This is a genomic window from Pygmaiobacter massiliensis (genome assembly GCF_900199435.1).
Lineage (GTDB): Bacteria > Bacillota > Clostridia > Oscillospirales > Ruminococcaceae > Pygmaiobacter > Pygmaiobacter massiliensis.
In genome coordinates this window covers 1,436,441-1,494,111 of sequence record NZ_OAML01000003.1, presented here as the reverse complement: position 1 = coordinate 1,494,111, position 57,671 = coordinate 1,436,441, and the positions used below count along the sequence as shown (strand labels likewise).

General features: G+C 51.7%; 52 protein-coding genes and 1 other annotated feature (2 of these 53 running past the window's edge). Of the genes, 28 read left to right on the top strand and 24 right to left on the bottom strand.

Annotated elements, in window-relative coordinates:
- From C1A11_RS11725 to C1A11_RS11655, 15 genes are all read left to right on the top strand, one after another.
- A protein-coding gene (locus C1A11_RS11725) for a lipopolysaccharide biosynthesis protein (protein WP_102050633.1) crosses the window boundary here: on the top strand, positions 1-1,053 show its 3' portion. 186 nt of this gene lie to the left of the window's left edge; 1,053 of the gene's 1,239 nt are visible here — the last part of the coding sequence; the start codon falls outside the window, past its left edge; the stop codon is at positions 1,051-1,053.
- 137 nt (positions 1,054-1,190) lie between these two features.
- Positions 1,191-2,309 carry an N-acetyl sugar amidotransferase gene (locus C1A11_RS11720; protein WP_102050632.1) on the top strand — a complete coding sequence of 373 codons (1,119 nt, stop codon included), beginning with the start codon at positions 1,191-1,193 and terminating at the stop codon, positions 2,307-2,309.
- A gap of 275 nt (positions 2,310-2,584) precedes the next feature.
- Positions 2,585-3,208, top strand: a complete 624-nt coding sequence (locus C1A11_RS11715; RefSeq protein ID WP_102050631.1) for a LexA family protein — start codon at positions 2,585-2,587, stop codon at positions 3,206-3,208.
- A gap of 184 nt (positions 3,209-3,392) precedes the next feature.
- Positions 3,393-3,657: a binding site (T-box leader), on the top strand.
- 135 nt (positions 3,658-3,792) lie between these two features.
- Positions 3,793-4,545 carry a methionine ABC transporter ATP-binding protein gene (locus tag C1A11_RS11710; protein ID WP_102050630.1) on the top strand — a complete coding sequence of 251 codons (753 nt, stop codon included), beginning with the start codon at positions 3,793-3,795 and terminating at the stop codon, positions 4,543-4,545.
- Positions 4,546-4,573: 28 nt separating this feature from the next.
- Entirely contained in the window at positions 4,574-5,245 is a 672-nt protein-coding gene (locus C1A11_RS11705) for a methionine ABC transporter permease (RefSeq protein WP_102050629.1), read from the top strand.
- A 210-nt stretch (positions 5,246-5,455) separates the two neighbouring features.
- Positions 5,456-6,316 (top strand): MetQ/NlpA family ABC transporter substrate-binding protein, encoded by an 861-nt coding sequence (locus tag C1A11_RS11700; RefSeq protein ID WP_102050628.1) that lies wholly within the window; start codon positions 5,456-5,458, stop codon positions 6,314-6,316.
- 193 nt (positions 6,317-6,509) lie between these two features.
- The gene (locus C1A11_RS11695; protein WP_102050627.1) at positions 6,510-7,985 is read left to right on the top strand and encodes a sodium:solute symporter family protein; all 1,476 of its coding nucleotides are present in this window, start codon (positions 6,510-6,512) and stop codon (positions 7,983-7,985) included.
- Complete coding sequence (locus C1A11_RS11690; protein ID WP_180950342.1) at positions 7,966-9,675, top strand: sensor histidine kinase; 1,710 nt, start codon at positions 7,966-7,968, stop codon at positions 9,673-9,675. The genes C1A11_RS11695 and C1A11_RS11690 overlap by 20 nt, the downstream gene beginning before the upstream one ends.
- A gap of 54 nt (positions 9,676-9,729) precedes the next feature.
- Positions 9,730-11,085, top strand: coding sequence for a sigma-54-dependent transcriptional regulator (locus tag C1A11_RS11685; RefSeq protein WP_102050625.1), 1,356 nt, complete (start codon positions 9,730-9,732; stop codon positions 11,083-11,085).
- Between the two features lie 246 nt (positions 11,086-11,331).
- Positions 11,332-12,099, top strand: a complete 768-nt coding sequence (locus C1A11_RS11680) for a LamB/YcsF family protein (RefSeq protein WP_102050624.1) — start codon at positions 11,332-11,334, stop codon at positions 12,097-12,099.
- A gap of 92 nt (positions 12,100-12,191) precedes the next feature.
- Positions 12,192-13,448: an NRAMP family divalent metal transporter gene (locus C1A11_RS11675; protein ID WP_102050623.1), complete on the top strand. Its 1,257-nt coding sequence runs from the start codon at positions 12,192-12,194 to the stop codon at positions 13,446-13,448.
- A gap of 80 nt (positions 13,449-13,528) precedes the next feature.
- The gene (gene pxpB, locus C1A11_RS11670; protein ID WP_102050622.1) at positions 13,529-14,266 is read left to right on the top strand and encodes a 5-oxoprolinase subunit PxpB; all 738 of its coding nucleotides are present in this window, start codon (positions 13,529-13,531) and stop codon (positions 14,264-14,266) included.
- Positions 14,266-15,252 carry a 5-oxoprolinase subunit C family protein gene (locus tag C1A11_RS11665; RefSeq protein WP_102050621.1) on the top strand — a complete coding sequence of 329 codons (987 nt, stop codon included), beginning with the start codon at positions 14,266-14,268 and terminating at the stop codon, positions 15,250-15,252. Before pxpB ends, C1A11_RS11665 begins: the two co-directional genes overlap by 1 nt.
- A 117-nt stretch (positions 15,253-15,369) precedes the next feature.
- Positions 15,370-16,197 carry a putative hydro-lyase gene (locus C1A11_RS11660; RefSeq protein WP_102050620.1) on the top strand — a complete coding sequence of 276 codons (828 nt, stop codon included), beginning with the start codon at positions 15,370-15,372 and terminating at the stop codon, positions 16,195-16,197.
- 281 nt (positions 16,198-16,478) lie between these two features.
- Positions 16,479-17,546: a helix-turn-helix domain-containing protein gene (locus C1A11_RS11655; RefSeq protein WP_180950341.1), complete on the top strand. Its 1,068-nt coding sequence runs from the start codon at positions 16,479-16,481 to the stop codon at positions 17,544-17,546.
- Positions 17,547-17,698: 152 nt separating this feature from the next.
- Here the strand turns inward: C1A11_RS11655 and C1A11_RS11650 are convergent, their stop codons facing one another.
- From C1A11_RS11650 to C1A11_RS11625, 6 genes are all read right to left on the bottom strand, one after another.
- On the bottom strand, positions 17,699-18,127 hold the full coding sequence (locus C1A11_RS11650; RefSeq protein WP_102050618.1) for a DUF3955 domain-containing protein: 429 nt from the start codon (positions 18,125-18,127) through the stop codon (positions 17,699-17,701).
- Positions 18,124-18,597, bottom strand: coding sequence for an RNA polymerase sigma factor (locus tag C1A11_RS11645; RefSeq protein ID WP_102051084.1), 474 nt, complete (start codon positions 18,595-18,597; stop codon positions 18,124-18,126). Before C1A11_RS11645 ends, C1A11_RS11650 begins: the two co-directional genes overlap by 4 nt.
- Before the next feature lie 159 nt (positions 18,598-18,756).
- On the bottom strand, positions 18,757-18,966 hold the full coding sequence (locus C1A11_RS11640; RefSeq protein WP_102050617.1) for a helix-turn-helix transcriptional regulator: 210 nt from the start codon (positions 18,964-18,966) through the stop codon (positions 18,757-18,759).
- Positions 18,967-18,970: 4 nt separating this feature from the next.
- Positions 18,971-19,279: a DUF6442 family protein gene (locus C1A11_RS11635; RefSeq protein WP_102050616.1), complete on the bottom strand. Its 309-nt coding sequence runs from the start codon at positions 19,277-19,279 to the stop codon at positions 18,971-18,973.
- Positions 19,280-19,413: 134 nt separating this feature from the next.
- A complete protein-coding gene (rpoN, locus tag C1A11_RS11630; protein WP_102050615.1) occupies positions 19,414-20,790 on the bottom strand; it encodes an RNA polymerase factor sigma-54 in 1,377 nt (458 codons plus the stop codon).
- Positions 20,791-21,056: 266 nt separating this feature from the next.
- Entirely contained in the window at positions 21,057-21,950 is an 894-nt protein-coding gene (locus tag C1A11_RS11625; protein WP_102050614.1) for a DUF4392 domain-containing protein, read from the bottom strand.
- A 271-nt stretch (positions 21,951-22,221) separates the two neighbouring features.
- Here C1A11_RS11625 and C1A11_RS11620 point away from each other — a divergent pair, with 271 nt between their 5' ends.
- Positions 22,222-22,548, top strand: a complete 327-nt coding sequence (locus C1A11_RS11620; RefSeq protein WP_102051083.1) for a DUF3870 domain-containing protein — start codon at positions 22,222-22,224, stop codon at positions 22,546-22,548.
- A gap of 95 nt (positions 22,549-22,643) precedes the next feature.
- Here the strand turns inward: C1A11_RS11620 and C1A11_RS11615 are convergent, their stop codons facing one another.
- From C1A11_RS11615 to C1A11_RS11605, 3 genes are all read right to left on the bottom strand, one after another.
- Positions 22,644-23,945, bottom strand: a complete 1,302-nt coding sequence (locus tag C1A11_RS11615) for a M18 family aminopeptidase (protein WP_102050613.1) — start codon at positions 23,943-23,945, stop codon at positions 22,644-22,646.
- Between the two features lie 217 nt (positions 23,946-24,162).
- Positions 24,163-27,234, bottom strand: a complete 3,072-nt coding sequence (locus tag C1A11_RS11610) for an EAL domain-containing protein (RefSeq protein WP_102050612.1) — start codon at positions 27,232-27,234, stop codon at positions 24,163-24,165.
- A 50-nt stretch (positions 27,235-27,284) separates the two neighbouring features.
- The gene (locus tag C1A11_RS11605) at positions 27,285-28,139 is read right to left on the bottom strand and encodes a Cof-type HAD-IIB family hydrolase (protein ID WP_180950340.1); all 855 of its coding nucleotides are present in this window, start codon (positions 28,137-28,139) and stop codon (positions 27,285-27,287) included.
- A gap of 171 nt (positions 28,140-28,310) precedes the next feature.
- Between C1A11_RS11605 and C1A11_RS11600 the strand changes: the two genes are divergently transcribed.
- Positions 28,311-29,480 carry an MFS transporter gene (locus C1A11_RS11600; protein ID WP_102050610.1) on the top strand — a complete coding sequence of 390 codons (1,170 nt, stop codon included), beginning with the start codon at positions 28,311-28,313 and terminating at the stop codon, positions 29,478-29,480.
- Between the two features lie 176 nt (positions 29,481-29,656).
- Here the strand turns inward: C1A11_RS11600 and C1A11_RS11595 are convergent, their stop codons facing one another.
- Genes C1A11_RS11595 through C1A11_RS11585 form a run of 3 tightly spaced genes read right to left on the bottom strand, consistent with a single transcriptional unit; the run spans position 29,657 to position 31,715 of the window.
- Entirely contained in the window at positions 29,657-29,962 is a 306-nt protein-coding gene (locus C1A11_RS11595; RefSeq protein WP_180950339.1) for a hypothetical protein, read from the bottom strand.
- 49 nt (positions 29,963-30,011) lie between these two features.
- On the bottom strand, positions 30,012-30,326 hold the full coding sequence (locus tag C1A11_RS11590; RefSeq protein ID WP_102050608.1) for a hypothetical protein: 315 nt from the start codon (positions 30,324-30,326) through the stop codon (positions 30,012-30,014).
- A gap of 18 nt (positions 30,327-30,344) precedes the next feature.
- Positions 30,345-31,715: an aldehyde dehydrogenase gene (locus C1A11_RS11585; protein ID WP_102050607.1), complete on the bottom strand. Its 1,371-nt coding sequence runs from the start codon at positions 31,713-31,715 to the stop codon at positions 30,345-30,347.
- A 226-nt stretch (positions 31,716-31,941) separates the two neighbouring features.
- On the opposite strand from C1A11_RS11585, the gene C1A11_RS11580 reads away from it, so the two are divergent.
- Positions 31,942-32,154, top strand: a complete 213-nt coding sequence (locus tag C1A11_RS11580; protein ID WP_102050606.1) for a hypothetical protein — start codon at positions 31,942-31,944, stop codon at positions 32,152-32,154.
- A 67-nt stretch (positions 32,155-32,221) separates the two neighbouring features.
- Here C1A11_RS11580 and C1A11_RS11575 read toward each other — a convergent pair whose 3' ends face one another.
- The 4 genes from C1A11_RS11575 to C1A11_RS11560 all read right to left on the bottom strand — a co-directional run bounded on the left by C1A11_RS11575 (position 32,222) and on the right by C1A11_RS11560 (position 36,312).
- On the bottom strand, positions 32,222-32,593 hold the full coding sequence (locus C1A11_RS11575; protein WP_102050605.1) for a hypothetical protein: 372 nt from the start codon (positions 32,591-32,593) through the stop codon (positions 32,222-32,224).
- Positions 32,594-32,634: 41 nt separating this feature from the next.
- On the bottom strand, positions 32,635-33,930 hold the full coding sequence (locus C1A11_RS11570; RefSeq protein ID WP_102050604.1) for a 2-hydroxycarboxylate transporter family protein: 1,296 nt from the start codon (positions 33,928-33,930) through the stop codon (positions 32,635-32,637).
- Between the two features lie 300 nt (positions 33,931-34,230).
- Complete coding sequence (gene recQ, locus C1A11_RS11565; RefSeq protein WP_102050603.1) at positions 34,231-36,054, bottom strand: DNA helicase RecQ; 1,824 nt, start codon at positions 36,052-36,054, stop codon at positions 34,231-34,233.
- Between the two features lie 21 nt (positions 36,055-36,075).
- A complete protein-coding gene (locus tag C1A11_RS11560; protein WP_102051082.1) occupies positions 36,076-36,312 on the bottom strand; it encodes a Smr/MutS family protein in 237 nt (78 codons plus the stop codon).
- 142 nt (positions 36,313-36,454) lie between these two features.
- Here C1A11_RS11560 and trxA point away from each other — a divergent pair, with 142 nt between their 5' ends.
- Positions 36,455-36,784 carry a thioredoxin gene (gene trxA, locus C1A11_RS11555; protein WP_102050602.1) on the top strand — a complete coding sequence of 110 codons (330 nt, stop codon included), beginning with the start codon at positions 36,455-36,457 and terminating at the stop codon, positions 36,782-36,784.
- A 16-nt stretch (positions 36,785-36,800) separates the two neighbouring features.
- Positions 36,801-37,712 (top strand): thioredoxin-disulfide reductase, encoded by a 912-nt coding sequence (gene trxB / locus C1A11_RS11550; RefSeq protein ID WP_102050601.1) that lies wholly within the window; start codon positions 36,801-36,803, stop codon positions 37,710-37,712.
- A gap of 166 nt (positions 37,713-37,878) precedes the next feature.
- On the opposite strand, the gene C1A11_RS11545 is transcribed toward trxB, so the two are convergent.
- Positions 37,879-39,093 carry an Nramp family divalent metal transporter gene (locus C1A11_RS11545; protein ID WP_102050600.1) on the bottom strand — a complete coding sequence of 405 codons (1,215 nt, stop codon included), beginning with the start codon at positions 39,091-39,093 and terminating at the stop codon, positions 37,879-37,881.
- A 435-nt stretch (positions 39,094-39,528) separates the two neighbouring features.
- Here C1A11_RS11545 and C1A11_RS11540 point away from each other — a divergent pair, with 435 nt between their 5' ends.
- Positions 39,529-40,305, top strand: coding sequence for an IclR family transcriptional regulator (locus C1A11_RS11540; protein ID WP_102050599.1), 777 nt, complete (start codon positions 39,529-39,531; stop codon positions 40,303-40,305).
- Between the two features lie 94 nt (positions 40,306-40,399).
- Here C1A11_RS11540 and C1A11_RS11535 read toward each other — a convergent pair whose 3' ends face one another.
- On the bottom strand, positions 40,400-41,569 hold the full coding sequence (locus C1A11_RS11535) for a MalY/PatB family protein (RefSeq protein ID WP_102050598.1): 1,170 nt from the start codon (positions 41,567-41,569) through the stop codon (positions 40,400-40,402).
- 200 nt (positions 41,570-41,769) lie between these two features.
- On the opposite strand from C1A11_RS11535, the gene C1A11_RS11530 reads away from it, so the two are divergent.
- Positions 41,770-42,753 (top strand): agmatinase family protein, encoded by a 984-nt coding sequence (locus C1A11_RS11530; protein ID WP_102050597.1) that lies wholly within the window; start codon positions 41,770-41,772, stop codon positions 42,751-42,753.
- A 157-nt stretch (positions 42,754-42,910) separates the two neighbouring features.
- Here the strand turns inward: C1A11_RS11530 and C1A11_RS11525 are convergent, their stop codons facing one another.
- The 5 genes from C1A11_RS11525 to asnA all read right to left on the bottom strand — a co-directional run bounded on the left by C1A11_RS11525 (position 42,911) and on the right by asnA (position 49,760).
- The gene (locus C1A11_RS11525) at positions 42,911-44,191 is read right to left on the bottom strand and encodes an adenylosuccinate synthase (RefSeq protein WP_102050596.1); all 1,281 of its coding nucleotides are present in this window, start codon (positions 44,189-44,191) and stop codon (positions 42,911-42,913) included.
- 11 nt (positions 44,192-44,202) lie between these two features.
- On the bottom strand, positions 44,203-45,630 hold the full coding sequence (purB, locus tag C1A11_RS11520) for an adenylosuccinate lyase (protein WP_102050595.1): 1,428 nt from the start codon (positions 45,628-45,630) through the stop codon (positions 44,203-44,205).
- 159 nt (positions 45,631-45,789) lie between these two features.
- Positions 45,790-46,500, bottom strand: a complete 711-nt coding sequence (gene purC, locus C1A11_RS11515) for a phosphoribosylaminoimidazolesuccinocarboxamide synthase (protein ID WP_102050594.1) — start codon at positions 46,498-46,500, stop codon at positions 45,790-45,792.
- Between the two features lie 116 nt (positions 46,501-46,616).
- Complete coding sequence (locus C1A11_RS11510) at positions 46,617-48,704, bottom strand: glutamine synthetase III family protein (protein ID WP_102050593.1); 2,088 nt, start codon at positions 48,702-48,704, stop codon at positions 46,617-46,619.
- Positions 48,705-48,752: 48 nt separating this feature from the next.
- Positions 48,753-49,760 (bottom strand): aspartate--ammonia ligase, encoded by a 1,008-nt coding sequence (asnA, locus tag C1A11_RS11505; protein WP_102050592.1) that lies wholly within the window; start codon positions 49,758-49,760, stop codon positions 48,753-48,755.
- Between the two features lie 480 nt (positions 49,761-50,240).
- Between asnA and C1A11_RS11495 the strand changes: the two genes are divergently transcribed.
- The 6 genes from C1A11_RS11495 (at position 50,241) to hisH (ending at position 56,710) form a co-directional block, all read left to right on the top strand.
- Entirely contained in the window at positions 50,241-51,539 is a 1,299-nt protein-coding gene (locus tag C1A11_RS11495; RefSeq protein WP_102050590.1) for a glutamine synthetase family protein, read from the top strand.
- Positions 51,540-51,569: 30 nt separating this feature from the next.
- Positions 51,570-52,139 carry an ANTAR domain-containing response regulator gene (locus tag C1A11_RS11490; protein WP_102050589.1) on the top strand — a complete coding sequence of 190 codons (570 nt, stop codon included), beginning with the start codon at positions 51,570-51,572 and terminating at the stop codon, positions 52,137-52,139.
- 68 nt (positions 52,140-52,207) lie between these two features.
- Complete coding sequence (locus tag C1A11_RS11485; protein ID WP_102050588.1) at positions 52,208-53,812, top strand: CTP synthase; 1,605 nt, start codon at positions 52,208-52,210, stop codon at positions 53,810-53,812.
- Between the two features lie 94 nt (positions 53,813-53,906).
- Entirely contained in the window at positions 53,907-55,277 is a 1,371-nt protein-coding gene (locus C1A11_RS11480; protein WP_102051081.1) for an N-acetyl sugar amidotransferase, read from the top strand.
- 39 nt (positions 55,278-55,316) lie between these two features.
- Positions 55,317-56,072 (top strand): imidazole glycerol phosphate synthase subunit HisF, encoded by a 756-nt coding sequence (hisF, locus tag C1A11_RS11475; RefSeq protein WP_102050587.1) that lies wholly within the window; start codon positions 55,317-55,319, stop codon positions 56,070-56,072.
- A complete protein-coding gene (gene hisH / locus C1A11_RS11470) occupies positions 56,069-56,710 on the top strand; it encodes an imidazole glycerol phosphate synthase subunit HisH (RefSeq protein ID WP_102050586.1) in 642 nt (213 codons plus the stop codon). Before hisF ends, hisH begins: the two co-directional genes overlap by 4 nt.
- Positions 56,711-56,891: 181 nt before the next feature.
- Here the strand turns inward: hisH and C1A11_RS11465 are convergent, their stop codons facing one another.
- Positions 56,892-57,671: the 3' end of a translation factor GTPase family protein gene (locus tag C1A11_RS11465; RefSeq protein ID WP_102050585.1), read on the bottom strand. It continues 1,797 nt past the right edge of the window; the window shows 780 of its 2,577 coding nt (coding positions 1,798-2,577); the start codon falls outside the window, past its right edge — the gene reads right to left on this strand; its stop codon occupies positions 56,892-56,894.

The following is a 57,671-nucleotide window of genomic DNA, read 5'->3' as shown; positions in this document are numbered from 1 at the left end:
CGCACCTTTCAGGTCTCCGACCTTTCGGGAAAATATTCTGACGCTACCTATGTGCTTAGCCGTGCCATCACCACGACTCTCGCTTTCGCAGCAGCAATGATATTTGCTCTTAAAAACAGCTATTCGCCGCTTCAAAAATCCATTATTGTCGTCTATACTCTTTACCGACTTATTGAGGCTGATGTAGACGTTTGGCACGGTTTTTTGCAGCGTGCAGAGCGAATGGATCTTGTCGGTGTCAGTTTCGGCATCCGCGGCCTGCTTTCCGCAGTGAGTTTTATTCTCGGACTTGTGCTGATGAAAGAGCTATATCCCACTATTGCGGTCATGCTGGCAACCAATCTGCTGTATGCCGTCTTTGTAGACCGTCACCAGGGGCGCACTTATGCAGATTTTCAAAAAACCGGAAGTGCGGGCGTTTTCGCTTTGCTTTGGGAGTGTGCACCTCTTGCACTATATAGCTTTTTAAACGTGCTGGTTTCCAGCGTGCCGAAATATTTCTGCGAGCGCCTTTTGGGTACCGTACAAATGGGTTATTTTAATAGCATTTTTGCGCCCGCTGCCATTATCCAAGTAGGCGCAACCTATCTTTTTGTCCCGTTCATCACCACCTTTGCCCGGCTTTGGAATGAAAAAGACGGCAAAGGTTTCCGCAAAGCGGTTACACTGGCAGCTGCTTTTCTCGCAGCACTGCTGCTGCTTGGGTTTGCCGGGGTGGCAGTTGCCGGGCGCTGGGGGCTTTCCATCCTTTATTATGGCAAGCCGGAAATTTTAGCTTATACTTCACTGCTTTATCCGTTAATCGGCTGCACTGTTCTCACCACGGGCGTACTCATCGAGTGCCATCTGCTTACCATTATGCGCGAGATGAAAGGCCTGATTGTCGGCAACATTGCCGGCATCGCTGTAAGTCTTGCGATCAGCCACCCGCTTACCGTCGGTTTTGGCGTATACGGCACTGCCTTTGCCACTATGGCAGCTTTAATTGTGCAGATGATTGTGCTGGGTCTATTTATGCTTTTACGCAGCCATCGACAGTTTGGAGCAAAATAGGATTGATTTTCCTTTTCTTTTTGCCGCCAACGTGGTATCCTAACAACAGAGTAGCGTCCCCCAATTAGCCCTTGGGGCAGCTGTAGGGGCGCACCGTTGATATAATCGTTTTATTTCATCCATCAGGGAGGTTAAATATGAAATACTGTAAACGCTGCACGATGCCTGACACTCGTCCCGGCATCACCTTTGACGAGCAGGGCGTTTGCTCTGCCTGCACCCATTATGATCACCGCGACGACATTGATTGGGATGCCCGCTTTGAAGAGTTTAAAGCGCTGTGCGATAAATACCGCGGCTGCAACGGCCCCGGCGGCTACGACTGCGCTGTTGCTGTTTCTGGCGGCAAAGACAGCCATTTCCAGGTTTACATGCTCAAAGAAGTTATGGGCATGAACCCGATTCTCTTCTCGGTAGAGGACAACTTCCCGATGACCGAGGCTGGCAAACACAACCTGCGCAACATCAGCGAGGCTTTCGGCTGCACTATCATCAGCTGCAAACCCGATGTAAAAGTGCAGAAAATTTTGATGCGCAAATTCTTTGAAAAATACGGCAAGCCGACCTGGTACGTCGACCGCCTGATTTATACTTTCCCCCTGCATATGGCAGCAAAATTCAACGTACCGATGCTCTGCTACGGCGAAAACGTCAGCTACGAGTACGGCGGCGGCAATGATGTTGAAACTTATTCTGCAAAGGACCAGATCAACAACGGTGTTGCTGTCGGCATGCCGATGGAAGAGCTGCTCGGCGACGGAGTCACCGAGAAAGACCTCTCGCTGACTTTGGCCCCAAGCCAAGAAGAGCTGGACCGCCTTGACCCGTTCTATATGAGCTATTTTGTGCCCTGGAACAGCGTAAAGAACTACGAGATTGCAAAACGCTACGGTTTCCACGACCTTTCCAACGAGTGGGACCGCACCCACCATGCCGAGAACTTTGACCAGATCGATTCCCGCGCATATCTCGTGCACTCCTGGCTCAAATACCCGAAGTTCGGCCATGCTGCGGCAACCGATTACACTGCACGTTATATCCGTTACGGCCTGCTCACCCGCGAGGAGGCTATCCCCATCATCAAACAGCGTGACGGCGCACTCGACCGCAAATGCGTTGAGGATTTCTGCGATTTCTGTGGCTATACCGAAGCGGAATTCTGGACCATTATGGACAAGTTCTATAACCGTGACCTGTTCAAAAAAGACGAGTATGACCGCTGGGTGCTCAAAGAGCCCATCTGGGAAGAGAAATAAGTCTTACCAAAAACAGACGACCTTTTCGGCCGTCTGTTTTTTTGCGCAAATTTTCCACAAGGCACAGCTGTGTTGGTTGAAAACTTATCGGTTGCATCCCTGCTCTTTTCCGATTTTACTTTTATTTTATAAATTCAAACGCCAGATATAACGTATCGTTTGCTGACAGTAGCGCCGGAAACTCGCATGGCACAGGTAAAATCGGTAACAATTGAGTTTTTATCCAATTTTTGTTATGATGATTTTATCTTATAAATAAGGCTTGGGTGAAAGATATGACAGTAGGACAGCGCGTGGCAGCGCGGCGTGCAGAATTAGGATTAAGCACCGCAGAGCTCGGCAAAGCCTGTGGCCTTTCTGCCGCAGCAATTGAGCGATACGAGGCTGAAATTTTGCCTTTGCGCCGCACCATTGCAATGAAACTGGCGCCGCAGCTTCAGCTTACACTGCCTGCCTTAATGGGCTGGGAAGAGTCGTTGCCTACCTGCGCTATGGCGGTTTCAAAGTGTGCTCAAATTCCCGTGCTGGGTGTTATCCGGGCCGGAGCGCCGATTTTTGCAGAGGATCAGATTTTGCGTTATGAACCTGCCGATGTGGAGAGCGCAGACGGCCGGTTTTATCTGCTGGTAGAAGGCGACTCTATGATTCATGCAGGTATTGTTGATGGTTGCCGCGTACTTTTTAACGCGAACCTCACCCCCGAAAACGGCTGTATTGTGGCCTGTCTGGTGGGCGGCGAAAACGCTACTATCAAACGCTACCGCGAAGATACGGACGGCATTACACTCTGCCCGGAAAATCCAAACTATGCCCCGATTCATGTCTCCCGCCGGGAATTTGAAACCGGGTGGGCGCGTGTTTTGGGTGTCGCCGAAGAAGTTGTGCATCGGCTCAAATAATTTGGCTTTAATTTTCGGTCATTTCAATACTTTTAGTATATTTTCTTTTATGTTTTACATTTTTTATTTAAAAATTGTGCAATAGTGCAAATAAATCATCGTTTTGTTGCGCAAAATTCCGTGAATTTTTACGGGTTGCTTTTACAAGAACTTATCGTATAATGAAATTACAACCGAACACAACACAAAAACATTGATGAGAAGAGTAAGCTTTCGCTGCTTTTACAGAGAGTGCCCCATTTGCTGGAAGGGGTATAAAGCAAACATCGCCGAACATGGTCTCTGAGTTGTGCACACGAGCTTTCGGGTTAGTGTGCAACGGGTCCACCCGTTATAGTGGCAGGCTGTAAAAGGATTTGATTCCGGAGCAGCTGTAAAGGCAGAACACCGCAAGGTTTCTGCGAAACAAGGTGGTACCACGAGTAGACGTTATGGCTCTCGTCCTTGAAGCAATTCAAGGACGAGGGCTTTTTTATTTTGTTTTGCAGCCCCTGCGGGCGGCTTTTTATAGAGCGTTACAGCTAAAATTACGATATTCAAATTACTCGTCCCGGTTTTTTAACGACATCAGGGAGGTCACAGATATGATTCAGATTGAACATTTAACAAAAATTTTTGGTGAAGGCACTGCTGAGGAATGCGTCGCATTAAAAGACGTTACCTTTACCATTGCAGACGGGGATATTTTCGGCATTATCGGCATGAGCGGTGCAGGCAAAAGCACACTGCTGCGCTGCCTGTCTCTGCTGGAAACACCCACCTCCGGCTGCATTTTGCAGGATGGTGTAGATATCTCTACCCTGCGAGGCAAAGCACTGATTGATGCACACCGCAAAACCGGCGTGGTGTTTCAGGGTTATAACCTGCTCATGCAAAAAACGGTTGCAGACAATGTCGGTTTTCCGCTCCGTTTGGCGGGCAAAAAAAAGGCCGAGATTGCCCCGCGTGTGGCAGAGCTGCTGGAACTTGTCGGCCTTGCCGACAAAGCTTCTGCTTATCCCGCTCAGCTTTCGGGCGGACAAAAGCAGCGCGTTGCCATTGCTCGGGCGCTGGCCTCTAACCCTGAGGTACTTCTTTGTGACGAGCCAACTTCCGCGCTCGACAGCCTGACTACCAAGCAGATGTTGGCCTTGCTTAAAGACATCAATGCAAAGCTTGGGATTACCATTGTCATCATCACTCACGCCATCAGCGTGGTACGCACCATCTGCAATAAAGTGGCGGTAATCGACGCTTCACAGTTCGCAGAGGGCGGTGAAACCAAAGCCATCTTCGCGCACCCGCAAAGCAATATTACCCGCTTGCTGCTTGGCAAGGACGAGGCCCGCGAGGCCTAAGCCTTATTTGTGAAAGGAAACTACTGTTATGACTGAATTGTTAGCCCGGTACGGTTCGCTGCTTGTCACCGCAACCGCCGAAACTTTATATATGACTTTGATCTCTACCGCCTGCGCATATCTTTTGGGGCTTCCCCTGGGTGTGCTGCTTACGATTACCTCTAAAGGCGGCATTCTGGAAACCCCGCGCTTTAACGCGGCTTTTGGCTGGGTGATTGATATGCTGCGCAGCCTGCCGTTTATGATTTTGATGTTTTTCGTTATTCCGCTTACTCGCCTCATTGCCGGCACCTCGATTGGAGCAACCGCTGCCATCGTTCCGCTCGTTATCGCCGCTGCACCGTTTGTGGCGCGCATGGTAGAGCAAAGCTTGCGGGAAGTAGACCATGGCGTACTGGAAGCCGCCCGCTGCATGGGCGCTACGCGCTGGCAGATTGTCACCCGCGTATTGCTGGTAGAAAGCGTGCCCAGCTTGGTGCGCGGCCTTTCCATCAGCACCATTACCATTCTCGGTTATACGGCTATCACCGGCGCCGTCGGCGCCGGCGGCCTGGGCAATCTCGCCTTCCGCTTTGGTTACCAGCGCTATGAAAAAGACATTATGTATTTTACTATTATCCTGCTTATCATTTTGGTTTGTATTATCCAAACTATTTTCAGCATTATCGCAAAACGCTCTGACAAACGTCAGTCGGTTTAATCTTATCGCGTTATTTTGAGGCATTTTCACGCAAAGAGCGTACGGCTTTGCAGAACACTGCTTTTACAAAATAAAAAGGGGCATCGCCCCAACTGTATAGAGAGACCCCGAAAAAGGGGAATGGGAAAGTAGGTCTTACAATAAATGGAGGGCCTCGCAAACTGTGCCGCACTCAGCGCACGCACGGTTTTAAGAAAGGATTGATATTTTATGAAACATACCATCAAACTTGTGGCGGCAAGCCTTGCCCTTGCCCTCGCCTTTACCGCCTGCGGCTCTTCCGCATCTTCCTCTGCACCGGCTGCCTCTTCGGCAGCAAGTTCTGCACCGGCAAGTTCCGGCACCAGTGTCACGCTCAAAGTCGGTGCTTCCCCTGCGCCCCATGCTGAAATTCTCGAGCAGATAAAACCGCTGCTTGCAGAGCAGGGCATCAACCTCGAGATTGTTCAGTTCGATGACTATGTGCTGCCGAACACCGCCCTCGAAGACGGCGACCTCGACGCCAACTACTTCCAGCATCAGCCGTACCTCACCGATTTTAACGAGAAAAACGGCACTCACATCGTTTCCATTGGCTCCATCCACTTTGAGCCGCTTGGTCTGTATGCCGGCAAAACCGCTTCTCTGGAATCTATCCCTGACGGCGCTGTCATCGGCATCCCCAGCGACAACACCAACGGTGCCCGTGCCCTGCAGCTGCTTGCGGCAAATGGCCTGCTGACCCTGAAAGACGGCGTTGGCCTTTCCGCTACCGAGCTGGATATCGCAGAAAATCCGCACAACATCAAAATTAAAGCACTCGAAGCAGCACAGCTGCCCGCCAGCCTGCCCGACCTTGATTTTGCTGTAATCAACGGCAACTATGCAGTAGGTGCAAAAATTGCAGATAAAGTAATTGCAACCGAAGACAAAGACAGCGAAGCTGCGCAGACTTTCGCAAACATTCTCTGCGTACGCGAAGGCAATGAATCTCGCCCGGAGCTGAAAGCACTGCTTGCTGCACTGCAGAGCGACACCGTGCGCGATTACATCAACGCAAGCTATGAGGGCGTAGTTGTTCCTGTTTTCTAAACTGCCTTAAAAGCTTTTGCCTATGGCGCGCCATTGCGGCAAAAATAAACACCGGCACCTTCGTTTTGAGGGTGGCGGTGTTTTTTTGCGCTGCGAAGCAGCGCGATTCTTTCCAAAAAGCGATGATTTGTGGTAAGATAAAAAGAAATATGGCTTTGTGTTGCCAGTCTTTTGCGGAAAGGAACCTGCCACGATGAACAAAACCTTGGTTTACTTGATTTTCTTTGCGGTGTATTCCGCCATTTTGCTGATGATCGGCAAGGGCAGCTTGCGCGACAGCAATACCATCAGCAAATTTTTCATCGGCGAGCGCAAACTCTCTGTCTGGCGCTGTATGGCCACCTTTACCGGCACCTGGATTTCTGCCGCCACCATTCTCAGCCTTACCGGCAATGTTTACGAAAACGGCTACCCGGTGCTGCTGTATTCGGTTTTCCCCTGGTTTGCAGGCGGTTTCTTGCTCCTCGCCATCAGCGACCGGCTGTACGAAAATGACATTACCACCATCCCTGAACTTTTTTACAAACGCTATCATTCCCGTGGGTTACAGGTGGTGTACGGCATCATTTTTATCTGCGTTTACGTATTTTATCTGGTTATTCAAATCAAGGGCTTCGGCATCGTGGCTTCTACCCTATTTGGTATTCCGTATTCTATTTCGGTGCTGCTGGTTTACCTTTTTATACTTTATACTACGTTTGGCGGCTACCAGTCGGTCAGCCGCAGCGATGCTTTCAATCTGATTCTGCTTACCATCAGCATTACGGTGCTATTTTTCATTGTTACCAATCGCGCTGGGGGGCTTACCTCGATTCACATCAGCGCGCGGCACATCAGCGGATATGCGCATGCGGGGATTCCGTACAAAACCGAAGCGGGCGATTTGCTGAAAGCTTTCGGGAAAGGCCCGTACGCCCCTTTGATGAGTCTGAGCATGTTTTTTGGCTGGGGGCTTGGCCTTGCCGGCAACCCGCAGTACACTGTGCGCATGCTTTCTGCCAAAGATAAAAAATCTGCAAAAAAAACCGTAATCTGCTCGCTGTTGCTGCTCGCTTTTCTCTATTTTGCACTCACGCAAATTGGCCTTGGCATGCGCGTGCTGATTCCTTCGCTGCCGATGCTTGATTCCACGGACGAAATCGTGACCTATGTGCTGAATAACAACTTGTACAGTAGCTGGAGCGGCTTTTTCCTCTTTTCCATCATCGGGGCCTGCATTTCTACCGCCAACTCACAGCTGCTGCTCATCGCCTCTTCTTTTTCCTGCGACGTATTGCAGCCGCTCAGCCGCAAACCCCGGTCAGAATCCACACTGCTCTGGCTTTCTCGGCTTGCAATTTTGGTGGGCGGCACCTTTTCTTTGCTGCTTGCGCTTAGTCCCCCTTCCAGCCTGCTTTCTTACGGTGGCGACATCTGGGGTGTTATCAGTACCACATTGTTCCCCAGTATGTATGCAACGCTGCTGTTTAAAAAGACAAGCCGTGCCGGTGTTTGGGCCAGCGTAATAACCGGGCTTGCTTCTATTGCACTGCTTTACCCCATTTACTATGCAGGGCACCTTCCGGTGCATCCCGCGCTGCCCGGTGTCTGCCTTTCCTGCACGGCGCTCTGGCTTGGCTCGGTGCTGCGCCCGCCAAAGGAGGGAACTGATGAAAAAGCTGCGGCTTAAACTGACGATAGAAAACAAAATTCTGATTCCGTTTCTTGCCATCAGCATGCTTTCTATTTTGTGTTTCGGCATCATTTTATACTATAACGGTTACACCGTAAAAATGAGCAACAACCTGGAATCTGCAAACACGCTTGTGCGTTATATTGAAACCGACCTCGACACCATGCTGCCGCTGACAGATTCGGATGCGCTTCTCGAAAAATATCACGACTTAGGGCATGAGCGCATCGAAATTTTTGATGAAAACGGCGTTTCGTTGCTGGGAGGTCCGGTATATCAAACCATCCCGAAGGAAAACATTATTGCCGAAAGCCAGGACAATGTGCTTTCGTGGCGCATCTGCTACATCCTGGATCGCGAAGATTTTCAGGCAAGCTTGCTGGAAGAACAAAAATACATCATCATTGCCACCATTGCCCTACTGATTATCACGGTGCAGGTCAGCATTTTTGTTTCTTATAATATTTCCGAGCCGATTCGCTGTCTGTCCGAAATCTGCACCGAGGTTAGCGCTCACCCAGAGCGTCCCGCGGGCAAGATGGAAGAGTTCGCGACCCGACGGGATGAGATTGGCCAGTTGGCGGATGCCTTTCAGACGATGCTCAAAAATATCAACAGCCACACTGCGGAACTGCTCGAGGTGAAAACGCTCAACGAAAATATTGTTGAAAACCTGCCCACCGGCATTGTGGCATATACGCCTGCCGGCGAGGTTATTTGCATCAATTCCAAAGCCATTTCGATGCTGACCAACGAAGAATTCCGCAATCACGGCAAAACACTGCAGCAGTTGCTGGACCACATCCTTGCGACCGATCAGGTGTTGCATGACCCGCTGCGGCTGCAAAACGCCGAGGGCCGCACGCGTGCTTATGACGTTGGCGTCTGGCGGCTGCGCTGGTCAGATGAATCCGAATGGGGCACCCTTTGTACCATTGACGATATTACCTATAATAAGATGATGGAAGAAAAGGTGAGCGAAACCGAAAAGCTGGCCTACACCGGCAAGGTTGCAGCCATGCTGGCCCACGAAATTCGCAATCCGCTTGCCGGCATCCGCGCTTCTATCCAGGTCATCAGCCGCCGCATGGACGGCGAGCGTGACAAGATGCTTTGCAACAGCATGGTGCACGAGGTAGATCGCGTGAACGTGCTGATTGAAGATTTGCTGAATCTTTCACGTAAGCGCGAGAGCCAAAAAACATTGCTCAGCCTCAATGCCCTGTTTGATGAGCTGCTGATGCTCTACTCTAAAATTGCAGAAAACAACGGCATCAAAATCAATGCACTTGCCATGGGCAATCTTTCTCTCTATGCAGATGAATCCGAAATCAAGCAGGTGCTGGTGAATCTTATCAACAACAGTATTAAAGCGATTCCCAACGGGGGATGGATTGCGTTGCAGGCACGTGCCGAACAAGGCTGCATTGTTATTTTAGTCAAGGATAACGGGGTGGGCATGGACGAAGCCAAGCTGCGCGGCATCCTGGAGAGCCGTACTGATTCCGGTGCGAAAGCAAAGGCTGGGTACGGGCTTTCGATTGTGTCACAGCTGCTGGCACAAAACGGCGGCGAATTCCAGATTGAAAGCACCCCCGGCAAAGGCACGGAAATTACGATTATCTTTCGGCGGCAGGGCGAACTTTCTGATGAGGCCCGGCGGCGGCTTCCGACGGGCCAATGCTAACCTGCGCGCACCCAACTGCGCAACCGCTTTGTAACAGTTAAGGAGACGAGGAACATGAAATACAAGGTGCTGGTCATCGACGATGAATTCTTAATTCGAGTGTCGCTCGAGGACGGCCTTACCGATTTGGGCTATCAGGTCGAAACCGCTGCGTCTATTAAGGCAGGGCTGGAAGCTGTTGAGAGGTTTCGGCCAGATGCGGTGCTACTGGACAACCGCCTTGGCACCGAAGTAGGTACCAATTATATTGAACCCATCAAAAAAATAGACGAAGATATTCAGATTATCATCGTCACCGCTTATGGCACGGTGGCACAGGCCGTAGATGCCATCAAAAACGGGGCTTACGATTTTATTCAAAAGCCCTTTGATTTGGAAGAGCTGGATCTACTGATTCGCCGAAGTCTCGACCAACTGAAGAAAAACCGCAGCCTCGCCCTGCTGAAAGGCAAGCCGCGAGAGCTGATTGGTGCTTCGCCCGCCACCCAGCAGATTCGTCAGCAGATTGCACTGCTTGCCAAAAACGACAATGTGGACCTGCTGATTCGCGGCGAAACCGGCACCGGCAAAGAAGTTGTTGTAAATATGATTCATACCCTCAGCGCCCGCAAAGATGAGCCGCTCGTGAAAATTAATTGCAGCGCCATTCCCGATACTTTACTGGAATCGGAGTTGTTCGGCTACGAAAAAGGTGCTTTTACCGGCGCGGCAAAAACAAAAAAAGGCCTTGTGGAGCTGGCAAACGGCGGAACGGTATTTTTAGATGAAATTGGCGAGATGCCGCTGGCGATGCAAGCAAAACTGCTGACCTTTTTGGAGGACCGCTGCTTTAAACGGGTGGGCGGCCTTGCAGACATTGAAGTAAATGTGCGTATCATCGCCGCAACCAATCGCCATCTCGAAGACGAAATTGCGGCTGGCAATTTCCGCGAAGATTTATTTTATCGTCTGAATGTTATGCAGATTATGATTCCCCCTCTGCGCGAGAGGCGAGAGGATATTGAAATCATCGCTAAGTACTACCTTGAATATTTCAATCAGAAGTTCTCTAAATCCATTCACGCCATCGATCCTCTTTTTTTACAAGCAATGAACCAGCACTATTGGAAAGGTAACGTCCGTGAGCTGCGCAACGTAATGGAGCGGGCCGTGCTTTTTTGCGAAGGCGACTTGCTGGCTGGCGTAGAGCTTGCGCCTGGCAGCAAGCTGCAGGCCCCTGCTGGCGTGGGGCTCAAAGACCTCAACCGCGGGCCGATTAGTCTCGAGCAGGAGGTTGCGGCGCTGGAGCGCGCATATATTGACCAAGCAATGAAGCTGGCGGACGGCAATTATTCGCGTGCGGCCGAATTGCTGGGCTGTACCCGTTTTACCTTAAAGCGCAGGCTAGAGCAGAGCAACGCTGTGCTGTGAAATTTTGCTCAATGTGCAAAAACGAACAGGCCTAGTGTGCGAATTCGCACACTAGGCCTGTTTTTTCGTGCTCGTTCCTCTTAAAAATGGATATTGTTAAAAAATTATTTTTTCATGCAGATAAGCCAAACTTCACTCACATTAGCAGCTTTTTTTCGTCATCTCTTCTTTTTGGCATGATATTTGCTACTATATTAATCAGAGTAACTCAAAACCAAACTTATTTGAGTAAAGGAGCGTTTTGTGATGTACAAAGTAGATTTGAACAGCGACCTCGGTGAAAGTTTTGGCGCTTACACCATTGGCATGGATTCGGAAATTTTGAAGTACGTTTCTTCTGCCAACGTTGCCTGTGGCTACCATGCCGGTGATGCACTGGTGATGGAAAAGACCGTCACCTTGGCAAAAGAAGCCGGTGTAGCAGTAGGTGCCCACCCCGGTTTTCCCGACCTGATTGGTTTCGGTCGCCGCAACCTTGCTGCAAATGCAGAAGAGTTTAAGGCATACACCAAATATCAGATGGGCGCATTGATGGCTTACACCAAAGCTGCTGGCATTAAACTGCAGCACGTTAAGCCCCACGGCGCTATGTACAATATGGCAGCCAAAGACAAAAAGCTTTCTCTCGCCATTTGCGAAGCAATTAAAGAAGTAGACGACAGCGTAATTCTGCTTGGTCTTGCCAACAGCATGATGCTGGAAGCCGGCCGCGAGCTTGGCCTGCGTGTTGCAAGCGAAGTTTTTGCAGACCGCGCGTACTTAGAAGACGGAAACCTTGTGCCGCGCAGCCAGCCGGGTGCTGTTATCCATGATAAAGACCTCGCCATTGCCCGCACCGTGCGCATGGTTACCGAGGGCAAGGTGGAAACCATCACCGGTAAAGTCATCGACATCAAAGCAGATTCTATCTGCGTCCATGGCGACAACCCGTCCGCACTCGAGTTCGTCAAAAACATCCGTGCAGAGCTCGAAGCAAACGGCGTCACCATCGCCAACATTGACGCGATTGTCTAACTATTTGTATTTTTGCAGCTGAGTGTGTGGCTGCGGAATAAAAATGCGAGGCTGCGGCGGCAGCCTTGACGAAAAAACATATGGAGGAACTTATGAGTACATCGACCAACGACAAAAAGCCGGCAGCTAAAAACCCGGCTGCAAAACAGAGCACCTCGGTGCTGATCGGCGCTGCTTTTTTGATGGCTACTTCTGCCATTGGCCCCGGCTTTCTGACCCAGACCTCTACCTTCACCGCGCAGTATATGGCATCCTTTGCGACTGTCATCCTCTGCACCATCATTCTTGACGTCGTCACCCAGCTCAACGTATGGCGCGTCATCTGTGTTTCTGGCCTGCGCGGCCAGGATATGGCAAACAAAGTTTTGCCGGGCCTTGGCTATTTCCTCGCTTTCATGGTAGCACTCGGCGGTCTTGCCTTTAACATCGGCAACGTCGGCGGTGCAGCTCTCGGCCTCAACGCTCTGCTGGGCGTACCTGAGCACATCGGCTACTTTGTCATTGGCATTGCTGCCGTGGCACTCTTCCTCTCCAAAAACGCAAAAAAAGGTATGGACACTGCAACCAAAGTCATCGGCGGCGTTATCCTCGCTGTTATCCTCTTTGTTGCCCTTACCTCTAACCCGCCTGTTGGCACTGTTGTTACCACCGTCTTCGCTCCCGAAAATCCGGGCGACCTCATTCTGCCGATGGTCACTCTGCTCGGCGGCTCCTGCGGCGGCTACATTGCTTTTTCCGGCGCACACCGTCTGCTCGACGCTGGCATCTCCGGCGAAGAGAATATCTCCCAGGTGAAACGTAGCGTTATCACTGGTGTTAGCGTTTCTGGCACTGTTCGTGTTCTGCTGTTCCTCGCTGTGCTCGGTGTTTGCACTGCTGGCGGCGCAGAAGCTGCTGCCCAGATTTCCGGCGCTTCTAACCCCGCTGCTGAGGCTTTCCGCCTTGCTGCTGGCAACCTTGGCTATCGCCTGTTCGGTGTAGCTCTGATGGGTGCAGGCCTGACCTCTGTCATCGGCGCTGCTTTCACCTCCGTTTCTTTCCTCAAAACGCTCAACCCGTTTATCGAGAAAAACGAGAAATGGTTCATCATCGGCTTTATCACCGTTTCCACCCTCATCATGGCAGTGCTGGGCAAACCGGCGAAACTCCTCATTCTGGCTGGCGCTTTGAACGGCCTCATCCTGCCGCTCACCCTCATCTGCGTACTGTGCGCTTGCCGCAACAAAAAAATCGTGGGCGAAACCTACAAACATCCCACCTATCTCATCGTGTTTGGTGTTATCGCTCTCATCATCAGCGGTTACGGCGGAATCCGTTCTCTGCCCAGCCTGATGCAGCTCTTCGCATAAGACACTTTAAATTCATGCGGCTGTGCAAGGGCGCAGCCGCATGAGTTTTCTCAATGCAATCAAAAAGGAGGCACCCTATTATGGAGGCTGTGAAGTTTTTACTCACGGGCGATACCTCTGTTTCTGTCGAATTTGGCAACGAAATCTCTACGGAAATCAATGCTAAAATTCGCGCTTTCAACATTGCTCTTTCGAGCAGTGGAATTGAAGGCATCGTCGAAACTGTCCCCACCTATCGCTCTCTCATGGTTCACTACGACCCGGAAATCATCGGCTATGACGCACTCGTCAAGCAGATGAAAAAACTGTTCAGCAAGTTGGGTAGCATCGAAATCCCGCCCAGCGATGTGCTGGAAATTCCGGTGCTGTACGGCGGCGAAGAAGGTCCCGACCTTGAGTTTGTCGCAGAACACAGCGGCAAAACGGTCGAAGAGGTTATCAAAACTCATTCTTCCACCGAATATCTCATCTATATGCTTGGCTTCACACCTGGCTTTACTTACCTTGGCGGCATGGATAAAACCATTGCCACGCCGCGCCTTGCCACCCCGCGTGTTATCATTCCGGGCGGGTCTGTCGGCATTGCAGGCGAGCAGACCGGCGTTTACCCCATTGACTCCCCGGGCGGCTGGCAGCTGATTGGCCGTACCCCGGTAAAGATGTACGACGCTGCGCGTGCCAAACCCATTCTGCCCGAAGCCGGCGGCTACATTAAGTTCCGCCCCATCGACCGCGCCGAGTATGAAAAAATCAAGGCAGAGGTCGAGGCTGGCACCTATGAGTGCCGCCGCTATCCCAGAAAGGAGGAGAGCAAATAATGAGCATCCGTATCACAAACGGCGGTCTGTTGACCACCGTGCAGGATAAAGGCCGTTACGGCTATCAGGAGTTCGGCGTGCCGGTTTCCGGCGCAATGGACCCCCACTCTATGGCGATTGCTAACATTCTTGTAGATAACGACGAGAATGAGGCAGTGCTCGAAGTGACTCTTCTGGGACCGCGTATGGAGTTTACGCAGGATAATATCATCGCTGTAACCGGCGGCGACCTCGCCCCTACCTTGGATGGCGCCCCGCTGCCGATGTACACCGCTGTGCTGGTGCGTGCAGGCCAAACGCTGGCTTTCACTGCACCGCGCACCGGCTGCCGTGCATTTATTGCTTTTGCGGGTGGCCTTGCACTTACCCCCGCCATGGGCAGCTGTTCCACCTACTTAAAAGCTAAAATCGGCGGACTGGAAGGCCGTAAGCTGGACAAAGGCGACGAGATTGCATTCCGCGCACCAGTCGTTGCGCTGCCCAATATGGAAAAGCGCACCCTTCCCGCTGTTGATTTTCGCGCCACTGAGCATGAACTGCGTGTCGTAATGGGCCCGCAGAACGATTATTTTACCGATGCGGGCATCGCTACGTTTCTCAGCGAGACCTACAGCGTTACCAACCAGTTTGACCGTATGGGCTGCCGTCTGGATGGTACTGTAATCGAACATGTAAAAGACGGCAACATCATCTCGGACGGCATTTCCTTTGGTGCCATTCAGATTCCTTCGGAAGGCAAGCCCATTATTATGCTGGCAGACCGCCAGACGGTCGGCGGATATACTAAGATTGCGACCGTAATTTCTGCTGATTTCTCGGAGATCGCGCAGGCGAAAGCAGGCGATAAGATCCACTTTCAAAAGGTTTCTATTCAAGAAGCACAGGACCTGTACCGGGCCAAAAAGCGCTGGCTGCGCGCACTGCGTGCCACGCTCGACGCTGTGCCCTCCGGCCCGCGTTTCGACGACTACTACTGGGGCTACTAGCCGTACCGTTTCGCTGTGGTGTGCAGACCCGGCGAACAGCATTGCTTAACCCTACCGTAGCGCTTGAAGCTGGCCCAGGCCTAAGTTTCGTAAAAGCTCAGAAAGGAATGGTCGTTCATGGCTAAATTTGATATCACTCCTTATATTAATATGTCGCCAGCCGAGGTGCGCAGCCTTATCCGCGCCGGAAAGATTGACTTTCCCACAGCGGGTATGTGCCGCGGTTACGCCCAGGCAAACCTCGTAATTCTGCCGTCCGAATACGCGGCAGATTTTAAAGAGTATGCACGCAAGAACCCGTTCCCCTGCCCTATTCTGGAGATTATTGAAGGCACACCGGAAACCCACGATATGGGCGAAGGCGGGAATATCGTCACCGATATCCCCGAATACTTCATTTACCGCAACGGCAAATTCAGCGAACGCGTAAAAGACGCTTCTGCTTTTTGGCAGGATGGTTTTGTTGGCTTTTTAATTGGGTGCAGCTTCTCGTTTGAAGAAGCGCTGATGAAAGCCGGCATCGAAGTCCGCCATATTGCAATGGGCTGCAATGTCCCGATGTACAAAACGAACATCATGACAGAAAAAGCCGGCCTGTTTGAAGGCCCGATGGTATGCAGCATGCGGCCTATGACTCCGGAAAACGCTAAGCTTGCTTACGAAATCACCGAGAAATACCCCAACGTTCACGGCGCGCCGGTGCATATTGGCGATCCCGCCGAGGTGGGCGTTGCGGATATCAACAAACCGGATTATGGCGATCCCGTCGAAATTCGCCCCGGCGAAGTGCCGGTTTTCTGGCCCTGTGGCGTTACTCCGCAGGCTGCCATTGAAAACGCAAAACCCCCGATTGTCATTACCCATTCGCCCGGGCATATGTTCATCACCGATGTGCTGAATACCGAGTTGAACGATTACCTGGAAGCGAAAAAACAAAATCAGTAACAAAACTTTTGGAACAAGTAAGGAGAATCCCCACCCGACAATGCTTCGGGTGGGGATTTCCTTTTTTCTGCAATATTTTCTGAACAGCGCAAAAGTCAGCAGTCCTTCCACCACTGCCGGGCATCGTTTTAAACCACGAGTGTGATCGATTTGTATTTTAACCTACGGTTTATTTTTTGTCTTATAATTTACCAAATATTCAATTGTCTCTTGGGGGATCCTCTGCTAGAATGGTGTTAGTGCAAGGCCTGCAAAAATACTACCTTGAAAGGATGAACCCAATGCCATTAAATGCAGTTGTGCGCGAAAAGCGCAAAGAACTTGGCCTAACGCAAGAGCAGGTGGCCGATTACCTTGGCGTAACCGCACCTGCCGTGCATAAATGGGAAAAAGGTGCCACCTATCCGGATGTTGCCCTTTTGCCCGCTCTGGCACGGCTTTTAAAAATAGATTTGAATACTCTGCTGTGCTTTCACGAAGAGCTTTCACAAAAAGAGATTGGCCTTTTTTTAAACCGCGTTACCGAAGTTTTTCACAGCGAAGGGTTTGGGGCCGCCCTCGCCCTTGCGATGGAAAAAGTCAGGGAATACCCGGCGAATGCCGGTTTATTGCATTCGCTGGCTATGGTGCTGCAAGGTTCACTGATGATGACCGATTTGCCGGTGCAACAAAAGGAAAGCTACGAGGCACGGATTATTGCGTTATATGAGCGGGTAGTGGATTGCAACGACCCCAAATACTCAAGCCAGGCAAGTTATATGCTGGCTTCCCGACTTATCACCGCAAAAGAATACGAAAAAGCCCAGGAACGTTTAGATGCTCTACCGGAGCCTAATGCGTTAGACCGACGCACCTTGCAAGCCCGGCTTTGGATGCAGATAGGGAAAAGCGAAGACGCTGCACAGCTATTAGAGCACAAACTGTTGGCAAGCCTGCAAGAGATGCAGGCCACCTTAACCAGCTTGGCAACCATCGCAGTGCAAGAGGGCGACGAAGAAACCGCGCTGCAGCTTGCACAATGTGGACAACAACAAGTAGAGCTGTTCGGCTTGTGGAACTATGGTGCTTACCTTGTGCCGCTAGAAACCGCAGTAGCACGCAAAGATGTGGCAGGCACACTTTCCACCCTGCAAACTATGTTGGCTGCCCTGCTTGTTCCATGGGAGATGACAGCTTCGCCTGTTTGCAAGCACATCGCTCAAAAACCGGGCGAAAAAAATTTTGGCGCTGCGTTCCTAGCCCCCGTTTTGCAGGATTTGGAAAACAGCCCGAGCTACGATTTTCTGCGTACAGAGCCTGCCTTTGAGCAGCTTTTGGGGCAATACCGTGCCAAGCTGGAAAACCGCTAATCTAAGCGCAGCCCCAAACCAAAGACGCATAAGAAAAGCCTTGCACCGTTTTATCCCGGTGCAAGGCTTTTTTACAAGGCTGTCTGGTATATCTTAGCCTGCTTTTATAAAATTAAAGTTTGCAGCAAGCTTATGGTCCTGCCGCAAGTCGGCTATCGCATCCGGCTTTTGATGGATACCACCAGCAAAGCGAGTGCATTCAACAAGCCGAAGAAGAAAAACAGCCACGCCAGGGGAATCAGGTAAAAAGGCTCTACCAGAGTACCATCTGCGGCTACATAGCTGCCAATCACGTTATAGGCAATAAAACAACAAATACAAGCGAGCATGGCCAGCAATAGGCCTCCCTTCAAAAAAGATTTTGCTTTGCTCTTGTTTAATGCGCGTGCCGCCTGCCGCACAGGTTCTATCTCAATGTTTTTTTCTTTATAGCAAAAGTCCTCGTCCATTTGGTCAAGCAATGCACGGCAGCTTTCGCAGGTTTTCAAGTGCTCCTGCACAATGATGCGGCTTTCTTCGCTGCAAATATTGTCATGGTAAAGCGGCAACAGATCGTTGATGATTCCGCATGAAATTTTCATATCAATTTCTCCTTTAGTTTTAATTTGCCGCGGTGGTATGTGACACGGGCCCAGGTTTCTGTTTTGCTGAATAACTCCGCAATGCGGGCAAACGATAACTCGCCAAAAATACGCAGCATGATTACTTCTTTATAAGGCTCTTCCATATCGTGGAGAGCCCTGTGCAGCTCCATTGCAGATTCCTGCGTCAGTACTGTTTGCTCCGGTTCGGTGCCGCCAGCAGTTTCTGGCATTTCTTGCGCCGCAAAACGTTTTTTGCGCTTATACTGGGTGAAATAAGAATTTTTTGCAATTTGGCATAGCCACGCATAAACGCTGCATTCGCCTTTAAAGCTGTCGATGCTGTTCAGCGCTTTAAAAAAGGCATTCTGCGTCAGCTCTTCCGCCTCTGCCTCGTTATGGCAGAGCGACAGCGTAAACTTATAAACATCACCGTAATATTTCGCGTACCATTCTTCAAAATCAGTCACATTTTCACCTCGCTTTCCCCTATTAGACTGCGGGAGAGATATTTCGTTACAAGAAAACAAAAAATTTTTTAAAACTTTAAGCGAGTATACAGTTACACGCAATTTTCGCTTTTGGTCTGTACAAAAAACGAAAGCTGCGTGTTTTTTTATGATGGTCAATTATTCAAAATAAAAAACTTCTTCAAATTTTTTATCCAGCGCTACACAAATAAGCAATGCCAGCTTTGCACTGGGGCAAAATTGCAAGTTTTCAATCGAGCTGATGGTCTGGCGCGACACATTTACTAGCTCTGCCAGTTCGCCTTGGGACATTCGTTTTTCTGCACGCCACATGCGAATACGGTTTTGCAGTTCTAATCTATTTTCCATTTTATCACCATGTCACAATCACGTAGCTCAGCGCAAACGCCACTGCGGCAATCATGCCGCAGATGGCAGAAACCAGACTGGAAGTTGTTTTGTAATAGCGGTATTTTTCTATATAGCCCAGCCCTAAATAGCCCCAAAAAAGTGCCAGTAAGTCTTGCCCGGGCAGGCCTTTCCAAGTTTTATAGACCCATAGCAAAATAAAAAAGATACCAAGGCCGATTTCTCCCATTCTGCGCGAACGGTCTTCTATGAATTTTTCGCCCTCGTCCTGCTGGGTTTGTTTGTTGCGGCGCAAAATTTCTTCTCTATCCATCTCCAATAACTCCTTTGCAGCACTATTATGTACGACAAATTGTAATATAAACTTTATATTATGTCAAGTATACAAGACAATAATTGCACAAAAAAACTCCGCAGCCCTATCGCAGCCTGCGGAGTTTTGATGGTTTATATTGAAGGCACCTTGCGCGCAAAGGCTGCGGGAATTCCGAGCTCTTCACGATATTTCGCAACCGTGCGACGGGAAATAGGAGTGCCCAGTGCCTCCATGCGCTGGCGGATTGCTTCGTCCGAAAGCGGCTTTTGTTTATTTTCGTTGCCTATCAGCTGACGCAGACGTTCTTTTACCGCCCCGGTGCTCACAGCAGTTTCGCCAAAGCCTGTCAGTTTTGCGGTAAACAGGCTGCGCAGCGCTACCGTGCCATTTTTGCAAACGATATATTTACCGCTTACCGCCCGGCTTACGGTGCTGGGGCTCAGTTCCAACTTTTCGGCAAGGTCGGTAATGGTCATCGGCTCTAATGCAGCTGCACCGGTTTCAAAATAATTGCGCTGCCATGCTACCACTTCTCGTAAAATGCGCAAAATTGTATCGGTACGCTGGTGCAGGTTACCCAAAAGCTCCTGCGCCTTGTTGCGGTTTTTCTTTAAGTATTCTCGCGTTTCTTCATCCCGCACGGTTTTTATCATGCTGCAATATTCTTGCTGCACCACCAGCTTGGGCAACGCTTCTTCATAATAGCGAATCACCAGTTCCCCGTTTTCTTTGAGCACTTCGGCTTCAGGTATGACATATTGGCTGCCGCTGCCGGAGGGATACCCGCGGCTGGGGATGGGGTTCAGCCGACGTACGGCATCACACCAGCGCAGTGTTTCGGCCTGTGGCAGCCCCAGCAGTTTCGCAAGCTTTGCATACTGGTTGCTGCCCAGCAGCTCCAGCCCTTCGCGGATAATTTTCAGCGTATACTCGTTAAAATCAGTGCTTTCTACCAGTTGCAGCACCAAACATTCTTGCAGATTACGCGCACCTACGCCGGTGGGCGAAAGGCTTTGCACGGCATAAATCGCCTGCTCGGCATTAAATACCGAGATACCCAGCTCCTCTGCCAGCTCTTCTGCGGTTTGGGGCAGATAGCCACGCGGGTTTAAAGACTGTGCGATATACAGGCAATGCTGCCGCAACTCTAAGGGCAGCGCCGCTTCTTCTGTAATCTGCCGGCACAGCATATCGGTAAACGTCTCTTCACTTATCATTCCGGCAAAAGGGTCCTCTATTTGGGCCTCACTTTGCCCGTGACGGTCTGTACCGGTTTTATATTGTGTAGACCAGCGAATCTCCTCTGTTTCCGGCGCAAAAAGTGGCTCTGGCCGCTCTTGCGATTGGGGGTATTCCAGCTCTAAAAGCGGGTTTTCGTTAGCAGCACAGGTCAAATAATCCTGCAGTTCAGCCAAAGGCATGCGCAGCACTTCAAGTGCCTGCCGCATTTGCTGGTTCATGATTAGCTTTTGTTTCTGTGCAATTTGCAGTTCAATGCCTGCTGCCATTTGATGTCCCCCTATCTATATCTCAACCTGCCGACCCATTGCAAAAGTGCATGGCTCCAAAACAAGTTCTGGTTTTGATTATATAGAAAATACAAAAAAATATCAAGTTTTAGCGAAAAATCCGACAAACAAGCCAAATACTTTACATCAAATTACAGCCTTAAATATGCCATATCATTGTAAGAAGAAAAAGAACAGCGCTTTCGGCTGCCCGTTCGCGCTGTTCTTTTGTATATCATTTTTCTAAAATTTTTACAGGATAACGTTTATGCACCCTTACGGCAGGGCGCAAGAGCAGCTTCGGTAATTGTGCGCAGCTGGCGCAGCAGGGCAATATGCCGTTCCATCGGCAAAGCATCCACCGTAAGCGCAGAGCACTTGGTGCAACCATCCACAGCACCGGTAAGCACTATGGTTTCCAGCAGCAAAGCCTCCTGCTCATCCGTCGGCAGCAGATTTTTTTGGGCCACCAGCGAAAGCAGCGATGCAATGCCCCAGCCCCACCAGTTGGATACACCAGACACCAGTGTATGGTCTGACACCAGTGCCGCACAAACCTTTTCTCCGTGCGGTACAAGGCGCGCTATTGCATCAGCGTAGCTGCCCATGCCCAGCTCGTTGCCGCCATCGCCTACCGCAATGGTGGTAACTTGAGCGGCTTTTGCCTGTGCAAACAGCGTATCGGTATCGGTTACCATGCGGTCGATGACCTCGCCGCGCATATTATGATAATGCCCGTCAGCAGCTTTGCCCGGGCGCTCAATCGCAATCAGGTGGGTCGGTGCAAATGTTTGAAGCAACTGTGCTGAAAAGGCAGTAGAGTCGGTGGCAGGCATTACTATCAAATCAGCTTCTGGCGCACGCTGTGCAAGCGCAGCCTTTACGACAACTGCGTTAGGCGCATCGGTTACAACTTTTACCTGCACACCGCAGCGCATCAATGCTGCCGCCAGGTGTGCTGCGCCAATGGGGCCGTCTGTTTCGGCGCGCACACCGCGCTCGGCACAGTCTACGGGGAATCCGGTTACAATAAGGGCACGCTTTGCGCCCGCAAGCGAACGCTGCACTTCTGCAAGAGGCAACGCTTTTACCGCAGAGATCAATCCGCGGCCGCCGAGGTCCTGGCAAAGCAGCAGCTGAAGTTGCTGATAGTAATTCATCACACTGTCTTCCTTTCATTTTACCCTTTTGGGCTTGGGCTCGGCAAAGCGTTGGAAGGCAATAAAAAAAGACCCACCGAACCTACACCGTGTGATTCGTGGATCTTGCTTATTGTGGGATGTGCCGGGCAGGCCTCCCGATAAACAAAAGAATCTATGCGTATCATACTGAAAAATCTTTGTAAAGTCAAGCGATTTTTACAGGTTGCCCTTTTAAAAAAGGTGTTTCCGTGGTATATTGTTAGAAAACACAAAAAACGCGGAGGAAACTATGAACTATCCCGAAAATACTGTGCTGATTGTAGGACATGCCAAACCCGGCAAAGATGATGCCATCTACACGGTGCATGGCGAGTTTTACATCAGCCTTGTGGTGGAAAAAGCCACCGGAATCATTTTGGACCTCGCATGCAATACAATTCTTGATGTTACCTGCCGCTTCGCGGCCGACCTTTTCGTGGGCAAAAGCCTGGTGCGCGACCTGGACGAAATCGAAGATTCTATCCGCACCCGTTATTTTGCCTTCACGCAAAAGCCGCTGATTGCCTGTCTCAAAGATGCAGCCAATCGCTACCAGATGGCCTGCTGCGAAGACTGATTTGTTCCTTACACGCAGCACCTCTATGTTTTTCTTGCACATTCAAAAAACGACCGGTCTCTCAATGAGACTGGCCGTTTTCTTTTTGCTCTTTTTTACAGGCAATAGCAGCCGTCGGCCACCGCATGCAGCTTTGTTTCGTAAAGTGCGCGGCTTACCTGCACCAGCGCAGTCAAATCCTTCGTACCCGCGGTTTCGTAAGAAGAATGCATCGCAAGCTGCGGCAAACCGATATCCACCGCATTGAGCGAAACCTGGGTGTTAGAGAGGTTCCCCAGCGTGCTTCCGCCCGGCAAATCCGAGCGGTTGGCAAAGGTTTGCACCGGCACCTCTGCACGTGCGCAAATGGTGCGAAAAAGCGCCGCCGAAACAGCATCTGTTGTATACTTTTGGTTTGCGTTGTATTTGATTACGACACCCTCGTTCAGAAACACCGGGTTAGAAGCGTCGGAGTACTCGGGGTGGTTCGGATGGACAGCGTGTGCATTGTCTGCCGAAACCAGCAGGCTGGAGGCAAGCGCAGCATGGTAATCTTCGTGGTCGCCACCAAGGCCGGTGCAAACGCGCCGCAGCAGATCAGCCAAAAAAGTGGAGCAGGCACCCTGTTTGGTGGTACTGCCAACCTCTTCGTTATCAAACATGCACCAGAGGCACAGTCCTTCATGGCGGGCCTGTAAAAAACCTTTCAGCGTGCCATAAACACAGCCAAGGTCATCCATGCGGGGCGCGGCAATAAACTCGCCGTCAGCGCCCAACACCGTGCCGAGCATGCGGTTATACAGCAGCAAATCCGATGTGACAATCTGCTCTGGCGTAGTACCTGCGGCCTCTGCTACCTGTTGCATTAAGCTGCCTTTTGCGGCGGCACTGCCGTACAGCGGCAGCATATCTACTTGGGCATTATATTTGTACCCACAGTTTACTTCGCGGTTCATGTGGATGGCAACACTGGGAATCAGCAGCAGGTCGCGGTCGATGGCGAAAAGTTTTGCTTCAATTCCCTGCTCGGTACGCACCAGCACCCGCCCTGCGATAGAAAGCGGGCGGTCGAGCCAGCTGGAGCAGATCATCCCGCCGTAACCCTCGGTATTGAGCACGGTGTACTGGTCACGAATCAGCAGCTCGCCATTTTCTTTGATTTTATAGCCTGGCGCATCACCATGGCTTGCGGTAATTTTGGCCGGGCCCCAGCCTTCCAGCGGCACCGTAAAGGCCGCGATGGTTGAACAGTTGCGGGTGACATAGTATCTGCCGCCCGGCACAAGTTTCCAGCGGGCACTCTCTGCCATCGGTATAAATCCTTCGGCTTTCAGCATTTCTGCTGCTTGTGCCACCGCATGAAACGACGTTGGCGCCGCTGCGATAAAATCAATCAATTCTTTCACGATAGGTTCCATTGTTAGAGGCCATTCCTTTCTTGAAAAGCGCGCCGCTTATCTTTTACAAAATGGGGATGCTTTGGCACGCAGGGTATACAGACAACGCTTAAAAAGTTTTATAAACTTTGTCTCTTTTATTTTCTATGCATGCCAAAGAGCATAAAGTAGCGGTTGCGGCCATGCGTGTTGTTTCGCGCGGTGCTTGCCGCAGTGCTTATGGACAAAAATTCTGTATTCAGCCCTTGTGGTCGATGATGCTGCGGCGGAACTCTTCTGCCGAGAGCGTTGTGGTATACAAATCGCCCTGCAGCTCATCTACACCGATGCTGCGCAGAAAATCTGCTTGCTCTTCCGTCTGCACATCCTCGGCAGAAAGCCGCAGCCCGAGGGTGTTTGCCATTTTGCAAATACTCTCTGCAATCAATTTTTTCTTGCCCGCATCCGGGCCAAAAAAACTGGAGTCCAGACGCAGTGCGTCAAACGGGTAGCCGGTGAGCGTATCCAGCGAAGACCACCCACTGCCAAAGCCGCCAAGCAGCAGCAAAAAGCCTTGCCGCTTCAGCTCCCGCATGGTGCGGGCCAGCCGCACCTTGTCACCCGTAAACACGTTTTCTGGCACTTCCAGGCAAACCAGGCTGCGCGGCACCTTGTGCTTTTCACAGATAGCGCAAAGCCGCGGGATAAAATCTGACATTGCAAAATGAAGCCGGTCAATACGCAGAGAAACCGGAACCTGCCTTTTTTCTGGCCAGCTGGCAAGTGCACCGCAAATCTGGTCAATCAGCTCATAATCGAGGTCCAGCACAAAACCGTTTTCTTGAAACACCGGCAAAAACTGCGAGGTAAGCAGTTGCCCGGCACTGCGGTTGTTCCACCTCACCCAGGCGCGCGCGCCAGTTACGGCATGGTCTGCCGCCGCATATTTCGGCTGAAGATAAAGCTCAAACTCTTTATTTTTCAGTGCGTCCTGCTGGTTTTCTTCTATCTTTTGCCGCAGTGCATACATTCTGCTCTGTTCTGCACCATAGTAAACGACTGGCACGCCGCTTTCTTTTGCTTTGCGACAAGCAATTTTTGCCTTCTCCATCAATGTGTCCACGGGTTCCTCAGCTACGGCGTCCACCACACCTGTCACGAGATTAAAACTGTGGGTGCCAATTAAAGAAAGCCGTATCGGCTCAAAACTCATCATCAGCATTTCAATGCGGTCACGTGCCGAAACGCCGGGTTTACGCCGCAGCAAAAGCGCGTAGCGGTTCGCGGTAAGCCGGCAAGCAAGTTCGCCGTCTGTCAGTTTCATGCGCAGTTGGCGTGCAAAACGCAGCAAAATCTGGTCACCGACATTGGTACCAAACAGCTCATTGATATCGCGAAAGCGCACTACGTCCAGCATCAGAAGCTGCCAAGATGCGTCCTCCGCTGCGAGCAGCCGGCGCGCAGCAGTCTGGCGGAACTGCCCATAGAGCGGCAATCCGGTTAACGGGTCTCGGCGGCGGGCCCGCTCTTTGTAATAAACGCGCAGCAAAAACGGTCCCAGCAGCTTTGCTGTCAGTGCCAGTGATTGCTTTTCGTTGCTGTTCCAAAGCCGGGTACGCGCGCAGCTGTGAAAGCCGATAATCGCACGCAGTACACCGTCTTGATATGCCCCGACCTGGAACACCATCTGCACTTTTCGCTTTTTCAGCAGGCGCTGAAGGTTTTCCGGCAGAGCATCAACCTCTTCGCACAAAAATTTGCCGTCGGTAAAAGGTTCTTCCTGTATCGGCATTAAATCGCTCACCCGCTCGGTGGGGCGCAGCGGCTCTATACCTTGGGCACACCAGTCAAACAGCAAATGGCACAGCGATGGATCTTCTTCGTCTACCTGATAAACAAACGCACGGGAGGCATTATAATGCTCGCCCGCCATCATCAGCACCTGGCTTACGGCGCGGTCAGCGTCCTGGTCCTGGTACAATCTCTCAAAAAAAGTAAACAGCAGGTTATCGTCAAAATCGCCGCTGTCCTCTACACCGTGAATGCGCAGACCTGCCACTGGGCCACCTACCAGCGCTTTGGTGTAGGCCACAACGGTATCCCCTGTTGCAGTTGCCTTGCCAAGTGCAAGGTCTGCCGCATGTAGCACATCCGCCATTTCGGCACCTTTCGGCGGCACCACAACGTAGCCTACACTGGCTGTGGACGAAATCTTTTGCATGCCTTCATCCACTGACTGCCGCAGCTCTTTGCAGCACTGTGCAGCAAACTCTGCTGCCTGCTTTGCGCTGCGCACCGGCAAGAGCAAACCAAAAGTTCGCTCGCCAATACGCCCCACTGTGGCATCCGGCCCGGCCAGCTGCACCAAACGGGTAGCTGCGTGGACCAAAAATCCGCGGGTTTGTATCCAGCCCAGCCGCGCAAGCAACTGCGGATAACTGTCGATTTGCAGCGTGCAGAACACCATGCGGGTTCCGCTGCGGCGCAGCAATTCTGCTTCCATCCGCTCGCGAAAAGCCTCGCCGTTGTAGATGCCGGTGAGTCCGTCTTTTTGGGCACGCATTTCCATCGCGATGGCGGCGCGCTTTTCGTATTCAATATCGCTTAGCAACCCCACCGCTTTCATTGGGCTGCCCGCTTCGTTGTACAGGGTGTTGAGCGTGAGCCGGCACCAGCGGTAAACACCATATCCGGTGCGCATACGCAGCTCAATGGTGCCGCCGGCACCGCCTTCGCGTACACTTTCATGCAGCTGCCGAAAGGCGTGCTGATCCGGCGGGTAAATGTTCTGCGCAGAGGGCAGGCCATCTTCGTCGACTGCAAGCAACGGCTCTGCACGCATCATCTCGCGCCAGAAAATCGATTGATAACCTGCCTCCTGCAGATTGCCCGAACGGATGTCCCACTCATATGCCTGCTGGCTGGTTGCGCGCAGCAAGGTACGAAAACCACCAAACCATTCCTGCAGGCGCTGGTATTGCTCGCTCAGCGGGCTGCCTGCCGGGCTTACTACACCCCAGACATCCTGCCCCTGGCGCACTCCGGTAAACTGCACCGGCAGCGGCTCTCCGCCTGCTTTTTGCAGAATACGCAGCCGCATCGAAATCTCTTCGCCTTCGGCAAAAGTACATTCCAGCAGCGGCAGATCCTCGGGATAGACCAGTTCGCCCAGCGCGGTACCGGCAGCTACGCCATCCAGCACGGCAGAAAGGCCCGGCACAATATAGCTGAGCTGCGGGCCGTTTTCTGCCAGACGGACACAGCAAAGTCCCCATGCAAAGCACGGTAGCGGTTGCCGGTTTTCAATCATTTGGTCAGGTCTTTCGGACATTGGTATCTCCTTTGGCGATGGGTGGACTCGCCCAAAAGTGTGAGCAGAGGCTATTGGTACAGCGGCAGCTCGCCGCCTTTCAGTATCGTTTGTATGGCGATTGCCACACCGTCGTTTTGGTTGCTTTCGGTTACATGGCCCGCGGCGCGGCGGATATGATCTTTCGCGTTGCCCATGGCGACGGGGTAGCCCACCGCGTGCATCATCGCAATATCGTTTTCTCCATCGCCGATTGCCATTACCTGCTGCGGTGTAATGCCCATTACTTCACAAAGCGCGGCAATGCCGTCTGCTTTTGTGGCACCAAGCGCGTTGCATTCAATGTTGTGCGGCATTGAGGTCGTCACCTCGGCCAGTTTCATCTCTCGCAGCTCCGCCATCAGGCGTTGGCGTTTTTCTTCCGGTAAAATACAAGGGGCGTTTATTTTGCAGATGCCATCGGGGTTGCGCAGCAGATGCGCGCGCAGGTCGGGCACTTCAACACCGATGCGCATAAATGCCCGTAAATGGTCCCGCTCGTCCGGAAAAGTATCCAGCAACGCAAAATCGCGCGGCTGCATCAACATTTTATCACGCTGGTAAATCATCGGGGCCACTTCTTCTGCCCATAGCTTATCCAGTAGCGCGACAGTGGCCTCGGCGCTCATATATTTGCCATACAGCACTTGGCTTGCCGCTACGTCTACCACCTCGGCACCGTTGGCAACAATGGCGTATTGCAGCGGTGGCAGCACTTTCAGCTGGTCAAGCAGCCGGGTAAGGATGCGCCCCGTGGTAGGCACTATCGGAATGCCCGCCGCATTTGCAGCTGCAATGGCTGCAATGTTTGCTGGCGAGATTGTGTGGTGGTCTTCCATCAGCAGGGTGCCGTCAAGGTCCACACAAATCAGTTTAATATTGGGCATCTTACGCTCCGTTTCTTTGAAGAATCTATACATTTATTATATATGCTTTCGGCAAAAAAGCAATCTGCCGGGGCTGCGGCGGTTTACAAGTCCTTCCTCGTTTGCTATACTCGGGAAAGATATACCGATGCCTTTGATCTGCATCGTTGCTTGCTAGGAGGGCTCTAACTTATGACGATACTGCTGGTTTTGATTTACCTTGCTTTTATCGGGCTGGGACTGCCGGATTCGCTGCTTGGTGCAGCATGGCCCCAGCTGCGGATTGATATTGGCGCGCCGCTTTCGGGCGCTGGCATGGTTTCTATGATTGTCACTGCCGGTACTATTGTTTCCAGCCTTGTAAGTGCGCGTGTAATCCGCCGTTTCGGCACCGGTAAAGTCACGGCCATTTCTACCGCGCTTACCGCAGCCGCATTGCTGGGCTACGCTTTTGCCCCTGCTTACTGGTGGCTTTGCATTATGGCCATACCGCTTGGGCTTGGCGCTGGTGCAGTAGATGCCGCACTAAACAATTTTGTTGCGCTGCATTATAAAGCACACCATATGAGCTGGCTGCACTGTTTTTGGGGACTTGGCGCAACTGCCGGGCCTATTCTGCTCTCGGTGTTTTTGGCCCGTCCGCAAGGGTGGCGCACCGGCATTCGCAGCATTGGTCTGTTGCAGCTTGCGCTCGTGGCTGTGCTGACCTTCTCTCTGCCGCTGTGGCGAAAGGTTACCGAAAAAAAGGAAATCGGCAGTGCTGCCACCTCAGAGCCGGTTTCTAACCGCGAGGCCCTGCGGCTGCGTGGGTTGCCTGCCGCATTGCTCACCTTTTTTTGTTACTGTGGTGCCGAGCTGGGCTGCGGCCTTTGGGCCAGCAGCTTTTTGGTGGCCAGCCGGGGGGTTGCGCCGGCACAGGCTGCGGGGTGGGTTTCACTGTATTACGCCGGCATTACCGCAGGGCGCTTTTTCTCCGGCTTTGCGATGCATCGGCTTACCTGCCCGGCAATGATTCGGCTCGGTGGATTAACCTCCCTTGCCGGATGTGTTATGCTGGTGCTGCCTCTGCCGACAGTTTTTTCTGCAGTGGCACTAGTGCTGATTGGACTGGGCTGCGCACCGGTCTATCCTTGCATGATACACGAAACCCCAGCACGCTTTGGCGAAGCGAACTCGCAGACTGCGATGGGCCTGCAAATGGCCACCGCCTACTGCGGCAGCACCTTAATGCCGCCGCTGCTGGGCCTGCTTGCACAACTGGTTTCGGTAACCGTGTTTCCGTGGTTTTTAATGGTTCTCTTTGGGCTTATGCTGGTTGCCAGCGAGGTGGCTGCACGCCTCACCCAGCCTCACGCATCTTAGTTTATTTTTCGCAGCTTCCCCATCTTTCAACAAAGCTGTAAATTTTTGTTGATTACTTGGGCTTTAAGGGCAAGATGAAATGACTCTGCACATTTTTAAATTTTGAAAAAAATAAAAGCCGGGCGCTGACAGCGACCCGGCTTTTCAATTTTTTAATGACGTTGATGCGCACCGCTTTACAGCGGATATACGATACAAGCCATTAGTGTAATAAACCATGCAAATGCAAGTACCAACATAATCCCCATGGTTTGCTTCTCCTGCGGAGTCAGCGCTGACCAATGCCGCGACTTTTCATCCCTTTTTGCAAAAGTGGGGAAAAGCAGCGGCAGAAAAATCACCACTGCGGCGTAACCGCCGACCGCAGTCACCGAGAGGTAAAACCGAGAAAGGGGAAGCAGCTGAAAAAGACACAAAAGATTCCACAGCACTCCTGCAAGCAGCAGCAAATTCATGATGGCTCTTTTTGTTTTTATTTTCATTATGTTCTCCATTTCAGCGTAGATGTACATGGCAAGGTCTTGTATCCGTTTATTTTTTACGCAGCAGGCTGCCAAAATAGGTGCCTGCCATTGTAAAGCTGGTAAAACTCATAATGTAAATGCTGGCGCTGCTGTTGTAATAAATCCAGACCGTCGGTACAAAAAGGATACCGCAAGCGATGGGAAACATCAGCTGAAAGCCATGTTTTCGGCCATAAAACAAGCCATCCAAAAGGCAAACTGCCGGGATGATAACAAGCAACATCAGCATGGCAAGCCCGGTGTCTTTTATCAGCAGCGGCAGCAGATAGAAAGCTGCGGCTGCAACGCCCAGGTAGGGCAGCATCGGTTTGTACTGGTTCATTCATTTTCTCGCTTTCATTTAGTGTAAAAACATGCGCAGCAGTTTTTCTTTTTTCTCGTCGTACGGCTGGTAGCGAATCGGCAAATCCACCCAGTTCGCTTTTTTCACGATGCTGCGATAATGGGTAAAGGTATCAAAACTGGCCTTGCCGTGGTAGCTGCCCATCCCGCTTGCCCCCACGCCGCCAAACGGCATTGCAGTGGTCGCGAGATGAATGATGGTATCATTAATGCATCCACCGCCAAAACTGCAGCGCGAAAGCAGATACTCTTCATGCGCTCGGCTGGTGGTGAAGAAGTAGAAAGCAAGCGGTTTCGGGTGGGCACATACGTAATCTGCCACCTCCGAAAGGTCGCGGTAGGTCATCACCGGCAGGATGGGGCCAAAAATCTCTTCCTGCATCACAGGGCTTTCCGGGGTAATATCGCCTAGGATGGTCGGCGCAATGCGCAGTTTTTCAGGCTGTGTTTCACCACCGGCAAGAATCTTTTCACCCTCCATCAGTCCACAAATACGCTCGAAATGCTTTTGGTTGACAATGCGGCCGTAATCACGGTTTTCCAGCGGCTTTGCACCATAGCATTCCGTAATCGCCATTTTAAGGTAGCCTACCAGATGGTCTTTCACCGATTCGTGCACAAAAAGATAGTCGGGCGCTACACAGGTTTGGCCTACGTTGAGGTATTTGCCAAACGCAATGCGTTTTGCCGCAAGCTTGAGGTTTGCTGTTTCGTCCACAATGCAGGGGCTTTTGCCGCCCAGCTCTAACGTAACCGGCGTAAGGTTGCGGGAGGCTTTTTCCATGACAAGCTTGCCAACCTCTACGCTGCCTGTAAAAAAGATATAATCAAACTTTTGTTCCAGCAGCGCAGTGTTTTCCGCTCTTCCACCGGGTACCACTGCAACGAATTCTTGTTGAAACAGCCCGGCAAAAAGCTGCCCCAGCAAATCACTGGTAGATGCGCTGTACGCACTGGGTTTGATGACCACGCAGTTACCTGCCGCAATTGCGCCAATCACGGGGTCAAGGGTGAGCATAAACGGGTAATTCCATGGGCTCATTACCAGCACTACGCCATACGGCTCTGGCGAAACAAAACTGGTCGCTTTAAACTGGGCCATCGGGGTTTTTACCCGCCGTGGCCGCGCAAACCGGGCCATGTGCTTTTGCTGGAACCGAATCTCATCGAGCACCAGTCCTATTTCACACATATAGCTTTCAAAATCGCTTTTGCCAAGGTCGTTGCACAAAGCGTTGCAAATCTCTTTTTCATGCAGGCGAATGGCCTGCTCTAACTGTCGCAGTGCCGCAAGCCGGGCCGCTACAGGGCGGGTTGCACCCGTTTTAAAATAAGCATGCTGGCTTTCTACCAGCTTTGCAATTTCCATAAAAGGATCTCCTTTCGAGCGTTTTGTTCTTATGCAAACAGTATAACATGAGCATTTTAAAAAAAATAGTAGGCGTTTTGGTTACACAAATAAAAATATGTGCACAATAGACAAACAACATAATGTTTTTTCAAAAAAATCATAAAATTTTTACAAATTGCTCTTTTCAAATGGTTTTAAAGTGAATATAATAAAAACGAAGTAAACAATGCATGGAGGCATTTGTATGGAACCTAAAAAGCATCGTGTGCGCCGGATTGAAAACGGTGTACTCTGTTTGCTGGCGTTTCTGCTGATCATCGTACCTGCAATTTGGTTTTCTTCGGGATGGCTGCGTTTTGCCATGGCAGCGCTGGCCGTCGGTACGCTGGCAGTCGCCGGTTTTGTCGCATGGTCTCGCGAAAAACGAGCCGGCATTTCTGTGGACCAAAACGTCTGATTTTTCTGTTTCTTCATACTGGCAAAAAAACCGCATTTTACAATGCGGTTTTTTTGTTTGCTTTATTTTATTTTTTTGGCTGCGGGGGGCTGTAATAGTAATTAATTATGCTTAACAAAACTGTCATCAGCACCACTGGCCCCAGTTCAAAATTTTTCTTCCAAACGCCTGCAAGTACCAGTGCACCCCCAAATGAAAACATCCTAACCGCAAAACCGGAAGCAAATTTTCTAAAGCCTTTGCTGCGCAGCTCTGCAATAATTGCGGCAATCGCAACAATCAGCATCAATACCAGTACCGTGACTGTGAGTACTAAAAAAGCACAAATACCCACCGTTCCAAACGGCCAGTCGCGCCACATTGCAAGCAGCAGGTAGCCTACCATCGCCAAAAACAATGCAAGCAGCCAATTGCATACTTTTTTGATTTTGATTATCATTCCCTGCCTCCTGTTTGCTGTTGCGGACACCGGCAGACAATTTAGCCTACCAAACGCACCAATATACCGCCCAGCGTCAACATCAACGCCCCACAGGACCGCGTAACGATTTGCGCAAAGGGCAGTAGTTCCATGCGGTGTGCACTGCTTAATACTGCCACGTTGCCGCTGCCGCCCATGTTGGTGGTACACATACCGGCAGAAATAGCAGCTTCAACCGGGAAGAAGCCGATTAGCTTACCAGCAAATGCTGCGGTGGCAATAATAACAAGTTCCACCACAACCACCGTAATCAAAAATGCGGGGGTCATATTTTTTGCAATCGTCGCAAGGTCAATCAGCGTAATGCCGATGCCGACCAGTGCTGCATTTGTCCAGCCGTGAATGGCAAAGGTGCCCCACTGGCGTGCTGCATCTTCAATCGGCTCTGGCAAAATACCGATGCATTTCACCACTACTACCGCAATAATCATCCACGCATAAATCGGAATAATCGGCACAAAGCGGTTCAGCAGCTGACCCAATGCGTAAAATGCCAGTGAGATAACCAGGCCGGTGCAAAGCTTTGCTACCGACGCGGGGCTCGGCACGCTTTTTTTCACCGGGCGGCCATCGTTTACCAGCTGGCCGTTGCCGGTCCAGCTCGGGTGTTTGGTACCTGCGTTGTTCAGCAGGCCAGCTACAACAATCGCAATGCAGTTGCCCAGAACGGTTGCCGGAGCCATACGTGTCAGAATATCCGAGGCATCTAGCCCAAGCTGGGTGGCATAAATAGAAGAAAGCGGTACAGTGCCGGCTGTCATTCCGCCGCTGGTCATCGGCATCAGTACATACAAAATATTATCCCAAAATCCGTTGCCGAAAAATACGCCCAGCAGCCCGCAGCAAAGGCCGCCGACAATCAGGCAAAACACCGCCAACGGCAGCAGTTTTACAGAAGCACGCAGCAAAAGGTTTTTATCAATGCTGAACAAGCTGCCGGTAATCAAGGCCGAGATGTAAAGAATCAAAAAACCCTGCCGGTTGACAAACTCATCCATTAAGGCCATTGCATTTTCCGGCACAAGGCCCCACAGGGTCATCAATGCACCGCCAAAAATACAGATAACCGATCCACCAAGATAGGTTTTCACAACGGGTACTGTGTTGCCCAACGTGCCCATGCCTTCGCCCAATACCATCAAAAACAAAAAGGCTCCAACCATATTTGCGGGGAGGCAATCCAGTGCGGTTATTGCAATCACCAGCACCAAAACCACTAAGTACAGCCAAAATGGCAAGCCCAAAATTTTGGGCAAGCTACTTTTTCCACTTTTGCTCAACTTGGAAGATTCCATTTTCCTTCTCCTTTACAAAACACAAACCGTCCTCTTGCGGTCTGCTGCCCGTAGCGGGTTGGACAATATTTTTAATATTTTTCCAAAGCCCTAAACAATAACAATCCTCAGTATAGCGCGATACTGCATGAAAGCGCAATACTTTGGCGGAAATCAAAATTTTTCTGCCGTTGCCCTGTTCATGAATCCTCAATCGAACTATCAACAAAGCAAGCTTTCTGCCATAACTATTTTTTGCCTGTTTTGTTACTGCTTTTCGCAGGCACACTCTTCTGCTTGCAGTTTTAAAAGACTGCCGTATTAATTACTCTTTTCAAGATATTCCCGTACCGCAGCGGTAAACTCTTCGCCATAGCGATTGCATTTTACAGTGCCTACACCCTTAATACCCGCAAATTCTGCATTGGTGCGCGGCAGATGGGTTGCAATTTCGCGCAGCGTTGCATCGGTAAACACCGCGTACGCCGGTACCCCTGCACTGCGTGCAAGCGAGAGCCGCAACGCCTTCAGCTGTGCCAGCAGCTCCGGGTTTGCCGATTGTTCTGTGGGCGCTTTTTCGCCGCGCACCGCTCTGCGCGTTGCTACTTTCAGTTTAACCGTAAGCGATTCGCCAGAAAAGACTTCTTCGCTTTTTTCGGTGGTTTCCAGCACAGGGTATTCGCCTTCGCCTACTGCAAGGTAGCCCTCGCGCACCAACGCGTCGAGTATCGCACGCAGCGCAGCATCGCTTAATCCTGCAAGGGTACCAAACGCCTCGGTGCTGGCTGCAGTTGCCTTGGCACCGGGTGCTGCACGCAAAATAGCACTCAGTGCGTTTTTGCCATATGCTCTGCCCAGTCGGTGCAGCTGCTCCACACATAGAACAACCTGCTTTGCAGCCGGGGCAATGTCCACTGTTTCAAATCCGTCTTTGCAGTTGGAGCAATTGCCGCATTCGGACGGAGCCGTTTCGCCAAAATACCGCAGAATAAACCCGCGCAGGCAGTCGGTCGTGGTGGCATAAAACGTCATGCGTTTCAGCCGCTCTGACGCCTGCTCTTGCACCTTGGCTCTGGTTTCGGGGTCCATTTCTTCTTCGTCCCGCCCATGCTCAATAAAATACCGTCCGGTAATTACATCCTGTGGGCTATAAAGCAGAATACATTTCGCCGGTTCTCCGTCACGCCCGGCGCGGCCAGCTTCCTGATAATAGCTCTCCAAATCCTTTGGCATATTATAATGTATAACAAAGCTGACATTGGATTTATCAATGCCCATGCCAAACGCATTGGTAGCGACCATCACTTCTGCTCGGTCGTACAAAAAGTCGTCCTGGTTTGCGCGGCGCTCGGCATCCTCCAGCCCGGCATGATAACGGGTAGCCGCAATGCCCTGCTGGCGCAAAAACTCACACACCGCCTCTACCGCCTTGCGGGTAGAGCAATAAACGATGCCGCTTTTACCGCCAAAATCACGCAGGTGGCCCAGCAGCGCAAGGTTTTTGTTGCGGGGCTGCTCTACACAAAACTCAAGGTTAGGCCGGTCGTAGCCTGCCATATATACCAGCGGTTCTTCCAGCCCCAGTAGCGCAAGAATATCCTGCCGCACCCCGGCGGTGGCAGTAGCAGTAAACGCACTCAGCACCGGCCGACGCGAAAGCTTGCCGATGAACTCTGCCACCGAAAGGTAGCTGGGGCGAAAGTCCTGCCCCCACTGTGAAACACAATGGGCTTCATCCACCGTAACCCGGCGAATGTCCGCCGTTTCCGCAAACCACAAAAAAGCCGGAGTCAATAAACGCTCCGGCGCAACATAGATAATTTTATAAGCGCCCATCATGGCACGGCGCAAAGCCTCTTGTTGCTGGCCGGGTGTCAGCGAGCTATTGATATAAGCCGCGCGCACGCCTGCCTGCAACAACGCTCCTACCTGGTCTTTCATCAGAGAAACAAGCGGCGAAACCACAAGGGTAATCCCCTCGTCCATCAGTGCTGGCACCTGGTAGCAGATAGATTTACCTGCACCGGTGGGCATAATGGCAAGCAGGTCGCGTCCTTCTGCCATTGCATCAATAATCTCTGCCTGGCCGCTGCGAAAGCTGTCATACCCGAAATATTGTTTTAGTATCGTTTCTTTTTGTTGCATGATAATTGATTCCTTTATGATTCAAAGCTCCCGCAAAATCAGCTCGGTTATGCTGTCGTTGACCGGCGCAAGCCGCAGTATGCCGGGGCGGGTGCTGTATTCGTCGGCGATCATATCCCGCAGCGCAGTGCCGCCGTGACAGCCGTGAACCAGCCGAATGCGGTAGACGCCTTTCGCCCGGCGCAGCGCAGCGTCGATGGCCACCTTAGCCTGATATCGGTTTTTGCCGTGCAAGTCCAGCGTAAGAATGCCCTGCATGCAATCGCCTCCTTTGTGCTTATCTATGATACCACGGTTTTGCCTGTTTTGCATTGTTTTCCTTTATGTGACAGTGTCACAGTTTTTTTAGGGGTAATCGGGTATCATACCATCATAATCATAATCGAGAGGATTCATCAGCATGGATATTTTAAAAATCACCAAAGAAAATTTTGCCGCCGCAGTACAAAACGCCGAGCGCCCGATATTGCTGGATTTTTGGGCACCGTGGTGCGTTTACTGCCGCCGCATTGCACCGGCGCTGGATAAGATTGCCGAGGAGTATGCGAGCAAGCTTACTGTTGCAAAATTGAATATTGACGATGCACCTGAACTGGCAGAACAATTTGGCGTGCAGACGATTCCTACCCTGCTGCTGTTTCAAAAAGGCGCGCATGGCGAGGGCATCATCGCGCCGGAGTCCAAAGCTAAAATAGAAGAGTGGCTTTCACAACAGGGCCTGGAAAAATAAACGGAGGTAACGTGCAATGAAACAATATGATATAGCGATTATCGGCGGCGGACCTGCAGGATATTCTGCCGCGCTTTACTGCGCACGTGCAGGTTTTACCACCGCTGTGCTGGAACAGCTGGCTCCTGGCGGGCAGATGTCCACCACAAACGAAATTGACAACTATCCTGGCTTTGATGATACTGTGGACGGGTTTGACCTCGCAGAAAAAATGCAGCGCGGGGCCGAGCGTTTTGGCGCTGTTACCGAAATTGCCGATGTTACTTCGGTGCAGCTTGCAGGCGATACGAAGCTGCTGAAAACTTCGGAAGGCGATTTTGAGGCCCGGGCGGTGATTATTGCCACCGGCGCTGCCCCGCGTGAGCTGGGCGTTGCCCACGAAAAAGAGCTGCGCGGCCGCGGCGTAACCTACTGCGCCACCTGCGACGGCAGAATGTACAAAGATAAAACCGTGGTCGTGGTCGGCGGCGGCAATACCGCTGCGGCAGATGCGCTTTTTCTCGCGAAACTTTGCAAAAAAGTTTACCTGGTACACCGCCGCGACAGCCTGCGTGCCACCAGGCTTTATATTGATGCGCTGCAAAAGATGAAGAATGTAGAGTTTATCTGGAACAGCCAAGTCGCCGAGTTTTTATATGATGCCAAAGTACAGGGTGTCGTAGTTAAAAATGTGCAGACCGGGGAAACCCGCCGCATTGAGGCGGAGGGCATTTTTGTTGCTGTGGGCCGTGTGCCGAACACCGCTATGTTCCAAGGCCAGCTCGAGCTGGATGATGCCGGCTATATTGTCGCGGACGAGAGCACACGTACCAGCCTGCCCGGTGTTTATGCCGTCGGCGATGTACGCACCAAGGTGCTGCGGCAGATTGTCACCGCAGCAGCAGATGGCGCTGTGGCCTCGCATTATATCGAAGAGTACCTTGCTTAGCATCGCTCTCTTTGCCCGGGTGGCCCGCAACACCGATATTGCAGAAAAAAGCCCTTTGCTTTTCGCAAAGGGCTTTTTCCTTCAAAGAAAGTGTGTGTATTAAAGGAACAGCTTAAGTAGTTTAGGTGCGGCTTAAACACAAAACTCAAAATACGCTGTGCTTTAATTAAAAGAGAGAAAGAATGCTGCTGATGCCGATGATGAGCGAGATCAAGAATACGCCGCCACCGAGCAGATTCTGTACCCAGGTGTTTTTATATTTGCCCAGCACGCTGGTACGGCTGGCAAGGAAGAGAACGGTAAACACGATGATAGGCAGGAACACACCATTGACTGCCTGCGCGGCCATAATGATGGTGATGGGGTTAAAGCCGGTTGCAGCACCGATGATACCGATGACAACGATGATGATGTTGGTCCAGTGGAAGCGTTTATCGCTTTTGTCCATACCCCAGCCAAACAGGCCTGCCAGCACGTAAGAAACGCCAAGCGGAGTGATAACCGCAGAGGAAATACCTGCTGCCACAAGGCCGATGCTAAGGAAGGGCTGTGCCAGGCTGCCGAGTACCGGCTCCAGCTGTACGGCCATATCTGCAGCAGAGTTAACAGACATGCCGCGCATTACGGTGCCTGCGGTGATAAGTACCGAGCCGGTGATGATGCCGCCGATGATCATAGAAACTTTGATATCGAACTTAGAGAGCGGCAGCATACCGGGGTCTTTCCAGGTTTTGCGGGCGCTGGTGGCATGGATGAACATGTTATAAGGAACTACCGTGGTGCCAATCATCGACACACAGGTCATAATCGCACCTTCGGGAACGGTCGGAATCGCGCCGCGCATCAGCTCGCCAAGGTCGGGTTTTACAATAATCATGGTAACAACGAAAACCACAGCCATAATAGAAACGCATACAGTAAGCAGCTTTTCAAGTGATTTTACTGCGTTGCCCCTGCTGACGAGCAGCAAAACGCCGAGGCCCCAAAGCGGCGCAACAATTTTGGACGGGATGCCAGTGATGGCAGAAATGCCAATGGCTGTGCCGGTGAGGTCACCGCTCATATAGGCAACACCGCCCAGAGAAATGGCGGCCGCAACCAAGGTGACCATGAAATACTTTAAGAACTTACGGCCTTCCAGCTCTTTTACAAGCTCTTCTGCCAAACCGTTTTGGGTAACAATACCCAGTCGGGCTGCCATCTCCTGCATTACTACAACAGCAATAACCGAGAAGATGATGGTCCAGAGCAGTGCGTAGCCATAGCCTGCGCCTGCACGGGTTGCGCTGGTGATAGTGCCGGGGCCGATAAATGAGCCAACAACCAAAATGCCAGGGCCGACGGCTTTCATTTTATCTTTTAAAGTGTATTTTTTATCCATTTGGCTTCCTCCTAAAATCTGTTTAAAGTGCTGTTAAGAGTCCACAGGCTCGAATAGCGCTTTCTCAATTTCAAGGCGGAATTACGCTCTGCCAAAGGGCGATATGACAGAAGATTCCGGACTTAATGAGAAAGAATATGCCTTGGACATTTTAGAGGGGAATTTGTCAAACGTTTGCCGATGTCGTAATTATGCACTAATTCGTGCGACATTGTCAATATATTATTCTCATTTTGTACATTATTCTACATTGTCAAACTTATATTCGATATTGTCTACTTCGTGTCTAAATCAACTTTTCTTTTCTTGTACAAATTTCCAAACGGCTTTACGCTTTTTCCGGGACTTTGCTTTCGGTAGTAAATTGCGAAAACTTATGTTATACTTAAACTAAATCAAAAATGTGTTTCCTGAAAAGGAGCAAAGGAGCTCGATATGGCACAGCAAAAAACAGGCAAAGTAATTCAGTCCGTACAGCGCGCCGTGGATATCATCAATTGCTTTGAAGACATTACCACCGAGCGCTCGCTGAGCGAATTGAGCACTATGCTGGACTTAAATAAAAGTACCGTGCACGGTATTTTAAATACTTTACACAATAATAATTTTGTGCGCCAAAACCAGCGCGGCAAATATATGCTTGGCCAGGCACTTTTGCGCAAATATCATTTTGCAGATAGCGCCAAGCGCTCTTTTTTGATGGACGAAGCGCGTGAGGATATGACGCATCTTGCCAATGCTTACCGAGTAAGCGCCGGTATTTTTATGCTGGAGTTCGGCGAATTGGTGCTGGTTAACCGCATTTTGCCCGAAAAAGAAATGTACACCATTACCAGCATCTCAGAAAGCTATCTGAATCCTTTATATTGTACCGCATCCGGTAAGCTTCTGCTCTCTTTTTTGTCTTCAGAAGAGCTGGAAAAATACATTCAGCGGCATGAATTTATTGCACTTTCGCCGAAGTCAATCACCTCTCGCGAGGCACTGCTCGAGAATCTCGAGCTCATCCGCAGCAACGGCTTTTCAGAAGAAAACGAAGAGCTCGGCCTCGGTGTCGCGGCGATTTCGGCTCCCATTTTGGATGCCGAGGGCAACCTGTTTGGCACCGTCAGCGTCACCGGGCTTACCTTTCATATTGACGAGCACCGTCCAGAAATCATTTTTGATCTAAAGACCTTGACCCGCAAGCTCAGCCACAAACTTTTTGCATAGCCCGCAGCTTTGCCGGCTTTTGCCCTTATCATAAAACAAAAGCAGACTGTATGACACCATACAGTCTGTTTTTTATTATATATACTATATTATACTACGGCTCCATCGCAGCTTTCAATGCATCTAATGCTGCGTCTACCTGGCTGCGTGGACAAGCAAGATTCAACCGGAACCATCCGTTTCCGTTATAATCGCTTGCAGGGTTTGCCACCAACCCCTGCGCTGCCATACGCAGCATATTTTCTTCGTCTGTTCGGCCGGTGCCCGCAAGTGAGAGCCACATGGTATAGGTTCCTTCCGGTACATAAGAGGCTAGCGACGGAATATAGGCTTTGATGTATCCATCCGCGTAGTTCAGATTATCGTGGATATAGCTTACCAGCTCGTCCACGTACTGCTCGCCATGTTCGTACGCACCGATGAGCGCTTCTGCGGAAAGCACGTTGGGTACATTGTAGTGGTTACAGCTGCTGATTTTCTTGTACGCTGCCGCCAGCTCCGGCTCGTACACGATGGAATACGCAATGCGCAAACCTGCAAGGTTAAAGGTTTTGGTTGCGCCGTAAGTGGCAATGGTATGTGCGCGCGCATACTCTGACACCTGCGCGGTCGGAATCTGTTTTGCGGGGGCATAGACAAAATCAGACCAGACCTCATCGGAAATAATCCGCACCTGATATTTTTCGCAAAGTGCCGTGGCTGCCTGCAACTCTTCCAATGTCCACACCCTGCCTGTCGGGTTGTGTGGAGAACAAAGAATCAAACACTTGATGTTTTCGTTTACAATTTTCTCTTCCATATCGGCAAGGTCCATCCGGAAGATACCGTTTTCATCCTGCACGAGCGGTGTTCCCACGAGGCGGCGACCGGCATCGGCAATGCCATAAGTAAAGCCGGTATAGTTAGGCAGATGCACTAGCACCGGGTCACCCGGCTCGGTTAAAAGCTGTATGGCGGCTACAATAGCGCCCACTGTCGAGTTTTGGTACAGAATGTTCTCGCGGGTGATATCCTCCAGCCCGCGGCGCACCTTGGCCCACCGAATTACGGCATCGTAAAAACGGTCGTCCAGCTCAAAATAGCCCATAGTTGGGTGCTTTAGCCGGTTAGCGATTGCGTCGATGACGCAGGGAGGTGTCGCAAAATCCATGTCGGCAATCCACATTGGGGTAAGCTGTGCCGGGTTTGGCACTTCATACAGCGGAGCGTCCCATTTTAGGCTTTTGCCGTGGCGGTCTACGGGTACATCGAATTGATACATCATATGCCTCCTTATATATTCGACTATATCAAACTATTATTCGTCATAGTCGAAATTGTCAACAATCTGGCTGAGAAATTCCTGTAATTTTCGTCAATTGCAATGCTAAGGGGGATTTGGTAATATGATAATAGCAAATCAAGGGCGACAATGTCAAATGTTTGGGCGTAAATTTATTTGTAGATCTTTGGAGGATTTTCACCATGAATAACAAACCCGTCTGCTATGTTCCGTCTTATCCCCATCCCGAAGTTTACTCCGGTGTTCCCTCTTTCCTCGGCCTGCCGGTCGCAAAAAGCAAAGAGGACATTCAGGGCCACGACTTCGCTATTATGGGCACCCCGTGGGAAGGCATCTGCACCTACGGTGGCTTCACCGGCTGCGAAAATGGAACAAAGACGATTCGCAAAGCTTCTGAGCGCTACGGCGCTTATCTGCCGGAGTATGATTTTGACCCGTTCGATCATTTCTCTGGTGTAGATTACGGCGATGCCGCTGTAAAAAACGGCGATCGCGACTTTACCTTTGAAAGCGTGCGCAACTATATGCGCGATGTAACCAATTCTGGCGCTATCCCTATCGTGTTTGGCGGCGACCATTCTCTGAGCTATCCCCTCATCGAGGCATTTGCTGAAAAGTACAACGGCAATATCGGCATCATCCACTTTGACGCACACATGGACAACATGGACAGCTTTGGCGACGAGAAATATGCGCGCTGCAGCCCGTTCCACCGTCTGTATGACATCCCTGGGTTTGACCCGAAGAACCTTGTCAGTGTCGGTATCCGTGGCCCGCGCAATCACTTTGGCGCAGTGCAGGAAGCAGAAAAATACGGCGCAAGCGTTATCACCAGCTTTGAAGTAAAACGCAAAGGCTGGGAAGCCTGCATCCGCAAAGCCATTGAAATTGCAAGCAACGGCACAAAAGCTTTCTACGTTACCGTTTGCAGCGATGCACTGGATATTGCACATAACCCGGGCGGCCCGGCTGACCTGTGCGGCCTTTCCTCTTACGAAATGGCAGAGATGCTGCACGCGTGCGGCCTTTCCGGCGCAAAAGGTTTCGACTTCATGGAAGTTTACCCGCCCGACGACCTGCACAATGTTTCCAGCCACGGTGCCTGCTGGATGGCAATCTATATGCTCAACGGCATGGGGCAGCGTTTGCTGGAAGAGCGCAAATAATTTTCATATTGTTTCGGGAACCCCCTTACCTGTGGCTCCCTCTCCCAGCCTGTCGCCTCTTCGCTTGGCGGCAGGCTTTCTTTTTTCTTAAACAAAAAAGGCAAGACCAGAAATGGCCTTGCCTTTTGTTTTGCTCTTATTTTTACCGCACAGAGAATTACTCGGCGTGCATATCAATATAAGCTTCGCGCTCAGCGCCAACCGAAACATAGCGAATCTCGCAGCCCACTGCTTTTTCAAGCCATGCAATATAGTCCAGCGCCTCTTTGGGCAGCTCGCTCTTTTTGCGGCAGCCCGAAATATCGGTGCAGAAGCCGGGCAGGTTTCGATAAACAGGTTTCGCGCGCACCAGGCGGTCGCCGGTCGGGAACTCGGTGGTTTCAACGCCATCTACATCATAAGCAACGCAAACGGGAATCTCTTTGAGATAAGAGAGGACATCGAGCTTGGTCAGTGCAAGGCAGCTTGCGCCCTGCAGCTTTACGCCGTATAGCGAAGCCGGTACGTCAAAACCGCCAACACGGCGGGGACGGCCGGTGGCAGCACCGTATTCGCCGCCTGCTTCACGCAGGGCATCTGCCTCCGGGCCAAACATCTCTGCGGTAAACGGGCCTTCGCCAACGCAGGTGGAATAAGCTTTCATGATACCGATGCTCTCGTCGAGCTGAAGACCAGGCACGCCAGCGCCGATGGGGCCGTAGGCTGCGATGGTCTGAGACGAAGAGGTGTACGGGTAAATGCCAAAATCAATATCGCGCAGTGCGCCCAGCTGTGCCTCAAGCAAAATCTTCTTGCCCTCTGCATCAGCCTTGTGCAGGTAGGCACCGGTGTCACAGACAAATGGCTCAATCTCTTTGCTGTAAGTGTTCAGCCAGTCCAGCATTGCTTCCGCCTCAACAGGTGCACTGTGGTAGCCGCCTTCAATGGTCAGGTTTTTCCATTCTACAATATCGGCAACCTTTTCTTTTAGGGTATCGTGGCAGAACAAATCGCTGATGCGCAGGCCTTTTTTGATATATTTATCTGCATAGCAAGGGCCAATGCCGCGGCGGGTAGAGCCGAATTTTTTATCTGCCAGCCGGTCTTCTTCCAAAATATCCTGCGCTTTATGGTAGGGCAGGCAGACGGTGGCTTTCTCGCTGACTTTCAGGTTTTCCGGGGTAATGACGATGCCCTGCTCACGCAGGCGGGCAATCTCGCCGCAAAGGTGTTCCAGATCGATGACCATGCCATTTCCCATGACATTTACGGTATCCTCACGAAGAATGCCGGAGGGCAGCAGATTCAAAACGAATTTGCCGCGCTCGTTGACGACGGTGTGGCCGGCATTGTTGCCGCCCTGATAACGTACGACGATGTCGTAACGGCTGCCCAAAAGATCGACCATACGGCCTTTGCCTTCGTCGCCCCAGTTGATTCCTACAATTGCACTCAGCATTTTTTTTCCTCCTATACCGTGATCTCGGCGGCACCGCCGAGCAATGCGCGGTTTGCTTCAATAATGGGTCTTACTTTACCGAGCAGGCGCTCGGTCTGTTCTTTCGCCATGCCGATGAAAAGTTCCGGACGCATCAGCTCTTCCAGTTCCTCTTTGGTAATCTGGAAAGCGGGGTCTGCCGCAATGCGTGCCAGCAGATCATTTTCGCAGCCGGTTTCTTTCATCTCTTTGGCTGTTGCTACCGCCAGTCGGCGAATTTCCTCATGCAGGGTCTGGCGGTCGCCGCCCTTTTTGACGCAGAGCATCAAAATATTTTCGGTGGCGAGGAACGGCAGCTCCTCTGCCAGATGCTTTTCAATGCGGTTCGGGTAGACGCAGGCACCGCCGATGATGTTGCGGTAAAGTGTCAAGATCGCATCCACAGCGAGGAAAGCTTCCGGCACGCTGATGCGTTTGTTGGCCGAATCGTCGAGGGTGCGCTCAAACCACTGGGTGCTGGCGGTCATGGCGGCGTTCTGGGCATCGGCAATCACATAGCGGCCAAGCGATGCAATGCGCTCGCTGCGCATGGGGTTGCGTTTGTAGGCCATCGCCGAAGAACCCACCTGTCCCTCCTCAAACGGCTCGTCCACCTCTTTCAGGTGAGAGAGCAAGCGGAAGTCGCCTGCAAATTTAGAAGCACTCTGCGCAATGCCGGAAAGCAGTGCAAGCACAGTGTAATCCACCTTGCGGGAATAGGTCTGGCCGCTTACATCGTAGATTTCATCAAATCCCATCCGTGCAGCAATTTTTTCTTCCAGCTGTTCTACTTTGGTGCGGTCGCCTTCAAACAGCTCTAAAAAGCTGGCAGCGGTGCCGGTAGCGCCACGGCAGCCAAGCAGTTTCAGGCTGCTGAGCACAACATCCAGCTGCGCGAGGTCCATCATCAAATCCTGCAACCAAAGCGCGGCGCGCTTGCCCACAGTAGTGGGCTGGGCTGCCTGAAAATGAGTGTACGCAAGGGTAGGCTGCGCTTTGTATTTTTCTGCAAAATCAGCAAGGGCTGCCATCGTGTTGACCAGCAGCTTTTTGATTTGCAGCAACGCGTCACGCATCACAATCAAATCGGTATTGTCGCCGACATAGCAAGAGGTCGCGCCCAGGTGAATAATCGGTTTTGCCGCCGGGCACTGCACGCCATAGGCGTAGATGTGCGCCATAACATCGTGGCGGACGATTTTCTCTCGTTCAGAGGCTACCTCGTAGTTGATATCCTCCACATGGGATTTCATCTCGGCAATCTGCGCATCGGTAATGGGCAGGCCAAGCTCTTTTTCGCTTTCTGCAAGCGCGATCCACAGGCGGCGCCAGGTCGCAAACTTGCGGTCGGCGGAGAAGATATGCTGCATCTCTTTGCTGGCATACCGGGTGCTGAGCGGGCTTACGTAGTGTTCAGACATAGTTTGGGAATCCCTTTCTTTCTTATCTCCCTGCTTTGGGCAGGCATTGGCAAATAATCAAAAGCGGTTTGATACAATTTAAAACGCAGGCGGTGCTGCTGCAAATTTGCGCACAGCAAAGCGGAGGTTGCCACCGGAGACAAATTGTGTGGGCTCGCTTTAGTTTTTCTCTGCTTCCATGCGGCTGAGCACGTCGGCATAGCCTTCGAGCACCTGCCCCATCTCGCGGCGGAAGCGGTCCTTATCCATTTTAGCATTGGTTTTTGAATCCCACAAGCGGCAGGAATCGGGAGAGATTTCGTCGCAGAGCAAAATTTTTCCATCTGCACGGCCAAACTCAAGTTTAAAGTCAATCAGGCGAATACCGAGCTTTTCAAAATAAGCAATCAGCAAATCATCAATGCGCAGCGCTTCACGGCGCAGAGTATCCAGCTCCTCCTGCGTGGCAAGGCCAACGGCGGTAATCTGGCTGTCGTTCATCATCGGGTCGCCCAGCTCATCGCTTTTATAGCAGAACTCGACCACACGGTTGTGCAGAGCTGCGCCCTCTTCTACGCCGTATTTTTTAGAAAAGCTACCTGCAGCGACGTTGCGCACAATCACCTCGACCTGCAAAATCTCGGCCTTTTTCACAAGTACAGTGTTGTCATCAATTGTTTCCAACAGGTGCGTTTCTATGCCGTTTTTCATCAGATAGTCGTAAATCAGCCCGGAGATACGACGGTTTAGCACGCCCTTGCCGTTCAGCTCTTCTTTCTTTGCGCCGTTACCTGCGGTAGCGGTGTCCTTAAACACCATCACATAGCTTTTGTCGTCCGGCCCTTCGCAGACCAGCTTGGATTTGCCTTCATAAATTACTTTGTAGTCCATGGTTTCGCCCTCTCATTCTTGTTTTTAATATAGCAAAATTTTTAAAGGATAGCAAAAAAATATCAAAACAGCACGGTAGCCCTGCCTCAAAAACGAGGCAGGGCTGCAATGTTGTATTATCTTACACTATAAAGCATATCGGCATAGGTCGGCAGCTTCCAGTAGCAGCCGGGAATCAATGTTTCCAGCTCATCTACCGTGCCGCGCAGTGCCTGCATTTTAGAAAATACGCTCTCGCGATAGAAGCAAGCTCTATCCAACTCGCTTTCGAGCTGGCGGGTAGCAAGAATACTGTTTTCCAGCGCGTCGAGCTGGCTGAGCATCCGTTCCGAAAGTGCTGCAACTTTATCCAGTAACCCGGTTTCGGGTATACTTCGCACGCTAAGTGCCATTTTTGCAGTGGCAAGGTCTGCCAGTGCTTTCTGGTAACTCAGCGTGGAAGCCATAATCTCGCGCTTGACGATATACGCGAGGGTAAGGGCTTCGATATGTATGGTTTTGCTGTAATTTTCCAGCAAAATCTCATAGCGGGAGTGAATTTCAGTTTCACTGAAAACGCTCTGCCGTTCAAACAGCGCGATATTTTCAGGCCGCACAAAATACGGCAGCGCTTCTACGGTGGTCTTCAGATTCAGCAGTCCACGACGCTCTGCTTCTTCTACCCAATCCTGCGAGTAGTTATTGCCGTTAAAGACAATGCGCAGATGGGCAGTAAACCAATCTTTGAGCAGTCTACCGATGGCCTCTTCATCGCAAGGGCCTTTTTCCAGCACTTCTGCCACCTCGCGCAGGGCGTCGGCAACAATCGTGTTCAGCACAATATTGGGGCCGGAAATCGAGACTGCCGAGCCAAGCATACGGAACTCGAACTTATTGCCGGTAAAGGCAAACGGCGAGGTGCGGTTGCGGTCGGTCGTGTCTTTTTTAATCTTCGGCAGAACGGCAGCGCCAACCTCCATCCACTCTTTTTTGCGGTCGCTGTAAGCCGTTTGGTTCACAATCGCGTCCAGTACATCTGCCAGCTCATCACCCAGAAATACCGAGAGAATAGCCGGCGGTGCTTCATTTGCGCCAAGCCGGTGGTCATTGCCCGCGGTGGCTACACAGATGCGCAGCAGGTCCTGATGTTCATCTACAGCCTTCAGGATAGCCGCAAGAAAAACGAGGAACCGCAGATTGTGAGACGGTGTTTTGCCTGGCTCAAGCAGGTTTTCGCCGCCGTCGGTAGAAAGTGACCAGTTGTTGTGCTTGCCGCTGCCGTTTACCCCGGCAAACGGTTTTTCATGCAGCAGGCAAACAAGGTCGTGCTTTGCGGCAATCCGCTTCATCAGTTCCATCGTTAGCTGGTTATGGTCTGCGGCAATATTGGTGGTGGTAAAGATCGGCGCCAGTTCGTGCTGGCCAGGGGCAACCTCGTTGTGCTCGGTTTTTGCCAGCACACCCAGCTTCCACAGCTCCTCATCCAGCTCTTTCATAAATGCGGTCACGCGGGGTTTGATTGAGCCAAAATAATGGTCATCCAGCTCCTGCCCTTTTGGGGGACGAGCGCCAAAGAGGGTACGGCCGCAATATTGCAGGTCTGCACGTGCCTCGTAAACAGATTTATCGATGAGAAAGTATTCCTGCTCCGGGCCTACCGTAGTGGTCACATGCCGGGTAGCCGCATCTCCCAGCAACCGCAGCACCCGTACCGCAGCGGCATCCAGCGCCTGCATTGAGCGCAAAAGCGGCGTCTTTTTATCCAGTGCCTGCCCGCTGTATGCACAAAAGGCGGTGGGAATGCAAAGGGTACCGTCTTTAATGAAGGCGTAAGAAGAAGGATCCCAAGCCGTGTAGCCGCGCGCTTCAAACGTGGCGCGCAGTCCGCCGGAAGGAAAGCTCGAAGCATCGGGCTCGCCGCGGATTAGCTCCTTACCGGAAAAATCCATCAGAATGCGTCCGTCCGGCTGCGGCAGAATAAAGCTGTCGTGCTTTTCGGCGGTAACGCCCGTCATGGGCTGGAACCAATGCGTAAAATGGGTGGCACCTTTTTCTACGGCCCAGTCTTTCATCGCGTTGGCAACGACATTGGCGACATCCGGTGTGAGGGGGGTGCCGTCTGCAATAATCTGACGCAGCGCGCGGTACGCTTCCCGCGGCAGCCGGTCACGCATCACCGCATCGTTAAAAACCATGCTTGCAAAAAGTTCCGGAATTCTGCTCATCTTTGTTCACCCTTTCTATCTCTGTATCTACCTTATTTAAATGTATACTTACAGCAGTGGAATTCCTACGGCTTTGCAGCCTGCAAGAGTTGCTTCGTCCCAAACCGAAACCTGCACCTCGCCGATATGTGCTTTTTGCAGCAACAGTACGGAAAGTCGGCTTTGGCCGATGCCGCCGCCAAGGGTGAGGGGCAATTCTCCGGCGAGCAGCGCCGCATGGAACGGCAGCTCGGCACGCTGTGGGCAGCCTGCTTCTGCAAGCTGTGCGCGCAATGCCGCGGCATCTACGCGAATGCCCATAGAAGAAACTTCAAATGCGCAGCCAAGCAGTTCGTTGTAAAATACGATGTCGCCATTGAGGCTCCAATCATCGTAGTCGGGCGCGCGGCCATCGTGCCGCTCGCCCGAGCGCAGCTTGCCGCCAATCTGCATAATAAACGCAGTGCGGTGCTCTTTTAAGAAAGCATCTTCTCGCTGTTTCGGGGTAAGGTCAGGATAGCGATCTTCCAGCTCCTGGGTGGTAACAAAGGCAATCTGGCGGCTCAAGCCGCATTTCAGCGGCGGAAACTGCGCCTCCAACGCCTCGGCAGTATCACAAATCGCATCTACGATCAGCTGCACCACGCGGCGCAGATATGCTTCGGTGCGGTGCTCGCGGTCGATTACCATCTCCCAGTCCCACTGGTCGACATAAGCGGAATGAAGATTGTCAAGTTCCTCGTCGCGGCGAATGGCGTTCATGTCGGTGCAAAGGCCTTCAAATGGTACAAAGCCATATTTGTGAAGGGCCATGCGCTTCCATTTCGCGAGCGAATGCACTACAACGGCATCTGCGCCGGTCTCTGCGAGATCAAAACGCACCGGGCGCTCTGTTCCGTTGAGATCGTCATTCAGGCCGGTGCCCTCCTCTACGAAAAGCGGTGCCGAAACGCGGGTAAGGTTAAGTACGCGGCACAAATCATCTTGAAAGCTCCGTTTTAAAAACGCAATGGCGGTTTGTGTCTCGCGGGGGGAGAGGGCGGGCTTATACCCGTCCGGGACGATCAGCTTGCTCATGTTCTTCTTTCCTTTCCCAGCAAAAAAATAAGGCGCTGTGGACGAATGTGTCCACAGCGCCTTTGCTGCATGGGCGTATTATACCGCCCTGAAAGCTTATCTGTCAATCCCCTTTTGAAAAAAAGTTTCATCTATTTTGCGGTGCGCGTTTTCTGCTTAGATAGTTGTATAAAAACAGCTTTGCAGGCAACAAAAATTTTATGCGTTTTCTCTTTGCTGCTTTCTATCTGCAAAAAAGCATTGACAAACCCGCGAGCTTGATATAAACTATTTCCGTTGAACAAAGGCGTTCATTTTATGGAACTTGACGGGCTAGTTATCTCCCCCCTTCGAGGTGTGTTTGCCACCTCTCCAAGTTTTACAAAATGAGCGTCTTTCTTGTTTTTTCAGAATCATTTGCCGGGGCACATCGTCCCGGTTTTGCATTTTAGTGGGTTGATTTTGCCGGCATTGCCCCGGCCAAGAAAAGGAGCGGTACCAATGATAAACCAGACCATTCGGGAGACGATCGCTTTCATTCAGCAGAATGATGTGCAGTTTATCCGTCTTGCTTTTTGTGATCTGCTCGGCACACTGAAAAATATCTCGATTTTGCCCAGCGAAATCGAAAAAGCTTTTACCTGTGGCATCTCATTCGACGGTTCTAACATTAAGGGTTTTTCTAATGTAGAACAGTCTGACTTGCTGCTGGTACCGGACGCTTCTACTTTAAGTGTGCTGCCTTGGCGGCCGCAGCAGGGGCGCGTGGTACGGTTTTACTGCCATATCATGAACACCGATGGCACTCCCTACGCTTTTGACACTCGCCGCATCCTAAGCGACGCGGTGGCGCGGTATGAATCTACCGGCCATCTTGCTAAAATCGGTACTGAATGTGAGTTTTACCTTTTCCGCACCGATGAGGCAGGCGAACCGATGCCGGTACCATTTGATCAAGGCGGTTATCTGGATGTCGCCCCCATCGACCGCGGAGAAAACGTGCGCCGCGAAATCTGCCTTTGCCTTGAAGAAATGGGCATTGCGCCGGAATGCTCGCATCACGAAAGCGGACCGGGCCAGAACGAGATTGATTTTAAGTACAGTGAAGCGGTCAGCGCCGCCGACAATCTGCTCACCTTCAAATCTGCCGTAAAAGCCATTGCAGCACGCAACGGGCTGTTTGCCTCTTTTTTGCCTAAGCCTTTGCCCGGCAAAAGCGGCAGTGGGATGCACATCAATGTTTCCCTTTCGAAAAACGGCATCAACATATTTAATGTAAACGACCCCGCCGCGGAATATATCCGCAGCTTTATTGCAGGCATTCTTGAGCGTACCGCCGAGATTACCGCACTGCTTAACCCGCTGGAAAACTCCTACGACCGCTTTGGCAGCTTTGAAGCGCCCAAGTATATCAGCTGGTCGCCCGAAAACCGCTCGCAGCTGATTCGTATTCCCGCCTCTAAAGGCGAGGGTATGCGCATGGAGCTGCGCAGCCCCGACTGCACCATCAACCCCTACCTTGCCTTTGCCGCCATTCTGCATGCTGGGCTGGACGGCATTGACCGAAAGCTGCCGCTGGCACCGCCGGTGAATGAGAATCTCTACACCGCGCCGGAAACCATTACGGCATCGCTGCAACCGCTGCCCACCTCGCTGGGCGAAGCACTGGACCTTTTGGAAACCAGCAGCTTTGCCGCCGAAGTGTTTGGGCCGGAACTGATTCGCCGCTATATTTTGCTCAAACGTCGCGAGCTGGAGGATGCCGAAGGCTGCCGCGAACGTGCTTTCCGCAAAGTATAAGCAGAGCGCAACCAAAGGAGGTGACGGAAGTTGAAAACTGCATTGATTGTATCGTCTACCCGGCAGGGGGCTGAATATCTGACCCAGTTTCTCGCCGAAACGGGCTGCAGAGATGTCACCTGCGCGGCAAGCGGCGGCGAAGCACGCCGTCGCCTGATTGAGGAAGACTTTGACCTTTGCATTATCAACGCCCCGTTGCCTGACGAAAATGGCCTGCCGCTTGCGCGGGACATTATGACCGAAGGTTACGGCCAGGTCGTGCTGATTGTAAAGGCCGAAGACTACAACGAATTTTCAGAAAAAGCAGAAGAGCTGGGCGTGTTTACACTTTCCAAGCCCATCAACCGCACCTTGTTTTGGAACGTTTTAAAGCTTTGCGCTGCTTCCTCGGTCCGCATTAAAAAAATGCGGCGCGAAAACAGCGTACTGCTGCAAAAAATTGCGGATATCCGCATTGTAGACCGTGCCAAATGCGTGCTTATCTCTCACCTTGGGCTTACCGAAGCCGAAGCGCACAAGCATATTGAAAAGCAGGCAATGGACCTGCGCATCACCCGGCGCAGTGTGGCAGAAGACATTTTGAAAACTTACGAAGACTGATCTTGCACAGCGTTTCCCACGCTGCGCTTTTCCTATTTTTATTTAGATTGAAAGAAGGGTGAAAAGTTATGACAAAGTATATTTTTGTAACCGGCGGTGTGGTGTCCGGCCTCGGCAAGGGCATCACCGCCGCCTCACTGGGCTGTCTGCTCAAGCTGCGCGGCCTCAAGGTCGCAGCGCAAAAGCTGGACCCGTATATGAACGTGGACCCCGGCACCATCAGTCCGTTTCAACACGGCGAGGTATTCGTCACCGAGGACGGCGCAGAAACCGACCTCGACCTCGGACACTACGAGCGGTTTATCGATGAGGATTTGAACCGCTTTTCCAACCTGACCTCTGGCAAGGTATACTACAACGTGCTCACCAAAGAACGCCGCGGCGAGTACCTTGGCGAGACCGTTCAGGTTATTCCGCACATCACCGGTGAAATCAAAGACTTCATCTACAATGGCGCTGCTTCTACCGGCGCCGAGGTGCTGATTACCGAAATTGGCGGCACCACGGGCGATATTGAAAGCCTGCCGTTTTTGGAGGCTATTCGCCAAATTTCTTTAGAGGTTGGTCGCGACAACTGCCTGTTTGTGCATGTCACGCTGGTCCCCTACCTCAAAGGTTCGCACGAGCATAAGTCCAAGCCCACCCAGCACTCGGTCAAAGAGCTGCAATCGCTGGGCATCACGCCGGACATCATCGTCATGCGTGCGGACGAGCCTATCGACAGTTCCATCCGCGATAAAATTGCGCTGTTCTGCAATGTCAAACCCGACTGCGTCATCGAAAACCTCACACTGCCCTGCCTTTACGAAGCACCGCTGATGCTGCATGAAAACGGCATTGACCGGGTGGCATGCCGCGAGCTTTCGCTCGTCTGCACCAAGCCGAATCTCACCGAGTGGAAGGCGATGGTCGAGCGCATCAAAGCACCGGAGCGGAGCGTAAAAATCGCAATTGTCGGCAAATACGTCAAGCTGCATGATGCTTACCTATCCGTTATGGAGTCGCTCTACCACGCCGGTTATGCCCAGCACGCAAAAGTAGAACTGAAATGGGTAGAGAGCGAAGATGTTACCCCTGAAAGCGTGGACGAGCTGCTTTCTGACGTCTCCGGTGTTTTAATTCCCGGCGGCTTTGGCGACCGCGGCATCGAAGGCAAGATTCTTGCCTGCTCTTATGCCCGCACTCACAAAATCCCCTACTTTGGCATCTGCCTCGGCATGCAGATCGCCGTCATCGAGTTTGCTCGCAACGTCTGCGACCTTGCCGGTGCTACCTCTCGAGAATTTGATGAAAACAATGCGTATCCGGTTATCGATTTGATGCCCGACCAGCGCGGCGTGGTAGACAAAGGCCATTCAATGCGCTTGGGCAGCTATCCCTGCAAAGTTCGCCCCGGCAGCCTGCTCGAGCAGTGCTACCAAAAGCCGGAGATTGCTGAACGCCACCGCCATCGTTATGAATTCAACAACGACTTCCGCGAATTGATGATTCAAAAAGGCCTTTGTGTCAGCGGCACCTCGCCTGACGAGCACATTGTAGAAACCGTTGAGTTGCCGGATCATCCGTTCTTTATCGGCGTGCAGTTCCACCCGGAATTCAAGAGCCGTCCCGCGCGTCCGCACCCGCTGTTCTACGGGTTTGTCGGCGCTGCATTAAAACAGGCAGAAAAGTAAAAAAAAGACAGCAATGGGGCTGTCCAGGCTGAAGCAAAACCGCTTCGGTCCGGGCAGCCTCTCTTTTTATTTCAAAAGCCAAAAGGAGGCCATTATGAAGCGTTATCCCCGCTATGTCCCCATTGATTACTCTAAATTTGCGCCGGAGATTCCCGACAATGCGCGCGAGGCGAAATACGGCCTGCCGCAGGAAGTAAAATTCTGCAAAGAATGTGTAATGAGCAACCAGAAACCGAACTCCTGCTTTGAGTTTGAGCACCGTCCCGATAGTCTGAAAAAGTCGATGCGAATTCAGGCAGACGGCGTTTGTGATGCCTGCCACGCCTGCCATGACAAAGAAGGCAAAATTGATTGGGAAGACCGCGAACGCCAGCTGCGCGAGCTTTGCGACCGCTACCGTAAAAATGATGGCAGCTACGACTGCCTGGTGCCCGGCTCTGGCGGCAAAGACAGCTTTTATGCGGCCCATCTGCTGAAATACAAATACGGTATGCATCCGCTTACCGTCACCTGGGCGCCGCACATCTATACGCCGTGGGGCTTTGCCAACTTTGAGGCATGGATTCATGCCGGTTTTGACAACTACCTTTGTACACCTAATGGTATGACCCACCGTCTGCTCACCCGACTTGCCACCGAAAATTTGTTTCATCCGTTCCAGGCATTTATCCTTGGGCAAAAACAGCTTGCGCCTAAAATGGCTGCAAAGTTTGGGATTCCCCTTGTATTTTACGGGGAAAACGAAGCCGAGTTCGGCAACCCGATTGCAGACAACGAAAGCGCCCTGCGCGATGCACGCTATTTCGCCACCAACGACCACGACAACATCTGGCTGGGCGGCGTTTCTCTGCGTGAGCTGGAAGAAGATTACCATGTCGACAAGGCTGACCTTGCCATCTATCTGCCCAGCGAAACAAGCGACATCGAAAAGAACAACATTCAGGTGCACTACATGGGCTACTATGAAAAGTGGCATCCGCAAGGGGCTTACTATTACAGTGTAGAGCATGGCGGCTTCATTCCCAGCCCGGAGCGTACCCAGGGCACCTACTCCAAATACAATTCCATCGACGATAAAATTGACGATTTCTTCTATTACACCACCTATATTAAATACGGCATCGGGCGCACTACCTACGACGCGGCACAGGAAATCCGCAACGGCGAGATCACCCGCGAAGAGGGTCAACTGCTCACCCGCCGCTATGATGGCGAGTTTCCAGACCGCTTCGAGCAGGAAATATGGGATTACCTCTCGCTGGACGAGAAGCATTTCCCGTTCGCGAAAGAGCTGTTTGAACAGCCAATTATGGACCGTGAATATTTCATGCACCTTGCCGACCGTTTCCGCTCGCCGCATATCTGGCAGTGTGACAACGGCGTTTGGAAGCTTCGCCACACCCCGTTTGAAGGCGAAAGCGACTGCGCCTACGGCAAACCGCCCGAGAAAAGCGCAATTCTTTAAAAAAGCAGGCCTGCCTGCAGTAGAAAGAAGGTCTACCAGATGAGCAAAGTGCGCGTAATTGCGCGGCTGGATGTCAAAAACGACTACCTTGTCAAAGGCATTCAGCTGGAGGGGCTGCGCAAGCTGGGCAGCCCCCACGACTTCGCGGCCCGCTACTATGAACAGGGCATCGACGAAATTTTGTATATGGACATCGTCGCAAGCCTTTATAACCGCAACAATCTTTCGGATATCGTACGCCGTACCACCGAGGATATATTTATCCCGATTACAGTAGGCGGTGGCCTGCGCAGCGTAGAAGATGTGCGCAGCATCCTCTCCATGGGTGCAGATAAAGTTGCAGTCAACACAGCGGCTATCCGCGACGAAAACATTATTACCCGGGTGGCGCAAAGTTTTGGCAGCCAGTGCATGGTGCTTTCCATCGAGGCAAAACGCCGGGCAGACGGACATTACGAAGCCTATTTTGACAACGGGCGCAACCATTCCGGCAAAGAAGTGGTAGAATGGGCGCGCCGTGGGGTGGCATTGGGCGCAGGCGAGATTTTGCTGACCAGCGTCGACAAAGAAGGTTTGCAGCGAGGCATGGACGATGACCTCATTAAGGCCGTTACCGAAGCGGTGGATGTGCCGGTTATTGTATCGGGCGGCTGTGGCTGTGCGGCGGACGCTGTGCACGCCGTATCTGCTGGGGCTTCTGCGGTTGCCGCCGCAAGTATTTTGCATTATAACAAAACCACAGTGCCAGAGCTGAAAGACGCACTGCGCGCCGCGGGCGTGGAGGTGAGAAGATGAAACTGGTCGTGATTGACTACGGTCTTTCGAATCTGCTCAGCGTCTGCCGCAGCTTCGCATTCCTTGGGTGCGAGCCGGTCGTTTCTTCTTCGCCCGAAGAGGTGCTAACGGCCGATGCGCTGGTGCTGCCCGGTGTGGGCGCCTTTGCCGATGGCATGGCTGGGCTGCAAAAGCTGGGCCTTGACGATGCTGTAAAAAAAGCTGTTGCAGCCGGCACCCCACTGCTGGGCATCTGCCTTGGCATGCAAATGCTGTTTGACGAAGGGGAAGAATTCGGCTGCCACAAAGGGCTGGGGCTTATTCCCGGCCGAGTGGTGAAACTTGCAGACCGCGACACTGACGGTGCGCCGCTGCGGATTCCTCACGTGGGTTGGAACGGACTCTACCCGGTGGGCAGCGAGCAATTTACCGGTATACTTGCGCCGCTTACCCCCAGCGATGAAACCTATTTTGTACACTCTTTCGCGGCAGAAACGGACGCTTCGTTCCACCTTGCCGATACTTTTTACGGGGGCCACGCCGTCACTGCCGCAGTGCGCTGCAAAAACGTATTTGGCACCCAATTTCACCCCGAAAAAAGCGGCCGCATTGGCCTTGCCATTTTAGGGGAATATCTTCGGCTTTGCGAAAACAGCTGAACTTCGTTCTTTTTGCCCTCTCTAAAAGAGCATGACACAGTAGCTTTCGTTAGCAATAAAACAGGCAGACGCCCAGCCCGGCGCCTGCCTGTTTTTTATTTAGCTATTTTTTAAAACCGGGTTTGCGCTGAATATTTATTAGGCTGGGTGGATAGCGTTGTCACCGCATTTGATTGCGCGTTTACCTACCCGTCCCCAAGTGCTCACGAATCGCGGCTTCTATTCGGTCAACCTCTTGCCGAAACATAGCCGCAGACACCCGCATTGCCCCCTGCCCCAGAATAATCAGCTGTTCCATTCCATCCGAGGTCGCCACCTTAACGCGGTACTTACGGCCAAGCTCATGGGTGACCTTTTCGATATACATATCTGCCGTTTCGGCTTCTTTGGTATACACCACGCTGATGCCGGCAACCTGCTCAACCTCGCCGGGATTGTTTTTCACTTTATAAGCATCGAAAACCAAAATCAGATGGCATTTGCAATAACCCTGATAGTTGCACATCATTTGAATTAGCTTATTGCGGGCCGCATCCAGGTTTTCTTTTGCAAGGGTGCTCAGCTCGTCCCATGCAAAAATAATGTTGTACCCATCCACCAGCAGGTATTCCGGACCGGAAAGCCGCACCTCTGCGCTGCTGCGCTGGTAACCCTGCGTCTGCTCTGCCGGGGCAAAGCTTTTGCGCGGGTCACGTTTCAGCGGACCGTAGGTCTGCTCAAAAATCTTCTGCAACTCTTTGTCGTCAGAAAAGCCCAATCCGGAATCTCCGGTATGGCGTGGCCTTGCCTGCACGGGTGCTTGCGGCATGACGGGCTTTGCCAAAACACTTGGCAGATGCATATGCTCTGGCACTTCGTCCCAGCGCACATTAAAACCAGCACCGTGCTCACAAAAAACCGAATCCGCCGTGTTTTCCACATCGGCATCACAATCATACCCAACAGCCGCAATTACCTCTTG

Coding starts and splice junctions, on each gene's coding strand:
- C1A11_RS11720 (WP_102050632.1), top strand. CDS start 1,191: ATGAAATACTGTAAACGCTGCACGATGCCTGACACTCGTCCCGGCATC.
- C1A11_RS11715 (WP_102050631.1), top strand. CDS start 2,585: ATGACAGTAGGACAGCGCGTGGCAGCGCGGCGTGCAGAATTAGGATTA.
- C1A11_RS11710 (WP_102050630.1), top strand. CDS start 3,793: ATGATTCAGATTGAACATTTAACAAAAATTTTTGGTGAAGGCACTGCT.
- C1A11_RS11705 (WP_102050629.1), top strand. CDS start 4,574: ATGACTGAATTGTTAGCCCGGTACGGTTCGCTGCTTGTCACCGCAACC.
- C1A11_RS11700 (WP_102050628.1), top strand. CDS start 5,456: ATGAAACATACCATCAAACTTGTGGCGGCAAGCCTTGCCCTTGCCCTC.
- C1A11_RS11695 (WP_102050627.1), top strand. CDS start 6,510: ATGAACAAAACCTTGGTTTACTTGATTTTCTTTGCGGTGTATTCCGCC.
- C1A11_RS11690 (WP_180950342.1), top strand. CDS start 7,966: ATGAAAAAGCTGCGGCTTAAACTGACGATAGAAAACAAAATTCTGATT.
- C1A11_RS11685 (WP_102050625.1), top strand. CDS start 9,730: ATGAAATACAAGGTGCTGGTCATCGACGATGAATTCTTAATTCGAGTG.
- C1A11_RS11680 (WP_102050624.1), top strand. CDS start 11,332: ATGTACAAAGTAGATTTGAACAGCGACCTCGGTGAAAGTTTTGGCGCT.
- C1A11_RS11675 (WP_102050623.1), top strand. CDS start 12,192: ATGAGTACATCGACCAACGACAAAAAGCCGGCAGCTAAAAACCCGGCT.
- pxpB (WP_102050622.1), top strand. CDS start 13,529: ATGGAGGCTGTGAAGTTTTTACTCACGGGCGATACCTCTGTTTCTGTC.
- C1A11_RS11665 (WP_102050621.1), top strand. CDS start 14,266: ATGAGCATCCGTATCACAAACGGCGGTCTGTTGACCACCGTGCAGGAT.
- C1A11_RS11660 (WP_102050620.1), top strand. CDS start 15,370: ATGGCTAAATTTGATATCACTCCTTATATTAATATGTCGCCAGCCGAG.
- C1A11_RS11655 (WP_180950341.1), top strand. CDS start 16,479: ATGCCATTAAATGCAGTTGTGCGCGAAAAGCGCAAAGAACTTGGCCTA.
- C1A11_RS11650 (WP_102050618.1), bottom strand. CDS start 18,127: ATGAAAATTTCATGCGGAATCATCAACGATCTGTTGCCGCTTTACCAT.
- C1A11_RS11640 (WP_102050617.1), bottom strand. CDS start 18,966: ATGGAAAATAGATTAGAACTGCAAAACCGTATTCGCATGTGGCGTGCA.
- C1A11_RS11635 (WP_102050616.1), bottom strand. CDS start 19,279: ATGGATAGAGAAGAAATTTTGCGCCGCAACAAACAAACCCAGCAGGAC.
- rpoN (WP_102050615.1), bottom strand. CDS start 20,790: ATGGCAGCAGGCATTGAACTGCAAATTGCACAGAAACAAAAGCTAATC.
- C1A11_RS11625 (WP_102050614.1), bottom strand. CDS start 21,950: ATGAATTACTATCAGCAACTTCAGCTGCTGCTTTGCCAGGACCTCGGC.
- C1A11_RS11620 (WP_102051083.1), top strand. CDS start 22,222: ATGAACTATCCCGAAAATACTGTGCTGATTGTAGGACATGCCAAACCC.
- C1A11_RS11615 (WP_102050613.1), bottom strand. CDS start 23,945: ATGGAACCTATCGTGAAAGAATTGATTGATTTTATCGCAGCGGCGCCA.
- C1A11_RS11610 (WP_102050612.1), bottom strand. CDS start 27,234: ATGTCCGAAAGACCTGACCAAATGATTGAAAACCGGCAACCGCTACCG.
- C1A11_RS11605 (WP_180950340.1), bottom strand. CDS start 28,139: ATGCCCAATATTAAACTGATTTGTGTGGACCTTGACGGCACCCTGCTG.
- C1A11_RS11600 (WP_102050610.1), top strand. CDS start 28,311: ATGACGATACTGCTGGTTTTGATTTACCTTGCTTTTATCGGGCTGGGA.
- C1A11_RS11595 (WP_180950339.1), bottom strand. CDS start 29,962: ATGAAAATAAAAACAAAAAGAGCCATCATGAATTTGCTGCTGCTTGCA.
- C1A11_RS11590 (WP_102050608.1), bottom strand. CDS start 30,326: ATGAACCAGTACAAACCGATGCTGCCCTACCTGGGCGTTGCAGCCGCA.
- C1A11_RS11585 (WP_102050607.1), bottom strand. CDS start 31,715: ATGGAAATTGCAAAGCTGGTAGAAAGCCAGCATGCTTATTTTAAAACG.
- C1A11_RS11580 (WP_102050606.1), top strand. CDS start 31,942: ATGGAACCTAAAAAGCATCGTGTGCGCCGGATTGAAAACGGTGTACTC.
- C1A11_RS11575 (WP_102050605.1), bottom strand. CDS start 32,593: ATGATAATCAAAATCAAAAAAGTATGCAATTGGCTGCTTGCATTGTTT.
- C1A11_RS11570 (WP_102050604.1), bottom strand. CDS start 33,930: ATGGAATCTTCCAAGTTGAGCAAAAGTGGAAAAAGTAGCTTGCCCAAA.
- recQ (WP_102050603.1), bottom strand. CDS start 36,054: ATGCAACAAAAAGAAACGATACTAAAACAATATTTCGGGTATGACAGC.
- C1A11_RS11560 (WP_102051082.1), bottom strand. CDS start 36,312: ATGCAGGGCATTCTTACGCTGGACTTGCACGGCAAAAACCGATATCAG.
- trxA (WP_102050602.1), top strand. CDS start 36,455: ATGGATATTTTAAAAATCACCAAAGAAAATTTTGCCGCCGCAGTACAA.
- trxB (WP_102050601.1), top strand. CDS start 36,801: ATGAAACAATATGATATAGCGATTATCGGCGGCGGACCTGCAGGATAT.
- C1A11_RS11545 (WP_102050600.1), bottom strand. CDS start 39,093: ATGGATAAAAAATACACTTTAAAAGATAAAATGAAAGCCGTCGGCCCT.
- C1A11_RS11540 (WP_102050599.1), top strand. CDS start 39,529: ATGGCACAGCAAAAAACAGGCAAAGTAATTCAGTCCGTACAGCGCGCC.
- C1A11_RS11535 (WP_102050598.1), bottom strand. CDS start 41,569: ATGATGTATCAATTCGATGTACCCGTAGACCGCCACGGCAAAAGCCTA.
- C1A11_RS11530 (WP_102050597.1), top strand. CDS start 41,770: ATGAATAACAAACCCGTCTGCTATGTTCCGTCTTATCCCCATCCCGAA.
- C1A11_RS11525 (WP_102050596.1), bottom strand. CDS start 44,191: ATGCTGAGTGCAATTGTAGGAATCAACTGGGGCGACGAAGGCAAAGGC.
- purB (WP_102050595.1), bottom strand. CDS start 45,630: ATGTCTGAACACTACGTAAGCCCGCTCAGCACCCGGTATGCCAGCAAA.
- purC (WP_102050594.1), bottom strand. CDS start 46,500: ATGGACTACAAAGTAATTTATGAAGGCAAATCCAAGCTGGTCTGCGAA.
- C1A11_RS11510 (WP_102050593.1), bottom strand. CDS start 48,704: ATGAGCAGAATTCCGGAACTTTTTGCAAGCATGGTTTTTAACGATGCG.
- asnA (WP_102050592.1), bottom strand. CDS start 49,760: ATGAGCAAGCTGATCGTCCCGGACGGGTATAAGCCCGCCCTCTCCCCC.
- C1A11_RS11495 (WP_102050590.1), top strand. CDS start 50,241: ATGATAAACCAGACCATTCGGGAGACGATCGCTTTCATTCAGCAGAAT.
- C1A11_RS11485 (WP_102050588.1), top strand. CDS start 52,208: ATGACAAAGTATATTTTTGTAACCGGCGGTGTGGTGTCCGGCCTCGGC.
- C1A11_RS11480 (WP_102051081.1), top strand. CDS start 53,907: ATGAAGCGTTATCCCCGCTATGTCCCCATTGATTACTCTAAATTTGCG.
- hisF (WP_102050587.1), top strand. CDS start 55,317: ATGAGCAAAGTGCGCGTAATTGCGCGGCTGGATGTCAAAAACGACTAC.
- hisH (WP_102050586.1), top strand. CDS start 56,069: ATGAAACTGGTCGTGATTGACTACGGTCTTTCGAATCTGCTCAGCGTC.